This is a genomic window from Nocardiopsis sp. RV163 (assembly GCF_001029525.1).
Lineage (GTDB): Bacteria > Actinomycetota > Actinomycetes > Streptosporangiales > Streptosporangiaceae > Nocardiopsis > Nocardiopsis dassonvillei.
On record NZ_LEKI01000011.1, the window covers coordinates 1 to 57,671 of the forward strand.

Annotated in this window: 39 protein-coding genes, 1 tRNA gene and 1 CRISPR repeat array (1 of these 41 running past the window's edge); of the genes, 17 read left to right on the plus strand and 23 right to left on the minus strand. The window is 73.1% G+C overall.

Translation table 11 applies throughout. The features are described from left to right. A partial coding sequence (locus tag ABD54_RS03705; protein WP_047868002.1) for an amino acid adenylation domain-containing protein occupies positions 1-2,806 on the minus strand: 2,806 nt, incomplete at its 3' end. Between the two features lie 37 nt (positions 2,807-2,843). Then, positions 2,844-4,223, minus strand: a complete 1,380-nt coding sequence (locus tag ABD54_RS03710; protein WP_047868003.1) for a serine hydrolase — start codon at positions 4,221-4,223, stop codon at positions 2,844-2,846. A 1,149-nt stretch (positions 4,224-5,372) separates the two neighbouring features. Between ABD54_RS03710 and ABD54_RS03715 the strand changes: the two genes are divergently transcribed. Further along, positions 5,373-14,813: a non-ribosomal peptide synthetase gene (locus ABD54_RS03715; protein WP_047868004.1), complete on the plus strand. Its 9,441-nt coding sequence runs from the start codon at positions 5,373-5,375 to the stop codon at positions 14,811-14,813. 107 nt (positions 14,814-14,920) lie between these two features. Here the strand turns inward: ABD54_RS03715 and ABD54_RS03720 are convergent, their stop codons facing one another. After that, complete coding sequence (locus ABD54_RS03720) at positions 14,921-16,297, minus strand: YcaO-like family protein (protein ID WP_047868005.1); 1,377 nt, start codon at positions 16,295-16,297, stop codon at positions 14,921-14,923. Positions 16,298-16,581: 284 nt separating this feature from the next. Here ABD54_RS03720 and ABD54_RS03725 point away from each other — a divergent pair, with 284 nt between their 5' ends. Beyond that, entirely contained in the window at positions 16,582-17,511 is a 930-nt protein-coding gene (locus ABD54_RS03725) for a cyclopropane-fatty-acyl-phospholipid synthase family protein (RefSeq protein WP_047868006.1), read from the plus strand. A gap of 81 nt (positions 17,512-17,592) precedes the next feature. Here the strand turns inward: ABD54_RS03725 and fdhA are convergent, their stop codons facing one another. Further along, positions 17,593-18,813: a formaldehyde dehydrogenase, glutathione-independent gene (gene fdhA, locus ABD54_RS03730; protein ID WP_047868007.1), complete on the minus strand. Its 1,221-nt coding sequence runs from the start codon at positions 18,811-18,813 to the stop codon at positions 17,593-17,595. A gap of 265 nt (positions 18,814-19,078) precedes the next feature. Between fdhA and ABD54_RS03735 the strand changes: the two genes are divergently transcribed. Together ABD54_RS03735 and ABD54_RS03740 are read left to right on the plus strand one after the other, a co-directional pair. Beyond that, positions 19,079-19,151 (plus strand) — tRNA-Thr (locus ABD54_RS03735). Between the two features lie 476 nt (positions 19,152-19,627). Further along, positions 19,628-20,380: a hypothetical protein gene (locus ABD54_RS03740; RefSeq protein ID WP_152691995.1), complete on the plus strand. Its 753-nt coding sequence runs from the start codon at positions 19,628-19,630 to the stop codon at positions 20,378-20,380. Positions 20,381-20,879: 499 nt separating this feature from the next. Here ABD54_RS03740 and cas2e read toward each other — a convergent pair whose 3' ends face one another. From cas2e to ABD54_RS03790, 10 genes are all read right to left on the minus strand, one after another. Beyond that, positions 20,880-21,266, minus strand: a complete 387-nt coding sequence (cas2e, locus tag ABD54_RS03745; RefSeq protein ID WP_082166682.1) for a type I-E CRISPR-associated endoribonuclease Cas2e — start codon at positions 21,264-21,266, stop codon at positions 20,880-20,882. Then, positions 21,266-22,261 carry a type I-E CRISPR-associated endonuclease Cas1e gene (cas1e, locus tag ABD54_RS03750; RefSeq protein ID WP_235431966.1) on the minus strand — a complete coding sequence of 332 codons (996 nt, stop codon included), beginning with the start codon at positions 22,259-22,261 and terminating at the stop codon, positions 21,266-21,268. The genes cas2e and cas1e overlap by 1 nt, the downstream gene beginning before the upstream one ends. Before the next feature lie 5 nt (positions 22,262-22,266). Beyond that, positions 22,267-22,950, minus strand: a complete 684-nt coding sequence (locus tag ABD54_RS03755) for a type I-E CRISPR-associated protein Cas6/Cse3/CasE (protein WP_047868009.1) — start codon at positions 22,948-22,950, stop codon at positions 22,267-22,269. Further along, positions 22,947-23,705, minus strand: coding sequence for a type I-E CRISPR-associated protein Cas5/CasD (gene cas5e, locus ABD54_RS03760; protein WP_047868010.1), 759 nt, complete (start codon positions 23,703-23,705; stop codon positions 22,947-22,949). The genes ABD54_RS03755 and cas5e overlap by 4 nt, the downstream gene beginning before the upstream one ends. After that, positions 23,702-24,835, minus strand: coding sequence for a type I-E CRISPR-associated protein Cas7/Cse4/CasC (gene cas7e, locus ABD54_RS03765; RefSeq protein ID WP_047868011.1), 1,134 nt, complete (start codon positions 24,833-24,835; stop codon positions 23,702-23,704). The genes cas5e and cas7e overlap by 4 nt, the downstream gene beginning before the upstream one ends. Beyond that, on the minus strand, positions 24,832-25,584 hold the full coding sequence (gene casB / locus ABD54_RS03770; protein WP_047868012.1) for a type I-E CRISPR-associated protein Cse2/CasB: 753 nt from the start codon (positions 25,582-25,584) through the stop codon (positions 24,832-24,834). The genes cas7e and casB overlap by 4 nt, the downstream gene beginning before the upstream one ends. Continuing rightward, positions 25,581-27,161: a type I-E CRISPR-associated protein Cse1/CasA gene (gene casA / locus ABD54_RS03775; RefSeq protein WP_047868013.1), complete on the minus strand. Its 1,581-nt coding sequence runs from the start codon at positions 27,159-27,161 to the stop codon at positions 25,581-25,583. Before casA ends, casB begins: the two co-directional genes overlap by 4 nt. Positions 27,162-27,209: 48 nt before the next feature. After that, positions 27,210-29,966 (minus strand): CRISPR-associated helicase/endonuclease Cas3, encoded by a 2,757-nt coding sequence (locus ABD54_RS03780; protein ID WP_047868014.1) that lies wholly within the window; start codon positions 29,964-29,966, stop codon positions 27,210-27,212. A gap of 165 nt (positions 29,967-30,131) precedes the next feature. Beyond that, positions 30,132-33,205: a CRISPR direct-repeat array (repeat unit 27 nt; unit sequence GAGCCCCGCGCACGCGGGGATGGACCG). A 27-nt stretch (positions 33,206-33,232) separates the two neighbouring features. Further along, on the minus strand, positions 33,233-33,622 hold the full coding sequence (locus tag ABD54_RS03785; RefSeq protein WP_235431967.1) for a DUF397 domain-containing protein: 390 nt from the start codon (positions 33,620-33,622) through the stop codon (positions 33,233-33,235). Then, complete coding sequence (locus tag ABD54_RS03790) at positions 33,619-34,473, minus strand: helix-turn-helix transcriptional regulator (protein WP_047868016.1); 855 nt, start codon at positions 34,471-34,473, stop codon at positions 33,619-33,621. Before ABD54_RS03790 ends, ABD54_RS03785 begins: the two co-directional genes overlap by 4 nt. Positions 34,474-34,946: 473 nt before the next feature. On the opposite strand from ABD54_RS03790, the gene ABD54_RS03795 reads away from it, so the two are divergent. From ABD54_RS03795 to ABD54_RS03810, 4 genes are all read left to right on the plus strand, one after another. Beyond that, positions 34,947-35,339 carry an ATP-binding protein gene (locus ABD54_RS03795; protein WP_327136465.1) on the plus strand — a complete coding sequence of 131 codons (393 nt, stop codon included), beginning with the start codon at positions 34,947-34,949 and terminating at the stop codon, positions 35,337-35,339. A 10-nt stretch (positions 35,340-35,349) separates the two neighbouring features. After that, positions 35,350-35,571, plus strand: coding sequence for a hypothetical protein (locus ABD54_RS03800; protein WP_047868018.1), 222 nt, complete (start codon positions 35,350-35,352; stop codon positions 35,569-35,571). A gap of 128 nt (positions 35,572-35,699) precedes the next feature. Further along, positions 35,700-36,200, plus strand: a complete 501-nt coding sequence (locus ABD54_RS03805) for a hypothetical protein (protein WP_152691996.1) — start codon at positions 35,700-35,702, stop codon at positions 36,198-36,200. 5 nt (positions 36,201-36,205) lie between these two features. Next, the gene (locus ABD54_RS03810; RefSeq protein ID WP_235431968.1) at positions 36,206-36,730 is read left to right on the plus strand and encodes an ATP-binding protein; all 525 of its coding nucleotides are present in this window, start codon (positions 36,206-36,208) and stop codon (positions 36,728-36,730) included. A gap of 382 nt (positions 36,731-37,112) precedes the next feature. On the opposite strand, the gene ABD54_RS03815 is transcribed toward ABD54_RS03810, so the two are convergent. The 3 genes from ABD54_RS03815 to ABD54_RS03820 form a co-directional block, all read right to left on the minus strand. Further along, on the minus strand, positions 37,113-37,532 hold the full coding sequence (locus tag ABD54_RS03815; protein WP_047868020.1) for a hypothetical protein: 420 nt from the start codon (positions 37,530-37,532) through the stop codon (positions 37,113-37,115). Further along, positions 37,529-37,684, minus strand: a complete 156-nt coding sequence (locus ABD54_RS28270; protein ID WP_155979732.1) for a hypothetical protein — start codon at positions 37,682-37,684, stop codon at positions 37,529-37,531. The genes ABD54_RS03815 and ABD54_RS28270 overlap by 4 nt, the downstream gene beginning before the upstream one ends. Before the next feature lie 358 nt (positions 37,685-38,042). After that, positions 38,043-38,852: a VanZ family protein gene (locus ABD54_RS03820; RefSeq protein WP_053063530.1), complete on the minus strand. Its 810-nt coding sequence runs from the start codon at positions 38,850-38,852 to the stop codon at positions 38,043-38,045. A 521-nt stretch (positions 38,853-39,373) separates the two neighbouring features. On the opposite strand from ABD54_RS03820, the gene ABD54_RS03825 reads away from it, so the two are divergent. Continuing rightward, positions 39,374-41,656: a DPP IV N-terminal domain-containing protein gene (locus tag ABD54_RS03825; protein ID WP_152691997.1), complete on the plus strand. Its 2,283-nt coding sequence runs from the start codon at positions 39,374-39,376 to the stop codon at positions 41,654-41,656. 105 nt (positions 41,657-41,761) lie between these two features. On the opposite strand, the gene ABD54_RS03830 is transcribed toward ABD54_RS03825, so the two are convergent. Both ABD54_RS03830 and ABD54_RS03835 read right to left on the minus strand, forming a co-directional pair. Then, the gene (locus tag ABD54_RS03830) at positions 41,762-42,466 is read right to left on the minus strand and encodes an AAA family ATPase (protein WP_047868021.1); all 705 of its coding nucleotides are present in this window, start codon (positions 42,464-42,466) and stop codon (positions 41,762-41,764) included. Positions 42,467-42,796: 330 nt separating this feature from the next. Further along, positions 42,797-43,825: a GntR family transcriptional regulator gene (locus ABD54_RS03835; RefSeq protein WP_047868022.1), complete on the minus strand. Its 1,029-nt coding sequence runs from the start codon at positions 43,823-43,825 to the stop codon at positions 42,797-42,799. Between the two features lie 291 nt (positions 43,826-44,116). Between ABD54_RS03835 and ABD54_RS03840 the strand changes: the two genes are divergently transcribed. After that, complete coding sequence (locus ABD54_RS03840; RefSeq protein ID WP_047868023.1) at positions 44,117-45,289, plus strand: DUF418 domain-containing protein; 1,173 nt, start codon at positions 44,117-44,119, stop codon at positions 45,287-45,289. A gap of 139 nt (positions 45,290-45,428) precedes the next feature. Here ABD54_RS03840 and ABD54_RS03845 read toward each other — a convergent pair whose 3' ends face one another. Beyond that, entirely contained in the window at positions 45,429-45,893 is a 465-nt protein-coding gene (locus tag ABD54_RS03845; RefSeq protein WP_047868024.1) for a PACE efflux transporter, read from the minus strand. Positions 45,894-45,991: 98 nt separating this feature from the next. Here ABD54_RS03845 and ABD54_RS03850 point away from each other — a divergent pair, with 98 nt between their 5' ends. Then, positions 45,992-46,879, plus strand: coding sequence for a LysR family transcriptional regulator (locus tag ABD54_RS03850; RefSeq protein ID WP_047868025.1), 888 nt, complete (start codon positions 45,992-45,994; stop codon positions 46,877-46,879). Positions 46,880-47,052: 173 nt separating this feature from the next. Here ABD54_RS03850 and ABD54_RS03855 read toward each other — a convergent pair whose 3' ends face one another. Further along, the gene (locus ABD54_RS03855) at positions 47,053-47,445 is read right to left on the minus strand and encodes a MerR family transcriptional regulator (protein WP_047868026.1); all 393 of its coding nucleotides are present in this window, start codon (positions 47,443-47,445) and stop codon (positions 47,053-47,055) included. A gap of 61 nt (positions 47,446-47,506) precedes the next feature. Here ABD54_RS03855 and ABD54_RS03860 point away from each other — a divergent pair, with 61 nt between their 5' ends. Both ABD54_RS03860 and ABD54_RS03865 read left to right on the plus strand, forming a co-directional pair. Then, positions 47,507-48,610 carry an alkene reductase gene (locus ABD54_RS03860; protein ID WP_047868027.1) on the plus strand — a complete coding sequence of 368 codons (1,104 nt, stop codon included), beginning with the start codon at positions 47,507-47,509 and terminating at the stop codon, positions 48,608-48,610. Between the two features lie 375 nt (positions 48,611-48,985). Continuing rightward, positions 48,986-49,912 (plus strand): CPBP family intramembrane glutamic endopeptidase, encoded by a 927-nt coding sequence (locus ABD54_RS03865; RefSeq protein ID WP_235431969.1) that lies wholly within the window; start codon positions 48,986-48,988, stop codon positions 49,910-49,912. Positions 49,913-49,923: 11 nt separating this feature from the next. Here ABD54_RS03865 and ABD54_RS03870 read toward each other — a convergent pair whose 3' ends face one another. Then, positions 49,924-50,538, minus strand: a complete 615-nt coding sequence (locus ABD54_RS03870) for a TetR/AcrR family transcriptional regulator (protein WP_047868029.1) — start codon at positions 50,536-50,538, stop codon at positions 49,924-49,926. A gap of 141 nt (positions 50,539-50,679) precedes the next feature. Between ABD54_RS03870 and ABD54_RS03875 the strand changes: the two genes are divergently transcribed. Next, positions 50,680-51,312: an FMN-dependent NADH-azoreductase gene (locus ABD54_RS03875; protein WP_047868030.1), complete on the plus strand. Its 633-nt coding sequence runs from the start codon at positions 50,680-50,682 to the stop codon at positions 51,310-51,312. A gap of 137 nt (positions 51,313-51,449) precedes the next feature. After that, complete coding sequence (locus tag ABD54_RS03880; RefSeq protein WP_047868031.1) at positions 51,450-52,367, plus strand: MerR family transcriptional regulator; 918 nt, start codon at positions 51,450-51,452, stop codon at positions 52,365-52,367. A gap of 380 nt (positions 52,368-52,747) precedes the next feature. Here ABD54_RS03880 and ABD54_RS03885 read toward each other — a convergent pair whose 3' ends face one another. Continuing rightward, positions 52,748-53,299 (minus strand): lytic polysaccharide monooxygenase auxiliary activity family 9 protein, encoded by a 552-nt coding sequence (locus ABD54_RS03885; RefSeq protein WP_047868032.1) that lies wholly within the window; start codon positions 53,297-53,299, stop codon positions 52,748-52,750. 769 nt (positions 53,300-54,068) lie between these two features. Between ABD54_RS03885 and betT the strand changes: the two genes are divergently transcribed. Both betT and ABD54_RS03895 read left to right on the plus strand, forming a co-directional pair. After that, the gene (gene betT / locus ABD54_RS03890) at positions 54,069-56,267 is read left to right on the plus strand and encodes a choline BCCT transporter BetT (protein WP_047868033.1); all 2,199 of its coding nucleotides are present in this window, start codon (positions 54,069-54,071) and stop codon (positions 56,265-56,267) included. 287 nt (positions 56,268-56,554) lie between these two features. Then, on the plus strand, positions 56,555-57,671 hold the 5' portion of the coding sequence (locus ABD54_RS03895; RefSeq protein WP_047868034.1) for a discoidin domain-containing protein. 1,094 nt of this gene lie beyond the right edge of the window; 1,117 of the gene's 2,211 nt are visible here — the first part of the coding sequence; its start codon is at positions 56,555-56,557; its stop codon lies beyond the right edge, outside the window.

Here is a 57,671-nt window from a genome sequence, read left to right on the forward strand (position 1 = left end):
GGGTCGGGGCGTGGCCGGGGGAGGGGACGGCGTAGGCGACCAGGCGGCGCGAGGCGCCGGTGCCGTCGACCGCGACCACGGCCTGCCCGACCCCGGGCAGGCGGGTGAGTGCGTGCTCGACCTCGCCCGGCTCCACACGGTGTCCGCGGATCTTGACCTGGTCGTCGGTGCGGCCGAGGAACTCCAGCCGCCCGCCGACGCGGCGGACCAGGTCGCCGGAGCGGTACATGCGCCCGCCCCCGCCGTCCGGGTCGGCGACGAAGCGCGCGGCGGTGGTGCCGGGCAGGTTGAGGTAGCCGTGCGCCAGCCCGTCGCCGCTGATGTAGAGCTCGCCGGGGACGCCGTCGGGCACGGGGCGCAGCCAGCGGTCCAGGACCCGTACGCGGGTGCCCGCCGCCGGGTCGCCCAGGGGAGGGGTGCCGCCCTCCGACAGCGGCGCGCTGAGGGTGGCGCACACGGTGGACTCGGTTGGGCCGTAGCCGTTGTACACGGCCCGGCCGTCGCCGAAGCGGGCGATCTGCTCGCCGGGGCAGGCCTCGCCCGCCAGGAGCAGGTGCTCCACCGGACCGAGCTCGTCGGGGGACAGGCCGGGCAGCAGCGCGGGCGGCAGGGTCACGTGGGTGACGCGGTGCTCGCGCAGGGCGCGGGGCAGCCCCTCGCCCGCCAGGGAGGGCCTCGGCAGCAGCACGGAGGCCGCGCCGTTGAGCAGCGCCACCACCAGCTCGGCGATGGCCGCGTCGAAGCTGGGGGAGGCGAACTGGAGCATCCGCGAGCCGGGGCCCACGCTCATGCGCTCGCCCTGGAAGGCGGCCAGGGCGGCCAGGCCGCGGTGCGCCACCAGGACGCCCTTGGGCCTTCCGGTGGAGCCGGAGGTGTAGATGAGGTAGGCGGGGTCCTCGGGCAGGACGCGTTCGCGCAGCGGCTCCGCGCGGTCCAGGTCGGGGTCGGCCGCGTCCACCAGCGGGCCGCTCCCGGGCAGGCGTCGGGCGCCCGCGGTGTCGGCGACGACCGCGCGCGGCTCGGCGTCGTCGAGGATCGCGGCCAGGCGCTCCTTCGGGTACTCCGGGTCCAGGGGGACGTAGACCGCCCCCGCGTAGACCACTCCCAGCAGGGCCTCGGCCTGGGCCGGGCCGCGCTCCACGCACACGCCGACGCGGTCGCCCCGCGTCACGCCGAGTTCGCGCAGCCGCCGGGCCAGGCGCGCGGCCCGCACGTCGGCCTCGGCGAAGGAGACGGTGCGGTCCGCGCCGACCAGGGCGGGGTCGTCGGGGCGCAGGCGCGCCCGCTCGGCGAACAGCTCGGGCAGGCCGCGCGGCCGGGGCCCGGGCCGCCCGGTCCAGGAGCGCTCCAGCTCCCCGGCCCGCTCGGGGCCGACCAGCGCCACGGCGCGCAGCGGCCGGGGGTCCTCGGCGTTCTCCAGCACCCGTATCAGGTCCTGGACCAGGCGCTCAACGGTGGCGCGGTCGAACAGCGCGGTGTCGAACTCGGCCGAACCGGCGACGCCGCCGGGCCCGGGCCGGAACTCCAGGGTCAGGTCGAAGACCGACTGCCCGCGCCGCACCGGTACGGGCTCGGCCTCCAGGCCGCCCAGCCCCGCCTCGGGCCCCTGGGCGTTCTGGAAGACCACGGCGGCCTGCACGAGCGGCGGCACCGCGGGGTCGCGTTCGGTCAGGACGGCGTCCACGACCGTGTCGAAGGGGACCTCTCCGTGGTCGAGGTCTGCGAGGAACCCGGCGCGCGTCCGGTCGAGCAGCGCGCCGAAGGACAGCTCCTCGTCCACGTGCTGGCGCACGGCCAGGGTGTTGACGAAGAAGCCCGCCGTCGCGTGCAGCCGCCGGTCCTCGCGGCCTGAGGCGACGGTTCCCAGCACCACGTCGGGGTTGCGGCTCCAGCGGGCCGCGGTCACCTGGGCCGCGGCCAGCAGCACGGTGGACAGGTGGGTGCCGTGGCCGGCGGCCAGGCGTTCGAGGCGCTCCGTCAACTGTGCGGACAGCGCGAAGGGCAGGGTGTCGCCCGCTCCCTCGCGCACTGCCGGGCGCGGGCGGTCGGTGGGCAGTTCGAGCACGGGCGGGTCGGCGAGCCTGCGGCGCCAGTGCTCCAGGGAGCGGTCCAGGGCGGGGCCGTCCAGGCGGTTGCGCTGCCACGCGGCGTAGTCGGCGTACTGGAGGGGCGTCGCGCCCAGCTCCCCGGCCAGGGAGTCCGGCGCGCGGCCGGGGTCGGCGGTGGCGGCCCGGTAGAGGGTGTCCAGTTCGGTGCGCAGCAGGTCCAGGGACCAGCCGTCGGTGACGATGTGGTGCAGGCACAGCACCAGCACGTGGACGCCGGGCCCCTCGGCCAGCAGCCGGGCCCGCATCAGTGGGCCGCGCTCCAGGTCGAAGGGCAGGGCGTACTCGCGGGCCGCCAGTTCGGCGGCCTCCTCGCGGCTCCCGGCGGCGGTCACCGGCAGTTCCACCTCATGGGGGGCGCCGATGACCTGGCGCCCCTCGCCGTCCACCTCGGTGAAGGTCGTGCGCAGGGACTCGTGCCGGTGCACGAGCGCGGTCAGGGAGCGCCGCAGCGCCCCGGCGTCGAGGTCCCCGGTGAGCCGCAGCACCAGGGCGGAGTTGTAGTCGGTGCGGCCGGGAGCCATCTGCTCCAGGACCCACAGCCGCTGCTGGGCGAAGGACAGCGCTGCCGGGCGGTCGCGGGGCACGCGCGGGATGTCCTGGCCGCTCCCGCCGCGCGTGCGCAGGCGGCGCAGGACCTCCTCGCGCGCCCTGGCCCGGGCGGCGTCGGTGGTGGGGTCGGCTGTGGCTTCGCTGCTCATGGTGGCTGTGCCGGTCCTCGTCTGCGCAGGGAGTGGATCAGGCGTTGGGGCCCACGGCGAGCCCGCTCAGGCGCAGGGTGCGCCCGTTGTACTGGAGCGCCGTGGCGCGCCGGGGCTCGGCGGGGTCGGCCAGGAAGCGACCGCTGAGCGCGATCCCGCCGTGGCGCTCGGAGACGACGCGGAAGGCGCCGCCCGGCCCGCTGGACAGCGGGCCCTCGAAGCCGTTGGACATGACCAGCCGGTACCCGTCCCCGCCGGGGACGACCTCGGCGGCCAGGCCGCCGTTGCCGTAGCGCCCCGTGACCAGGTCAGGGCCGGGCCCGGCGGCGCCGCCCTCGGCCGCGGCGTCGGGCTGGCGGTAGTGGCCCACGTCCACCCCCAGCTCGCGCAGGCCGCGGACCACGTGCTCCCAGGCGGTCACTCCGGTGGTGGCGTTGGTGGTCAGCGCCACCACGGAGCCGCCCTCGGGGTCCACGCGCAGGTTGCAGGTGGCACCGTCCAGGGTGCCGTCGTGGCCGTACCACAGGCGGTCCCCGGCCAGGTGCAGCGACCACCCGGCGCCCCAGCCGTCGGCCAGGCCGAAGGGGTCGGCCACGCTCACCGAGCGGCCCATCTCGCGCAGCACGTCCGGGGCGGCGACCTCGCCGTCCAGGGCGGCGTGCTCGGGGTCGAGGAAGGCGCGGCCGAAGGCGGCCAGGGCGGTGGCGCTGGCGGCCAGGCCTCCGGCCGGGGCCAGCGCCGGTTCGATGTGGAAGCCCACCGGGTGGGCCCGGCCCGCGCCGTCGACGGCGTGTCCGGTGACAAGTTCGGCGGTGGGGAAGGGCGGCGGCGCCAGGACCGGCGCCAGTTCCATGCCGGTGGAGCCGCACAGGTGCGACTCCACGGTCTCCCACCAGCTCTGCCCGGTGACGGCCTCCACGAGTCGGCCCGCCACGGCGTAGCCGGTGTTGGAGTAGGAGAACAGCGTGCCCGGCTCGGCGACGCGGTCCTCGGGAGTGAGGGAGGAGACGTAGCGGCGCAGGGAGGGCGCCGGCGCTGTCTCGGAGCGCTCCGAGACCAGACCGGAGGTGTGGCTGAGCAGGTGGCGGGGGGTGGCGCCCCGCAGCGGGTGGTCGGGGGCGGCCCCGCCCAGGTGGTCCAGGACCGGGGAGTCGAGGTCGACGTCGCCGTCCTCCACCAGTTGCATGACCAGGGCGGCGGTGACGGTCTTGGTCACCGAGCCCATCGGGAAGAGCGAGTCCGGCGCCACGGGGCGCTCCGTCTGGGCGTTCTCCACCCCGGTGGCGCAGGTGTGCAGCTCACCGCGGTGGTAGACCGCCAGTTGGGCTCCGGGGACGCCGGCCTGGTGACAGGTCCGGCTGAGCAGGTCGGACAGGGCGTCGCGCACGACGTTCTCCTCGTGGGAGTCGGAGGGCACCCGAAAGGCCGGCGCTCGGGACGGGAGCGGCCGGTCGCTTCGGCGGGGACGGGGCGGTGGACCGCACGTGCCACGGATACTCACATATCGCTTCGAATCTTGGCAAGGGTTTCGGATATGTCGGGAACCAGGTGACGGGGAATACGGTCCCGGCCTTCCGGGAGATTTCCGGGGTGTGAAGACATTCGCCGCGTACTGAGGCCTTCGTGTTTTTCCCGGTGTATCCCAGCCGTTAGCAGGGGGTTCGCCTTCCGTGCGGGACGGCGAAGGCTTCGATGGAAGGTTCGTGGCGCGTTGGGGACGTCGGTCGACAACGGCCCGGGTTTACCCGCTTGATTGTGTTCCTTGTCACCCGTTCGTGCTGGTGAAGGGGGGATTGCGGCCAATAGTGCTCCTGTTCGCGTATGCACTGATTTGATCGATGAAACGGCTATTTTTCTGCGAGAACGGACCCGAAGGGATCGTTGGATGAACGCGGTTCGGTTTTTTGTGGAGTAGCCCGTGTACTGGGTTCCGGAGTGTGGTATGAGTCTTGCCGGAGTCCTAAGCAGCGGTGACGTGCTCGCCCGGGCGGGCCCGCCTCGGCGGGGAGGCGCCGGGGTGCGGCCGCCGGGGTCCGCGGCGGGGGTGCGGTTTCGGCGGTGGTGTACGTCGGCGTCCTGCGTGCGGCCTGACCTGCGGAGGGGGAAATGGCTCCCTGATGGCCGCATGTGGACAGGTGTTGTCCGGTCATTCACTTTGAGTAATTTAACCGCTCCGCACGGTATCTAAGCCTTGGAGTCGTGCACGGCTTTTGTTCGCTTTGTGTGCCTTCGTGCTGGCGTGATCTGCTGAATAATACTTTTGCTCTATTTTGTCTGTTTTGAGGCCTGAGTATTCCGTGTGGCGCAAGGTGTTCGGTCTGGGTCTGTCTGTCGCCCGAGGGAATATCTGAATGGCGGGATTTTTGGTAAAGTGCCCGGTTGGATAAGGCGATGTGGCAAGCTCTGTCCTCGTGCGACGGTCCGCCGGGAATGGCGGACCGATTCGCCTCCGCGCCCCTCGCCGCCGGGCGGCCGCGCCGCCGAGGCGAAGGAGTACCCGACCCCGCGCCGCCCCCCGCACACGCCCTTCCGCCCTTGCCTTCGAACACGCGCCAGGAGCCGTCACGTGCTGTCCTCCCAGGAGTCCACCCGCTTCGCCCCCGACCCCGCGGACACGGCCTCGCCCTCCTCGGTCCCGGAGGCCTTCGCCCGGCAGGCGGCCCGCGCCCCCGGCGCCCCGGCCCTGCTCGGCGGCTTCCCGGCGGTGACCTACGCCGAGCTCGACGCCCGCTCCGCCGACCTGGCCCGCCTGCTGCTGGCCCGCGGGCTCGCACCCGAGGGCGCCGTCCTGCTCGCCCTGGAACGGGGGCCGCACGTGGTCACCGCGATGCTCGCGGTGCTGCGCGCCGGGGGCGCCTACGTCCCCGTGCACCCCGACGAACCCGCCGACCGGGTGCTCGCCGCCGCCGAACGCACCGGCGCGCGCCTGGTGCTCACCGACCGGGTGCTCGGCCCCCGCCTGTCCGCGCGCCTGGGAGGCCTGGCCCGGATCCTGGACCTGGACGCGGAGGGCGGCCCGGAGGCCGGAGGCGCCCCCTCCGCCCCGGAACCGCCCGCGGCAGACCCGCGCGCGCTGGCCTACGTCATGCACACGTCCGGTTCCACCGGAGAGCCCAAGGGCGTGGCGGTCACGCACGCCGACGTGGTGGCACTGGCGCGGGACTCGCGTTGGGGCGGGGGGCGCGACGAGCGCGTGCTGTTCCACTCCTCGCACGCCTTCGACGCCGCCACCTACGAGATCTGGGTACCGCTGCTGCGCGGCGGGGCCGTGGTGGTCGCGCCGCCGCAGCGGCTCTCGGCGCAGGAGTTCGGCGCGCTGGCCCGCCGCCACCGGATCACCTCGACCTTCGTCACCGCCGCGCTGTTCGACCTCTACGCCGCCCAGGACCCCGCCTGCTTCGCGCCGCTGCGCGAGGTCATCGCCGGGGGAGACGCCGTCCCGCCCGGCGCGGTCCGGGCCGTGCTGGAGGCCTGCCCCGCCACCGCTGTCGCCAACGGGTACGGGCCCACCGAGACCACCACCTTCGCCACGCACTTCGCCGTGGACCGCGACCGGCCCCCGCTGCTGTCGGTGCCCGTCGGCACTCCCCTGGACGGCATGCGCGCGCGGGTGCTCGACGACCGGCTGGCCCCGGTCGAGCCGGGCCGGGTGGGCGAGCTCTACGTGGGCGGGGCCGGGGTGGCCCGCGGCTACCTGGGCCGCCCGGGGCTGACCGCCGAGCGCTTCGTGGCAGACCCCCTCGGCGGAGGGGAGCGCCTCTACCGCACCGGCGACCTGGTGCGCCGCGACGCCGACGGCCTGCTGGAGTACGTCGGCCGCGCCGACTCCCAGGTCAAGATCCGGGGCTTTCGGATCGAACCAGGGGAGATCGAGGCCGCCCTGCTCGACCAGGACGGCGTCTCCCAGGCCCTGGTCACCGTCCGCGAGGACGCCCCGGGCGCGCGCGTTCTGGTCGGCTACGTCGTCGGCGCCGCCGACACCGGCGTCCTGCGCGAACGCCTGGCAGACCGCCTGCCCGGCTACATGGTCCCCACCGCCGTCGTGGCCCTGGACGCGCTGCCCCTGACCGCCAACGGCAAGGTCGACCACCGCGCCCTGCCCGCGCCCGCCGTCGGCTCCGCCGCCGACCACGTCGAACCGCGCGGGGAAGCCGAGCGCGCCGCCGCCGAGGAGTTCGCCGCGGCCCTGGGCCTGGAGCGGGTCGGAGCCCGCGACGACTTCTTCGCCCTGGGAGGCGACTCCATCCTCGCCGCCCGCGTGGCCTGGCGCCTGGGCGAGCGTCTGGGCACCGGCCTCGACCCGCGCGCGCTGTTCCGCCACCCCACCCCCGAGGGCGTCGCCACGGCCGGGGGCGCCGGGCGCCGCGAGGAACCCGTCACCCCGGCCGGGCGCGGCCGACCGCTGCCGCTGTCGGCGGCCCAGCGCCGCCTGTGGTTCCTGCACCAGCTCGACGGCGACAGCGCCGAGTACCACACCGGAAGCGCCTTCCGCCTGCGCGGACCGCTCGACGTGCCCGCGCTCGGCCGCGCCCTGGAACTGCTCCAGCGGCGCCACGAGGCACTGCGCACCACCTACGACACCGTCGACGGCGAACCCGTCCAGCACGTGCGCGAACCCCGCGCCGACCTGCTCACCGTGCGCGAGATCCCCCCCGCCGACCCGGCCGACCGCGAGCGGGAGCTGCAGCGGCACCTGCTGCGCGAGGTGGACGCCCCCTTCGACCTCGTGGCGGGACCGCCCACCCGCGCACTGCTGCTGCGCCTGGACGAGCGGGAACACGTCCTGGTCCTGAGCACCCACCACATCGCCTGCGACGGCTGGTCGGTCGACCTGCTCCACCGCGACCTCGCCGCCTACTACCGGGCCGCCGTACGCGGCGAGGAGCCCGACACCCGCGCCCAGACCGACTACGCCGACTTCGCCGTCTGGGAGCAGGGCCGCTGGGAGGGGACCGAGGCCCGGCGCCGCCTGGAGTACTGGGCGAGCGTCCTGGAGGACGTACCCCCGCTGGCCGTGCCCACCGACCGGCCCCGACCCGCCCGGCGCACCACCGCCGGGGCCGTGCACCGCACCCGCCTGACCCCCGACCAGCTCCGGGGCCTGCGCGCGCTGGGCGGCGCGTGCGGCGCCACGCTCTTCGCGACCCTGGCCGCCCTGACCCAGGCCGTGCTCTCGGCCGCGTCGGGTTCGGCAGACGTCGCCCTGGGCGCGGCCTCCGCCGGACGCGACCACCCCCAACTCGAGGACGTGGTCGGCTTCTTCGTGAACCCGGTCGTGCTCCGCTCGCGCCTGCGCCCGGGCACCACCGCTGCCGAGTTCGTCGACCAGGTGCGCGCCGAGGCCGACGCCGCCCTCGCCCACGAGATGCCCTTCGACCGCGTCGTCGACGCCCTGGTCACCGAGCGCGACCCCTCCCGGGGCCCCCTGTTCCAAGCGCTGATGGTGCTCCAGAACGCCCACACCGGCGGACTGGAGCTGGAGGGCCTGCGCGCCGAGGAGGTCGACCTGCCGCGCACCGCCGCCCTGGCCGACCTGGTCTTCGAGTACGCCGAACGCGACGGCGCCCTGCGCCTGTCGGTGGAGTACAACACCGACCTGTACGACGCCGGACGCGTGGCGGCCCTGGCCGACACCCTGTCCCGGCTGGCCGACGCCGCCGTCGCCGACCCCGGCCTGGACCTGGCCGCCCTGGACCTGCGGCCCGAGGCCGAACGCGCCCTCCTGGACTCCTGGGAGCACGCGCCCGCCCGGGGCGGGCCCGCGTCCGTGACCGCGGCGTTCGCCGAGCAGGCCGCCCGCACCCCCCGCGCCCCGGCCCTGGTCGGCGACTTCCCGGCGCTGACCTACGCCGAACTGGACGCCCGCTCCACCGACCTGGCCCGCCTGCTGCGGGCCTGGGGGGTGGGCACGGAGGACGCCGTGCCGCTGCTGCTGGAGCGGGGGCCGCACGTGGTCACCGCGATGCTCGCGGTGCTGCGCGCCGGGGGCGCCTACGTCCCCGTGCACCCCGAGGACCCGGCCGAACGCGTGGCCTGGACGCTCGCACGCACCGGCGCGCGCGTCATCGTCACCGACACCGCCTCGCGCTCCCGCCTGCCCGAGGGCGCCGACGCGCGCGTGCTGGTCCTGGACGGACACGGCCCCTACCCGACCGTGCGGACCGAGGACCCCCTGCCCGGGGCAGACCCGCGCGCGCTGGCCTACGTCATGCACACGTCCGGTTCCACCGGAGAGCCCAAGGGCGTGGCGGTCACGCACGCCGACGTGGTGGCCCTGGCCCGCGACTCCCGGTGGGGCGGGGGGCGCAACGAGCGCGTGCTGTTCCACTCCTCGCACGCCTTCGACGCCGCCACCTACGAGATCTGGGTACCGCTGCTGCGCGGCGGAGCCGTGGTCGTCGCGCCGCCCGGGCGCATGAGCGCCGAGGAGTTCGGCGCGCTGGCCCGCCGACACCGGATCACCTCGACCTTCGTCACCGCCGCGCTGTTCAACCTCTACGCCGCCCAGGACCCCTCCTGCTTCGCACCGCTGCGCGAGGTCATCACGGGGGGCGAGGCCGCCAGCCCGGCGAGCGTGCACCGGGTGCTGCGGGCCTGTCCCGCCACCGCTGTCGCCAACGGGTACGGGCCCACCGAGACCACCACCTTCGCCGCCCACCACCGCGCCGCGCGCACCGCCGAACCGGTGCGAACCGTGCCCGTCGGCACGCCCCTGGACGGCATGCGCGCGCGGGTGCTCGACACCCTCCTGCGCCCGGTACCACCGGGCGCGGTCGGGGAACTCTACGTGGGCGGGGCCGGAACGGCCCGCGGCTACCTGGGCCGCCCGGGGCTGACCGCCGAGCGCTTCGTGGCCGACCCGGCAGGAGACGGTGGACGGCTCTACCGCACCGGCGACCTGGTGCTGTGGAACGCGGCCGGGGAGCTGGAGTACGTCGGCCGCGCCGACTCCCAGGTCAAGATCCGGGGCTTTCGGATCGAACCCGGCGAGGTCGAGGCCGCTCTGCTCGACCAGGACGGCGTCGCCGAGGCCGTCGCCCTCGTGCGCGCCGCACCCGGCGGCGGGCGCAGGCTCCTCGCCTACGCCGTGCCCTCGAACGGGGAGGCGGACGAGGGGGCCGCCGAGGAGTGGCGCCGCGCCCTGGCCCGCGTCCTGCCCGGCTACATGGTGCCCGCCGCCGTCGTGGCCCTGGACGCCCTGCCCCTGACCGCCAACGGCAAGGTGGACCGCGGCGCCCTGCCCGACCCCGGGCACGGCGGGGAGCACACCGCCCCCCGCAACGGCACCGAACGCGTCCTGGCCGAGGTGTTCGCCTCCGTCCTGGCCGTGGAGCGCGTGGGCGTCCACGACGACTTCTTCGCCCTGGGCGGCGACTCCATCCTCAGCATCCAGATGGTCTCCCGGGCCCGCCGGGCCGGTGTGGAGCTGAGCAGCCGCGACGTCTTCTCCCACCCCAGCGTCGCCGCCCTGGCCGGGGTGGCGCGGGTGCGGCGGCCCGGCGCGTCCGGCGCCGGACCGGTGAGCGGCCCGCTCACCGCCACGCCCGTCATGGGCTGGTTCGACCGCACCCACCCCGTGGCCCCAGACCACTTCGCCATGTCCGTGCTGCTCGACCTCGCCCAGCCCCTGGAGCCGCGCGCCCTGCGCACCGCCCTGGCCGCCCTCGCCGACCACCACGACATGCTGCGGCTGCGCCGCGACGGCGACGGCCCGCGCGTGGCCGAACCCGGCACGGCCGCCCCGCCGCTGAGCGTGGTCGACCTGTCCGGGCACGGACCCGGACGGGCCCGCGACCTGGCAGAGGAGAGCGTCCGGGCCGCACACAGCGGCCTCGACCTGGCCCGGGGCCCCGTCTTCGCCGCCGTCCTGCTCGACTCCGGCCCCGAGGGCTCCCGGCTGCTGCTGACCGCCCACCACCTCGTCGTGGACGGGGTGTCCTGGCGGGTGCTGCTGGAGGACCTGGCCACCGCCTACCGCCAGGCCGCCGAGGGCGCGCCCGTGGACCCGGGGCCGCGCACCACGCCCTTCTCCGTCTGGGCCGACCGCCTGGCCCGGCACACCGCCGAGGGGGCCTTCGACGCCGAACTCGACACCTGGGCCGAGGTAGCCGCCACCCGCGCCGAACCGCCCCGCGACCTCCCGGGCCGGGGCAACGGCCTGGTGCGCGACCAGGAGGTGGTCACCGCCGGGTTGTCCGAGGAGGACACCCGCCGCCTGCTGGCCGAGGCGCCCGCGGCCTTCCGCACCCGCGTCAACGACCTGCTGCTGGCCGCCCTGGGCCGGGTGCTGTGCGAGTGGACCGGCTCCGCGCGCGTGCCCGTGGACCTGGAGGGCCACGGCCGCGAGGACCTGTTCGAGGACCTGGACACCTCGCGCACCGTGGGCTGGTTCACCACGGTGTTCCCCGTCGTGCTCACCGGCCGGCCCGACCGGACCGAGCGGATCCGCGCCACCAAGGAGATGCTGCGCGCGGTCCCCGGCAACGGCCTGGGCTACGGCGCCCTGCGCCACCTGGGCACGCCGGAGCAGCGGGCCCGCCTGGATGGCGATCCCGCGCCCGGCGTGAGCTTCAACTACCTGGGCCGCTTCGACACCGACTCCGGCCGGGGCGCCCTGCACACCGCGCTGCGGCTCAACCCCGGCGGCGAGCACTCCCCGGACGAGGAGCGCGCCCACTCGGTCGAGGTGGTGGGCCGCTTCGAGGGCGAACGCCTGGTCTTCGACTGGTACCACGCCACCACCGTCCACGGCACCGCCACCGTGCGCCGCCTCGCCGAGGCAATGGCCGCCGAACTCGCCGCGCTGGTCGAGCACTGCCTGGACCCCGCCCACGGCGGGGCCACCCCCTCCGACTTCCCGCTCGTGCGCCTGGAGCAGGCCGAGGTCGACCGCCTCGTCGGCGACGGCCGCGACGTCCAGGACGTGTGGCCGCTCACCCCCATGCAGCAGGGCATGTTCTTCCACTCCGCCCTGGAACCCGACTCCGCCTCCTACCTGGAGCAGGTCGTCGTGGACCTGGACGGCGTGGACGACCCCGGGGCCCTGGGCCGCGCCTGGCGGCGGGTGGTCGCGGCCACCCCCGTCCTACGCGCCCGCGTGGCCTGGGAGGGGCTGTCCGAACCGGTCCTGCTCGTGCACCGCGCCGTCCCCGTCGAGGTGGCGCACCTGGACCTGCGCGGCGCGGCGGAGGACGAGCGCGAGCGGGCCCTGGCCGACCACCTGGCCGAGGACGCCGCCCGGGGCGTGGACCCCGTCCGCGATCCGCTCCTGCGCGTGGCCCTGCTGCGCACCGGCGACGCCTCCGTGCGCCTGGTGTGGACCTTCCACCACCTCGTCCTGGACGGGTGGAGCCTGCCCCTGGTCATGGAGGACGTCCTGGCCGCCTACCGGGGCGGCGTCCCGGCCGCGCGCCCCGACTACCGGGAGTACCTGCGCCGCCTGGCCGGACGCGACGCCGAGGAGGGGCACGCCTTCTGGCGGGGCGTACTGGAGGGCGTCACCGAGCCCACGCCGCTGCCCTACGACCGGCCGCCCGCCGCACTGCGCTCCGCCCGCTCCAGCGCCCGCAGCGAGGCCGTCCTCGCACCGGAGCGGGCCGGTGCCGTGCACGCCTTCGCCCGCGCCCACGGCCTGACCGTCAACGCCGTGGTCCAGGGCGCGTGGGCCCTGCTCCTGTCGGCCTACTCGGGGCGGGCCGACGTCGTCTTCGGCGCCACCACCTCGGGCCGCCCCGACGACATGCCCGGGGTGGAGGCCGCGGTGGGCCTGTTCATCAACACCCTGCCGGTGCGCGCGGCGGTGGACCCCGCCGAGCCCGTGGCCCGTTGGCTGCGCCGCCTCCAGGAGGACCAGGCGCGCTCGCGGGCCCAGGACCACCTGTCGCTGGCGCGCGTGCAGGCCGAGGCGGGACTGCCCGGGGACACCCCGCTCTTCGACAGCGTCGTGGTGTTCGAGAACTACCCCGTGGACGAGGCCGCGGCCGCCGAACACGGGCTGCGGGTCCGGTTCGTCAACGCGGTGGAGGCCACCAACTACCCGCTCGCGCTGAGCGCCTACGCCTCCGGCGGGCTGCGCCTGGTACTCGGCCACGACCCGGCGTGCTTCGACGCCGCGACCGCGGACCGTCTGCTGGGCGACCTGGAGCGCATCCTGGTCTCGCTCACCGAGGACCCCGAACGCCCGCTGGGGCGGGTGGCCGGGGCCGACCCGGCCCGGTCGCTGGCCCTGGCCGACGGTGGCGGCGAGGAGCCGCCCGCCGCCACCGTCACCGCCCTGTTCGCGGAGCGGGCCGCCCGCCACCCCGAGGCGACCGCCCTGGTCGGCGCGGACGGCGAGTGGACCTACGCCGAGCTGGACGCCGAGGCCGACCGGGTCGCCGACCGCCTGGCCGCGCTGGGTGTGGGAGCGGAGTCCCGGGTGCTGCTGCTCATGCCGCGTTCGCCGCGGGTGGTGGCCGCGATGCTCGGCGTCCTGCGCACGGGGGCGGCCTACGCGCCGCTGCACGAGACCGTTCCGGCGGAGCGGGTCGCCTCCCTGGCCCGCGCGCTGGGCGCGCGCGTGGCCGTGGCCGACCCCGGCACGGCCGACCGCTGCGCGGACGTGGAGGCGGTGGTGGGCTACGCCGCCGACGGCACGCTGTCCGGTGCGGGCGAGGGCGCGGAGGCCACGGTCCGACGGGACCCGGTGCACGGGCACACCGCCGCCTACGTCATGTTCACCTCGGGCTCCACGGGCACGCCCAAGGGCGTGGTGGTCGACCACCGGGCCGTGGTCGCCCTCAGCGCCGACTCCCGCTGGCGCGAGGGCCACGACAGGGTGCTGTTCCACTCCCCGCACGCCTTCGACGCCGCCACCTACGAGGTCTGGGTTCCGCTGCTCAACGGCGGGACCGCGGTGGTCGCGGACGGGCCGGTCTCCGCCGACGCCCTGCGCGAGCACACCGCCCGGCACGGGGTGAGCGCGGTCTTCCTCACCACCGCCCTGTTCAACCTCTTCGCCCAGCAGGACCCGGAGTGCTTCGCGGGGCTGCGCGAGCTGTGGACCGGCGGTGAGGCCGCCGACCCGGCCTCCCTCGCCCGCGTGCGCCGGACGTGCCCCGACACAGAGCTGGTGCACGTGTACGGACCCACCGAGGCCACCACCTTCGCCACGTGCACCCCGCTGAGCGCGGAGGAGGCCGACGCCGGGCACTGCCCGATCGGCCGCCCCATGGACGCCACCGGCGCCCACGTCCTGGACGGCGCCCTGCGCCCGGTCCCGCCCGGCGCCGTGGGCGAGCTGTACCTGTCCGGGCCGGGGACGGCGCGCGGTTACGACGGCCAGCCCGGGCTGACCGCCGAGCGCTTCGTGGCCGACCCCTTCGGCGACGGCGGGCGGCTCTACCGCACCGGCGACCTGGTGCGCTGGTCCGGCGAGGGGCGCCTGGTCTTCGTGGGCCGCGCGGACGGCCAGGTGAAGCTGCGCGGGTTCCGCATCGAGACGGGCGAGGTGGAGGCCGCCCTGCTGCGCGGGCCCGGGGTCGCCCAGGCCGTGGTCCTGGTGGCCGAGGCCCCCACCGGCGGACGCCAGCTCGTCGCCTACGTCACCGGAGGGGAGGCGGACGCCGAGCTGGTGCGCGAAAGCCTGTCCCGCGAACTGCCCGCCTACATGGTGCCCGCGGCCGTCACCGTGCTGGAGGCGCTGCCGCTCAACGCCAACGGCAAGGTGGACCGCGCCCGCCTGCCCGAACCCGCCTGGGCGCGCGCCGCCGCGCCCGTGCACGTCGAGCCGAACACCCCCACCGAGGAGGCCGTGGCCGAAGTGTGGGGGCGCACCCTGGGGCTGGAGCGCATCGGCCGCGACGACAACTTCTTCGACATCGGCGGCGACTCGGTGCGCAGCCTCCAGGTGGTGCGCGAGGTCGAACGCCTGCTGGACGTCACGGTGCCCACCCGGCTGCTGTTCGACCACCAGACGGTTCGCGCCTACGCCGAGGCGGTGGAGGACGTGCTGCTGGAACAGATGTGACGCGGGACCCGGGCACCGCCGACCGGCGTCGGCCGTGGCGGCTCAGCACCCGGGGCCGCCCGGTGCACGGGAGGTGTTCCGGCGCGGAAGTAGGCGCCCCGGCGGCCTCAGCGGGCGCGGCGCGCCCGACCCCGCACTCCGGGCAGGGCCACGTGCCCCTTGGTGACGAGGTGGAACCGCTCCAGGCCGGGGCACTGTACCTGCACCACGACGGTGCCGTGCTCAAGCTCCCTCAGCGGGTGCGCCGCGACGCGGTGCCCGGCCGCCGTCAGCCGTTCCACGACGGCGGCCCGCTGGAGGGGCACGCCGGTGCCGGGCGGCACGGTCTCGGGCGGCACCGCACCCGGCGGCGCCTCGCCGATCCGGTCGGCGAAGTCCAGCATGGCGCAGGCCAGGAGACGTGGGTGTCCGGCGAGCCTGACGCCGACCCCGGCCGCGACGTCGTGGTCGGCGACCAGCCGCGCGAACGGCCCCGACGCGTCCGTGGCCGCCGACTGCTCGGCCACGACCCGGGCGAGCAGTTCGCCCTGGACGAACTCGGTGACGGCGCGTTCCGCGGCGAGTTCGCCCGAAAGGGAGGCGCCGAGCCCGTAGCGGTGGTCCGGTGCGCCGCCCCGGCGTTCGGGGGCGTAGGCCATGACCACGGGCACGCCGATGTCGGTGGTCAGGTCGAGCAGGACCACCGGGCCGCCGACGAGGTCGCGGGCGCGGTCCAGGTGGGCGCGCAGGCGGCCGGGCAGCGCATCGCGGGGCACGCGCGCGGGCATGGGGCCGCCGTCGTAGACCGAGCGCAGCAGGAACAGCGAGAACGCGTCGCGCTCCACCCACTCGTTCAGGGCGTGCAGGAGCGCCTCGTCGCGGGTGGCACCGATCGCGCAGCCGGAGTTGACGCTGTAGGACATCGCCGAGCGGTACTCGGCGGTGTCGCCGAGGGCGCGGCGCACCCGCGCCGCCTCCCCGCCGGGCACCGGGTACCACGGCGCCCAAAGGAACACGGGGACGTCGACCGGCGGGCCGCCGTCGAGCCCCTCGTGGCGCACGCAGGCCACCCGTGCTTCCCGCTGCGCGGCCACGTCGCGGACCGCCCGGTCGGCGGCGAAGGGCCCCTCGGCCAGTTCCGCGGCCCGCACCAGGCGCACCGGCAGCGCTTCCAGGACGGTGGGGCCGGTGAACGCGTGCTCCAGGGCCTCGAACTGGGCGCCGACGCGCGCGGGAAGGCCGGGGCCCTTGCCCGCGCCGAGCCCGTAGGGGACCTCGGAGCCTTCGGCGTCCCACAGCCCGCACTGGACGGCGGTCGGGTCGCGGTCGTCCAGCACCCGGTGGCGGGCGCTCCAGCCGAGGGCGTCCACCTCGGCGCGGACCCGCCGCTCCGCCTCCTCCAGGGTGAGTTCGCGCTCCCGGGTTCCGGACCAGCTTCCGGAACCCGGCCCGGGGAGCGGGGAGGTCCGCTCCCCGGACGCGGGGATCCACGCGGATCGCGTCACCGCGCTACTCCGCGGTCTCCTCGTCCAGTTCCTCGACGGCCGGGGCGATCTCGTCCGCGCTGTCCAGCGGGGCGGTCCACTCGTATCCTGCGCAGGCCATGGTGCGGCTCCTAGGCGATAGACACACGGGGCGCGCACGGGGTTGTCCGCGCCCCCGTTCTGCCTACCCCGTGAGGTGACGCCTGTCACTCGAAAAACGGAAGAAACAACCGATCCGCCGGTTTCGGTACGGGGTCCCGCGACCCGGGGGTGCGTCCGCCCGCCGTGGGTGGCACACTCACGCCATGGCCGACGCCCCGCCCCGACCCCCCGACCCAGCCGCCCGTGTCGACGCCTGGCTCAACGGAGCCTGGGCGCTCGCGGCGCTCGCCGCAGCAGCGGAGGGCGCGCCGCTGTCGCGGGAACAGGGCAGGCTGCTGGCCGCCGCCGGGTGCGCGGAGCCCGACGGCGACGGGTGGCGGCTGCTCCCTGCCTACCGCGACGTCCTCGCGGGCTCGGCCGGGCCCTCCGCCTTCCCGCGCAGGGTCGCGCGGCAGTTATCCCAGGCCGCCGACGCCGCCTTGGGCGAGCAGGACCGCGCGGAGGAGGACGACGCGGCCCTCCTGGCCGAGGGCACGGCCTCGGGACGGCGGATGGCGGACTTCCTGGACCTGCTGGAGGAGCGCGTCGCGGGGTTCGGCGACCTCCTCGGCCGGGACGGCCTGCGCTTCCTCGACGCGGGAACCGGGATCGGCGCCATCGCGGCCGCCGTCCTGGAGCGCGTCCCCGGCTCCCGAGCGGTCGGGCTCGACGTCCAGCCCCGGGCGCTGCGCCTGGCCGAGCGCCACCTGTCCGGACGCGGGCTGCGCGACCGCGTCGAGCTGCGCCTGCTCGACGTGGCCGAACTGTCCGAACCCGGGGCCTACGACCTGGCCTGGCTCCCCCTGGCGGCACTCCCGCCCGACGCCGTCGCGCGGGCGCTGCCGCGCGTGCGCGAGGCCCTGCGCCCCCGGGCGTGGCTGCTCACCGCGACCGTGCTGCGCGACGACCCCGGCGACGCCCCGGACGGCGGGATGCGCGACGCGGTGGTGCGCTGGCGGATGTCCCGCAGCCGGATCACCCCCTGGGGGCCGCGGGAGGCGGCGCGCGAACTGGCCGCCGCGGGCTACCGGGACGTGCGGCGGGTGGCCGCGTCCGAACCCGCCCTCACCCTGCTCGTCGCCCGCACGCCCTGAACCGCGAGCCCCCAGCCGGGGCCGCCCCGCACACGCACCGCTCGCCGTCCGCGCGCCGCTCGCCGTGTACCTCCCCGTGCCTCAGCCCGTGCCGAGGTAGCCGTTCGGGTCGAGCACGTACTTGCTGGCCGCGCCCTCGTCGAAGGCCCGGTACCCCTCGGGGGCCTCCTCCAGCGGGATCGCCACGGCGTTGACCGCCTCGGCGATGCGCACCCGGTCGTGGAGGATCGCCTCCATCAGCTCCCGGTGGTACTTCATGACCGGGCACTGGCCGGTGAAGAAGGCGTGCGACTTCGACCAGCCCAACCCGATCCGGACCGACAGGGACCCCTCCTTTGCGGCCTCGTCGGACGCGCCGGGGTCGCCGGTCACGTACAGGCCCGGGATCCCGACGGACCCTCCGGCCCTGGTCACGGCCATCGCGGTGTTGAGCACGCTGGCGGGAGCCTCCTTCGAGGCGCCCTCGCCCGTCCCGTGCGCCTCGAAGCCGACCGCGTCCACCGCGCAGTCCACCTCGGGGACGCCCAGGATCCGCTCGATCCGCCCGGCGAGGTCCCCCTCGGCCACGTTCACCGTCTCGCACCCGAAGCTGCGGGCCTGCGCCAGCCGCTCCTCCTTCATGTCCGCGACGATCACCACCGCCGCGCCGAGCAGCCGGGCCGACGCGGCGGCGGCCAGCCCCACGGGCCCGGCCCCCGCGACGTAGACGCTCGACCCCACGCCCACGCCAGCGGTGACGCAGCCGTGGTAGCCGGTCGGGAAGATGTCCGAGAGCATCGTCAGGTCCAGGATCTTCTCCATCGCCTGCTCGCGGTCGGGGAACGCGAGCAGGTTCCAGTCCGCGTAGGGCACGAGCGCGTACTCGGCCTGTCCGCCGACCCAGCCGCCCATGTCGACGTAGCCGTAGGCCGAGCCCGGCCGGTCCGGGTTCACGTTCAGGCAGATCTCCGTGCGCCGCGCCTTGCAGTTGCGGCAGCGCCCGCAGGAGATGTTGAACGGGACCGAGACGAGGTCGCCGACCTTGACGAACTCCACGTCGGGGCCGGTCTCGACCACCTCGCCGGTGATCTCGTGGCCCAGGACCAACCCTTCCGGCGCGGTGGTGCGCCCCCGCACCATGTGCTGGTCGCTGCCGCAGATGTTGGTGGCGACGACCTTCAGGATCGCCCCGTGCGGCACCTCGCGCCCGACGTTGGCCGGGTTGACCCCGGGGCCGTCCTTGACGACGAACTCGGGGTAGTCGATGTCCTCGACCTCGACCCGGCCCGCGCCCCTGTACACCACACCCCTGTTGCCGGTCATGTCCTTCCCACCTCTCCGCCCCCGGGAGGGGGCACTTTCCCCTCTGGTTTCCGGTCGGGGCGAGGAGCAACCGGACACGGCGTGTCTATCCGGATTCTTTGCCGGATCGGGGTGCGCGGAGGAGGTGACCGGTAGGGGCCGTTGCCCGACGGGGCGGAGACCGGGGCGGCGATTCGTACGCACCGGCGTATCCGAGTAGGCCGGGCGGTGTCTGAACCGGTACCATTTCCCAGGGACGCGGCCGGGACCACGGTCGCGGCAGCCCGCCAGCGTAGCTCAATTGGCAGAGCAATCGCCTTGTAAGCGATAGGTTAGGGGTTCAAGTCCCCTCGCTGGCTCTCACATGGTCTGACCTGGGGAGACGCCCGGTCAGCCGCCCCGGCGGCAATCGCCCGCGGCGGCTCCTGCCCGCCCCGGGACGGGCGCGACGGCACCCCCCCGCGTCGCACACCGACGCTGACGGGAGTGCTGACGCGCCGCGCTCCGAGCCCGTACGCGGTTGGGAGTTGCTCGCGCAGGGGACCTCCGGCCGTGGCTGGCGCTGCCCTCATCGGTGCGGTCGGACCGCCTCCCGGCTCCGCCGCAGAACCCCCGTCTTCCGGCGAACTCGGTCCGCCCCCGCACCTGGCTCGCCGGGGCCCGGGAGGCCGGCGCCGCGGACGGCGCCCCCCGGCCGATCCGGCCGCCCGGTTCCGGACGGTCCGTTCCGAAATCAAGGGCGTTGACACCGTCCTACCTACTGGTAGGAGTGCGTGGCCCGGCTCCCGTCCAGGGGAGAGGGCGCGGACTGTCGGAGGGACCGGCCAAGGTGGCGGTGGCCGCCTCCGCCGCACCCGGGCGGACGCCCACCGCCGACCCCGACACGATGGAGACCCCCATGCCCGGCCGCCTCACCCCGGCCCGCTTCGTCGACCTCTACGACCTGGGCGCCAGACCGCACATCCTCGCCTACCGAACCTCCGTCGGCGACCGGCGGCGCCGGGAGTGGCTGATCGAAGCCGGGCTCCTCGCTCCGTGCGATCCCCCCGTCCGCGGCTACGCCTTCCGCGTCACGGAGGCGGGTCTGGCAGCGCTGCGCGAGCACCTGGACTACCTGGAGGAGCGCGAGTCCCAGGGGCTGCCGCACCGCTCCGGGGACGAGTACGGCATCCAGCGAGGGGTCCTGGCCTCCCGTGCCGGGCTGGACGCGGCTCTGGCGCGGCGCGCACGGGGCGAGGCCGCGCCCGTTGAGGCGGCGGGCAGGGAGTGGTGGGGCGGGCAGGGGACACCGGCGTGGGAGGGCTCGCCCCCCGAGGTGCTCCGGGCGGTTGCCGTGCTGCGGGCGGCCGGGCACGCGCCCGTGGACTGGACGGCGGTGGGGGAACCCAGGGGCTTCTACGTGGAGCCGCGCGGGCGGCTCCTGTACGTGTACCACGGCGAGGCCCGACGCACGCAGCGGGAGGACGGGGGGTGGTTCACCGAGGAGATCGGCGCCTACGCGGACGCGCTGCGCGCCGCCGGGTGGCGGGTGGAAGCGGACACGGGCCGGTGCGCGCACGTGGGGGTGCCCGGCTCAGACCGAGGGTGAGCCCGCTCCGAGCCGGGGCGCCCGGAGGAAGAAGACGACACCGGTGGGAGGGGCGGCCAGGATTCCGGTGCCCAGACGGGCATCCGGTTCGGGTCCGCTCGCGCTCCCGTCGCCGCTCCCAGCGTCGATGTGCGGGGGCGTCGCGCCGTGTGCTCCATGGGCCGCGACGGCCAGGCCCGTTGGGGCTACGACTCGGACCGTGCCTGGAAGCAACGCACCCTCGCCGAGGAGGACCGCGTGAGCCCCGCGCACGCGGGGATGGACCTGCGATCAATGAGACGGCGATCAGCCTCGGCGAGTGAGCCCTGCGCACGCGGGGACGGGCCGAACCGGCTGTCATGGTGGCGGTGCGCCTGGGAGTGAGACCCACGCATATGCCGAACCCAGAGGTCGTTGACGGCTTCACTTCCGGTGAGGCACCCCCTGTCAGGGGTGCCGTCACCGACCAGCCATCCGGACAGACTCGGACGGCCCCGCCCGGCAGGCAAGGCCGTCTCCTTCACAGTCCCTGGAAGGGATCCTCCTCAGGTGCGGGCGTCTCGTCCCCGACCTGGTGCTCCGGAGCCTCGGGCAGCCATTCCGGGTCCTCCTCCTCATCGACCTGCGCCGTCAGCCGGATCAACTGGAGGCCGTCGAAGTCCAGCACCTGCCGTCGCCGCTCGCCCGCCGTGAGCACGACGTAACCCTGCTCGTTGTCGGCGGTGTGCAGGCATACCGCGGCGCCGTCTCCCACCGACGCGCTCACGGCGGACCACAGCTCCTGGCGCACCCGAGCGTTCATCGTGCCGACGTACAGGCCCGCGTCAGGTTCGGTCATCCACCGGGACAGGGCACCGCGCACCCGGTCCGGGACCGCGGTCGTGGCGATCACCACCATCGACCCCATCAGCGACCCTCCACCGCGTAGTTGACTCCGCCCGAGACCGCGCCGGCGGTGGGGTCCCACAGGTCGACCACTCGCCACCGCAGCGGCGTCGCCTCCGCGCCCTCGTCTTCGTCCTCGTCCTCGATGTTCGGGTCGAGCAGGGCCTGGATGTCCCGCACCATACGCGGGATCATCCTGTAGAGCTGCAGTTCGGTCCGCAACAGCGTCCGGGCCCGCCCCTCGGGATTCTCGGCCGCATGCAGGGAGAACGCCAGCGGGATCGTGGTCTGCGCCTTGTAGAGGTCGGCGATGTCGTAGACGAACGACTGCTGCTTCCCGGAGTGCACGAAGCCCAGGGCGGGGGAGCAGCCCAGGTGGGCGATCACCGAGTGCACCACCCCGTACAGGGCCGCGTTCCCCGCCGACAGGGCCTTGTTCACCGGGTTCTGTCCGTCCCAGTCGGCCGGGTCGTAGTTGCGCTTGAACGGCTTCACCCGGTGCTTGGTCGCCAGACTCCTGTACAGCGCCTTCATGCGCTGCCCCTCCAGGGCCCTCAGACGCTCGATGCCGGTGCCCTCCTCCACCTCCTCCCCGAACCGCATTTCGTACATGCGCCGGGCCACGGCCAACCGTGCCGTGTCGTCGGCGTAGGCCCGCACCTGCCGGTCCAGCCACGCGGTGGTGCGGCTCTCGGGCATCAGACTTCCGTAGTGCAGAATGCCGCCCGACCCGCAGCAGACCACCGTCGTGCCGTGCCGCATGAACGTCGCCAGCGCGGGTGAGGTGATGGAGGTGCCCGGCCCGAGCAGCAGGCAGGCAAGGGAGGCCGTCGGGATCTGTACCCGGTGCACGGTGCCCGCTCCTGCGGCGACCTCGGCGCACACCCCGGTGTCGGTCTGCACGATCCGGCAGATGTCCGCATACAGGAACGACAGGTTGTCCGACACCTTCGGCAGCATCGCCAGGGTCGGTCGGGCCAGCGCCTTGCGCGCCTGTGACCCGTTCGTCTCCGTCACCGGCCTCACCACTCCGCCGAGGCGAGGCTGAGCATTCCGCAGCCGAACGACTTGCCCCGGCCCACGCCCTCGACCACGGCCTTGCGCACCGCCTCCGGGTCGTTGACCACCGCGTGGCCGTCGAACCGGGTCATGTGCAGGCGCACCCTGCGTTTTCCGTTCCTGCCCGGGTCCAGGGCCGGGCCTAGACCGGTGCTCAGCACCTCGTGCAACTCCAGCCCGTGGCGTTCGGCGCGGTCGCGCCACCACTGGTCGGCGTCGGCGCCGTACAGAGGCCGCGTGTAGGCGTTCACCCCCGGCCGGGCGCGGTCGCCGAGACGCTCGGCGTTCTTCTCCGACTTGCCGAGCCTCTTGCTCGGGGTGGCCGCCAGACGGTAGCGCACCTCTTTCCCCTTCACCAGTCCGTCGAGGAAGGGTGTCAGGTCGCGCTCGGCGGCCTCGCCGATTCCGCCAGCGAGCTGGGCCAGGTCGAGCCGGTCGTGGCTCTGGACGAGCAGGACCGGCCCGGTGCGGCCCTCGTCCAACCGAAAGAGCAGGCCGGTGTGCTGGCGGGGCGAGGGTATGCGCCCTTCGCCCAGGCGGGGCGAGACCAGGCTGATGAGCAGCCGGTGTACTTCTCCGGCGTTGGCGAAGGCTGCGCGGGCTCGTCGCGAGGACAGGTCGGGGGTGATCTTCGTGAGCCAGGTCAACGGTGCTCCTTGACGTAGGCCAACAGGCGTTCCTGGTACTGCCGGATGCTGTCCGAGACCAGCTCCGCGGACAGCGCGGTCCTCTCCACCCGGACCTCCCGGCTCGTGTACCGGCGGTGTGCCGAAGCGAAGGAGCGGGGGACGTCGTTGAGGACGGTTCTGCCGTCGGCGGTGGTGTCACCGGACGAGACCTGCTCGGAGACCAGTTCGACCTCGACGGTCTCCTGCCCTTCCGGGACACGGCGGCGCGGCAACGGCACCGCGGTGCGCAGCTCGTGTTCGGGGTCGGGGGCCTGGACCCGCAGCACCAGCAGGGGATCGGGGACGAACGAGCGCCGCCCCAGGTAGGTCTGCCAGTGGGGGGACAGCAGTGAGCGCCCGATGTCCTCGCTCCCGGGGCCGGTGACGGCCACGGTGAACACCGCGTCGGCCAGGTAGGCCCGCCGGGTGACGATGGTGGTGGCGCCCTCCGGGCGTCGCTTCCCCTCGGCGGTGGGCACCGTCCGCTCGCGGGGAAGGCCACCGCCGACCGTGTGGAAGTCGGTCATACGGACGCCGTGCGCGTCGACGCGCACGAGCAGCCTCAGCTCGTCGTAGCGTTCCAGGCCCTCGTCCCGGCCCACGCCCTGGGCGGCGGCGAACATGCCCACCAGACCGGACCGGCTGGGGAAGGCCAGGGTGTCGCGTTCCCCGAACGCGCTGTGCTCCCCCCAGCTCTGCATCGGTCCGGCCAGGCGCAGCAGCAGACCGCTCACGACCCGTCCCCGGGGTAGGCGGCGGCCACGGCGGTCTCGACCAGCTTCGGGTAGCCCGTCAGGCGCTCACCGAGGTGCTCGACCGTTTTGTCGTCGATTCCAGCGTGGGCGGAGGACAGGACGGTGTCGGGCCACCAGAGCTGACCGAGTTTTCCGGCGTAGTCGCTGAGCCGGGACACCGAAGCGGGAGCGAACCCCTCCGTTCCGCGTACCGCCGCCTCGAAGGCCGGCGCGTACGACACCGGCCGGTCCGACCGCACCACCACGTGGGCCAAATCGGGCAGGGTCATCGCCGCGGTCGCGTTCTGCTTGCCCGAAGGGACGGTGCCCAGGAACGCGCGCAGGAACTCCGACACCAGCTCACGGGCGGCCGCGGTGTCCCCGTCCAGGTTGCGCAGCAGCCCGGCCAGGTCGATGTTGGCGTAGCGGTAGAACGTGCCGGTGCTGAACTGGCCGACGTTCATGTGGCCGCTGCCTCGGTCGTTCTCCTTGGGGACGTCGTCGACCGCGGTGAAGAAGTCCACCTCCACGCTGGTGCCGTGGGTGGTGAAGGCGTGCGCGAACTGCACGGCTCCGTCCACCTCGGTGGAGGGCAGTTCGGCGAGCATCCGGCCGAACAGGTTGACGGTGGCGTTACGCGAACGCAGCACCGCCACGATGTCGTCGGCGGGGAGAACCCCCTTGGGGGTCTTCTTGGCGGACTCCTTGGCCACGGCCTCACGGTGCTCGTGGGCGATGGCGGCCAGGGCATCCACTGCGGAGACGGGAAGGTAGAAGAGCACGGAGGTCGCCCGTGACTCCCCCTCCTTCTCCTTCTCCAGCTTGATTCCGCCCTTGGCCGCCGACAGGACGATCTGGCGACCGCCCTGCTCGGCCAGGTACGGATCCCAGCCCAGGGCGGTGAGGTGCCCGGCGATCTCCCCGACGATGCGCCGCGTGCGCACCGCCGGGTCGCCCAGGCGCTCCTCGACCCGGTGGCGCACGGTGCGTTTCCAGCTCTGGCTGGAGACGCGGGTGCGCTCGGTGCCGCCGTAGACGACGCTCTTGGGAGAGCCCAGGTCGTCACGGTTGACGTTGGAGTAGGGGAGGGTGTGCAGGACGTGGATGTCCAGGAACGTGGGGGTGCTCATGCTGCGTGGTCCTCGGAGTCGTCGGTGCTGGTGTGCTGGGTCCGGGCTTCTTCGCGCCTGGCCCTCTCGGTCTCGATGGTGCGGTGGTAGCTCTGCACCCACTCCTTGGCCACGGAGTCGCGGTCGGCTCCCCAACGGGCCAGGTCCAGGGCCAGGCGTCCCCAGTCGATGCGGACGTCCTTGTCTCGGGCGTGCAGGATCAGGCGGGGGAGTTGCGCGTGCACCCCGTCGTTGGACTGGCGGCACAGCAGGTGCAGGCGCTCCTCGGTGGTGTCCGCGTTGAGCCAACCCTTGGTGACGGCCATGCCGAGGGCTGCGCCGAGATTGGCGTGCCTCCTCAGCGGGTCGGTAACCCGCTGCTCCGCGCCATCCTCCCCGGGGGTTTCCCGGTCGGCTGGGGAGGCGTCCTGTGGATCCTGCTCAGGGGAGCTCTCGTCGTCCCCCGTGCTGACTCGGTCGCGGGCCTGGCGGGGCTGGGCGGCGATCATCGCGGCCACCCCGTAGAAGGCGCGCTCCACGTCCCTCTCCGGGAACCACCACCGGGCTTTGCCGTCGGACTCGATGGAGGTGAGCAACCGGTCCAGGTAGCGCGCGACGAACCCGTGGACCGGCAGGACCGCCGGGTCCTCGACCCTTTTTCCGCTCGCCCGGCGCAGGACGGCCCGCACGGCGGGCTCGTCGCGCACCCGGTCTTCGAGGTCCTCCGCCATACGGTCAGCGGCGCGAAGGACCTCTCTCGCCTTGCTCATGTCGTCTCTTCTCGGTCGGTGCGGCGGGTGGGCCGCCGCAGGAACAGCAGTCGCCGATGACGTTCCACCACGGCGGCGACGCGGGGGCGGGAACAGTAGGGGCCGGTCACCTCGTCATAGGCGGCCAGTGCCAGGCGGGAGAAGGCGATGCCGGGGCCTTTGGCCTCGGTGTCCATGGCGATCCTCCAGAACTCCGCCTCGGCCTCGGACCAGTACCGGGACAGGCCGCGCCGCAGCCAGGGGCCGGTTCCGGTGTCGGTGCGCCCGGCACCGCCCGAAGGACTGTTGCCCTCCTTCCAGGCGTCGGTCAGGGCGTTCTTGAGGCGCAGCCCCAGGGACTCGGCCGAACGGCGGGCGAGCCGGATCCGGGTGCGTGCCGCGACGGCCTCCTCGGAGGGGGCGTCGGAGTCCTCCAGCCAGCGCAGGACCGCCGGGGTGTTCGCGGTGAACCACTGGCGGTCACGGGTCTGGCCGTCCTGGTCGAAGCCGAAGGCGCGCAGTCGCAGTGCCCGCCGCAGTCCATCGGGGAGGTGGGTGGTGATGGTCAGGTCACCGAGCAGCGCGGGACGGAACCGGTCCTGGGAGTCCTCCGACAGCAGCGAGTCCAGGTCGCGCCAGACCGCACGCGTGGCGTCGGCGGGACGGGCGTACCGGCGGCCCTCCTTGCTCGTCAGGTGGATGAGGTAGGGGTCGGTGGGGGGAACCGGTCGGTCCCGTCGTGCCCAGGTGACGTAGGCGTCGACGACCTTGTCGCCCCCCGGGTCGGGGACCAGCAGGACCGCGTGTGAGGCCTGGTTCAGCAGGGTTCCGGCCAGACCGGTGGACTCCTGCGGTGCCCCCAGCGGGTCGGGCAGTGTCTCCCGCTCCCAGGACGCGGGTTCGACGTCGCCGGGCTCGTCGTCGCTGTCGCCGTCGAAGGGGATGTTGAGGACCAGACTCTCGAACAGGGTCCGCCCCAACGGGTGGAAGGACACCGTCCCGCGCAGGGGGCCAGCGGTGCTGTTGGCCTCGGAGCGGCCGTCGACCGTGCGCGAGGTGCAGCGCCCGGAGGGGCCGTAGCCGAGAGTCGCGAGCAGGTGCCAGGCGGCCTCGTCAGGAGGCAGGGGCACCGGAGCCAGGTCGTGGTGGTGGCCGCCCAGCCACACCTGGTTCTGTCCGGCGGTGCGCCCCCAGGCGAGTTTGTTGACCCCGGAGGTCTTGGCGCACTGTTCGCGCAGGCGTGGATCCTGCGACCAGGGACGCTCGGGGTGGAACAGGTCGAAGCGGCCCGGGAGGGAGGCGAAGTAGGCCTCCACCCGGCTGCGGTCGAACGCGCCCGCGTCCAGGACCTTGCGGCGCGCCCGGTACCAGTCGCCGGCCTCGGCGGTGAAGTCCAGACCGGTGACACGGGCGGCCAGCAGGGTCAGCACCCGCCACAACTGGGCGGAGGCCGGGGGGATCGGCAGTTCGATGTCGGAGAACTCGTGGGCGCGGCACAGCAGTTCGCTGAGTCCGACCGAGGGCGCGGGTGTGCCGTCGGCCGCGCGCACCGGCAGCCAGGGCCGTTCGGCCAGATCGTACGAGGCAGGGGTCACCATCGCTCCGTGCAGGGTTGGTCGGACAGGGGAGTCCGGGGAGGGTCGGGATCAGGTGCGTTCTTCGAGACCGTTGTCGGGGTGCAGGTACAGGCGCCTGTCACCGAGGGCCGCCTCACCGGTCGTGCCGTCGCCGACCGGATGGACCAGAAGCACCAAGTCGTGCAGGTGGAAGTTCTTCTCCCACTCCTTCGGGACCCGGTTGGCCTCCGCCAGGGGCGGTTGCGTGTTCCGGTCGGCTCGCAGGGGGATGGTGCGGGAGATGACCGCGCGCAGGTCCTCCCCGGACATCCGGCCCTCGGGGTCGGCGGTGGGAATGCGTCGGGTCAGGGCCTCGTCCAGCCACAGATCTCCGTGTGCGTCGCGGTAGCAGCACAGAACCCGCACCGAGTCCGCACCGAAACGTGTGGCCAGGAAGTGCTCGCCGATCTCGAAGTCGGCCTTGGTGAGCGGGGACAGGTCTCCGTATACCTCCCGGCTGATGGGGATGACCGCGTTGCGCCCGTGGGTGCGCAGGGCCAACTCCTCACCCATCCGCTTGATGTCCGCGGTGACGTCCTCGATGAGGGTCTGGTCGTCGTAGAGGTCGTCCACCAACTCCTGAATGTCCTCCGGGATCCTCACATGCGCCCCGGCCCTGCGGGCCAGCAGCGTGTGGGTGCGCATCAGCAGGGAGGGGGTGTAGACGTACTGCCAGGAACGGGGCACATGTCCCCTGCTCTGTTCCTCCTGCGGGACCAGCACCGCCATCCGCGGCTCCGACGCCCAGGCGGGGCGTGTGACGACTCCCAGGTGCTCGTGCCGCCAGCAGCGGCCCGCGCGTTGCAGCAGCAGGCCGACGGGGGCCAGGTCGGTGACGAGCAGGTCCAGGTCGAGGTCCAGGGACTGTTCGATCACCTGGGTGGCCACGATGACGGCCCGTGCGGGGCGGTCGCCGTTCCCGGCGCCCTCCTTGCCCAACCTCCGGGTGAGTTCCGCGGTGATGCGGGTCCTCTGGTCCTGGGGGAAGCGCGCGTGCAGCAGGAACAGCTCCGGAGGGTCCTCCAGAGTGGCGAACCACGAGGCCAGCAGGTTCCGGGTCTGCTGGGCCTCGGCGACGGTGGTGCAGATGACGGCCGCGCACCCGCTTTCGGCGACCAGGGGTGACAACAGGTCGCGCAGAGCCTGTTCCCGGTCGGGGCGTTTGTCCTTGAGGGGTATGGGGACCAGGTCGACCTTCAACGGGTCCCGCTCCGTGGTACCGAACGGTTCGGGGTTGGTGGTGACCTCGCCGCTGCCGGGGTGAACGTGCAACCAGCCGGGGTAGGAGATCTTCTCCACGAACGGTGGCGCGGACCGCTTCACCTTGCCCTTGGAACCGGTGACGTAGGCCTTCACCAGCGAGTTCGCCACCGAATGGTGCAGGGTCGCGGACAAAAGCACGACCGGGACCCGGTAGACGCCGAGCCAGTGCAGGAGGCGCTCCAGGAGGATCTGCATATAAGGGTCGACCGAGTGCACTTCATCCACGACCACGACTTTTCCGGCCAGGCCGAACATGCGCACTGCGTTGTGCCGGGAGGGCAGGACGGCCATGAGTGCCTGGTCGATGGTGCCGGTCGACCAGGAGGCGAGCAGGCCCCGTTTGGCCTTCATGAGCCAGCTCGTGGGCGCGAGGTCGTCGCTGCGGGTCAGCTCCTGGTTCGTGGGTGCGTACTCGGGGTTCAGCCAGGCCATGGAGTGAAGCAGGGTCAGGGGGGATCCGACCTCGGAACGGTGCTGCGCGTACTTCTTCAACCGGCCGTACATCTGGTCCGCCGTCGCCATGGTCGGCAGGGCGAGGAAACGCCCGTCGTGGCCGGTGGCGTTACCCAGGAGGTCCGCGGCGTGCAGGGCGGCCTCGGTCTTGCCTTCGCCCGGCGGCGCGGTGACCAGCACCAGACCGCCCTCCCCGCACAGGCCGGGAAGGTGGCGGGCGAGCGAGTCCTGGAGTCCGTTGGGGGTGAACTCGGGGAAGGAGTCGGCGAACGATGCGGGGTTGGTGGTGAGGCGGCGCAGACCGGCCTCCTGTACCAGGGCGATGATCCTGGGCGTCGAGGCCTGGAAGTGCGCCAGGAGGGCCGCGCGGCCGCCGTCGGCTGGAGGGGTCCTGAGCTGGTTGAGCAGGAAGTGCTCCTGGCTAACCAGCCAGTCGGCGAGGATGACCAGTCCGCAGACCAGGTGGGCGACCGCGGCCTTGAACCGGGCGGGAGGCTCGGGGGAGCCAGCCGCCTCGTGGACGAGGCGGGTCGAACGTTCGCGCTGTTCCTGCCAGAGGCCGTCCTGGAACCGCGGTGTCGTGTACTCGTCGAGGGGCTCTGGATAGACCCCGTGGTGGCCTCCGAGGAGCTGGGCCACCAGGTGCGCGGTGTACCCCTCCTCGTCGTTGTAGCCGAGGGAGCCGAGCGCGGTGACGAGCCACTGGTGGGTGACGAAGGAGTGGCCGGCTTTGTCCCCGGGATACGGGTCATCGGGGTAGGCCGACAGGTCGAGGGGGACCTGTTCCTGGAACTCGCGGACGAGCTTGCCGATGTCGTGGCAGCCAGTCCAGAAAGCGACCAGTGCGCGGGCGTGGTGTTCGTCCGTGCCCAAGCCCGCAGCAATTCGGCGCTTCAACCCGCTGGAGAGGGTGAGGTCCCACAGGACGAGGGCTGCCGCGGTGGCGTCGAGGGCGTGGAGGACGTAGGGGTACCGGTGACCGCGGAGGTGGCGTTCTTTGGCCCAGAGGCAGAGGTCGATGTGGGTCGGGTCCTCGGCGGGATCGGGGAGGTCGGGGGGATCAGCGGACATCCTGGTGTGCTCCAGCGGTCATGAGAGCATGGTGTGAGGTGAAGTTAGCGCCGGGGCGGGACTTTTCGCGGGGTTTTTGAGGGGATGGCCGAGACCGGCCATTTCTGAACTGGCCAGTAGGTCTCGCGGAGATAACACCCCGCGTTGTTGCAGGTCATTAAGTGAGAGCCCCGCGCACGCGGGGATGGACCGATCGCCTCACGCAGCCGACGGGCGCCGTTGTTGAGAGCCCCGCGCACGCGGGGATGGACCGGACTGGTCGCTGAATGTGAAGCAGCAGACCGAGAGAGCCCCGCGCACGCGGGGATGGACCGTCCACCGGGTTGTTCCTGGGGGCCGGGGCCCTGAGAGCCCCGCGCACGCGGGGATGGACCGCCAGTGACGGTGTCCTCGACGGTGAGCGCGGAGAGAGCCCCGCGCACGCGGGGATGGACCTGGCTGTCAGAAATCGTCGTCGGTATCGTTTACGAGAGCCCCGCGCACGCGCGGATGGACCGGGCCCATTCCACGACACCGCCGAGAATCGCGGGAGAGCCCCGCGCACGCGGGGATGGACCGGAGAACAGGTCTGGGCCCGATTCGCCGACCAGGAGAGCCCCGCGCACGCGGGGATGGACCGTGGGAGACCAAGAAGCCGGAACCCTCGCTGAGAGAGCCCCGCGCACGCGGGGATGGACCGCCGCCGACTTCGACCGCGCGAACCAGACCCTCGAGAGCCCCGCGCACGCGGGGATGGACCGTGGCGGGGCGAGCGCGCGCAGCTGCTCGGCCAGAGAGCCCCGCGCACGCGGGGATGGACCGGTGTGGGCGCAGACGTTCGCGGCGTTCGTGCGAGAGCCCCGCGCACGCGGGGATGGACCGCCCCGACGGGCCCCTGATCGGGGCGCGGTCACGAGAGCCCCGCGCACGCGGGGATGGACCGACCTGGCGATGCTCGCCGCGAATCAGCTGGTCGAGAGCCCCGCGCACGCGGGGATGGACCGCTGAATCGCTGCCCCCGCAGCCCAGCGGCCCCGAGAGCCCCGCGCACGCGGGGATGGACCGGCCAAGCCGTGGACGACCGACGGCGGCGAGGAGAGAGCCCCGCGCACGCGGGGATGGACCGGCACTCCTGGCCGCTGTGTTTACCGCGATCGGGAGAGCCCCGCGCACGCGGGGATGGACCGTTCCCAGTGGGAACCCGGGCACTGGGAACCTCGAGAGCCCCGCGCACGCGGGGATGGACCGGGGTAGGGGGGTCCGCATCACGGGGACGCCGCGAGAGCCCCGCGCACGCGGGGATGGACCGCGCGATTACCGGCCCCGCGGGTCCGCGTCGCTGAGAGCCCCGCGCACGCGGGGATGGACCGGCGGGCATGGGCGCACCCTTCGAAGGCGACTTGAGAGCCCCGCGCACGCGGGGATGGACCGTCCTCGCGCTGGCGGGGGATCTGGGGGAGGGGGAGAGCCCCGCGCACGCGGGGATGGACCGCTGTGACGACTCAGAAAGGTCCTGTCGACACTGAGAGCCCCGCGCACGCGGGGATGGACCGGGTCGCCACTGTTCTTCTTGCCGCCCCGGATAGAGAGCCCCGCGCACGCGGGGATGGACCAGGGGCCGCTGACTTTTCGTGCGTCGCAGCCGAGAGAGCCCCGCGCACGCGGGGATGGACCGGCCCCCAAGGACCGGCCGGACCGCAGGGCCCCGAGAGCCCCGCGCACGCGGGGATGGACCGGAGGTTGGCCATCGCCTCATACGTCCACTCGGGAGAGCCCCGCGCACGCGGGGATGGACCGGCGCCCGGCTGCACGACGTCCCCGTAGCTGTCGAGAGCCCCGCGCACGCGGGGATGGACCGTCGTAGGCCGTGGACGGGGGTTCGGCGTCGGCGAGAGCCCCGCGCACGCGGGGATGGACCGGCGGCTGGTCTTCGGAGAACCCGGGCCTGCCGGAGAGCCCCGCGCACGCGGGGATGGACCGTAGTAGTGCCCCTCGCCGGGGATCACCACTGCGAGAGCCCCGCGCACGCGGGGATGGACCGCCCGTCTCCCGTGGCGCTCTGGACAACCGGACGAGAGCCCCGCGCACGCGGGGATGGACCGGAGGCGTGATGGGAGAGCGGACCATCGCCGAAGAGAGCCCCGCGCACGCGGGGATGGACCGCTTCTTCGCCGCGCAGGAACTCCAGGCGGCGCGTGAGCCCCGCGCACGCGGGGATGGACCGTCCGCTTCGGCGTGCACCCGCATCTCGTCCAAGTGAGCCCCGCGCACGCGGGGATGGACCGCAGGGCGTCCTCATCGCGCTCGAAGAGGACGTGTGAGCCCCGCGCACGCGGGGATGGACCGCCCCGGGGGGCGGCCGTCTTCATCAGCTCTCGGTGAGCCCCGCGCACGCGGGGATGGACCGGACTCATGAACGGCGGCACGGTGGGCGCCTCGGTGAGCCCCGCGCACGCGGGGATGGACCGCCGGGAAGCGTCACCCGAGTCCTCGACGGCCTGTGAGCCCCGCGCACGCGGGGATGGACCGCTGGACGTGCCGTTGAGCGCGGACCGCAAAATGTGAGCCCCGCGCACGCGGGGATGGACCGGGGTAGGGGGGTCCGCATCACGGGGACGCCGCGTGAGCCCCGCGCACGCGGGGATGGACCTGCCCATGGACCAATCCGGCCTTTTCACGAACGGTGAGCCCCGCGCACGCGGGGATGGACCGATGGGCATGTCAGAGAACGGGCGCTCCGAGAAGTGAGCCCCGCGCACGCGGGGATGGACCGGGTCCGCGAACCGCTCAACGAGGAGCAGTTGCGTGAGCCCCGCGCACGCGGGGATGGACCGCGGCTGGCCGCGAGGATGAGCGTCGATGTCGGTGAGCCCCGCGCACGCGGGGATGGACCGGCGGCCCGGGTGGTGGATCAGGTGTCGGTGGCGTGAGCCCCGCGCACGCGGGGATGGACCGACCCGCCAACTGGAGGAACCGGACTGGGAACCGTGAGCCCCGCGCACGCGGGGATGGACCGGTGACGGCCTGGCCCTGGTGCTTGGCGGCGGGGTGAGCCCCGCGCACGCGGGGATGGACCGGCCGGGAGCGATTCGGCCCCCACGCGGTCCACGTGAGCCCCGCGCACGCGGGGATGGACCGACGGAGGACGCCAGCATGGGCAGCACGGAGAGGTGAGCCCCGCGCAGGCGGGGATGGACCGCAGCTCCGCCAGACCGTGTCGCAGCGGGATGGGTGAGCCCCGCGCACGCGGAGGTGAACTTTCGTCCCGTTGGCCAAGGCAGGGTTGTCTACGCGGAGACGAGGAAGCCGCGCGGGTGCTCGCCCCTCAGCTCACCGGCCAGAGCGCCCGCGTGGAAGGCGTCCCATTCGGCTTTGGTGTAGGTCAGGGTGGGGGAGTTGGGGATGGCGGTGTCGGTGAGGACGAAGCCGCCGTTGGGGAGGAACGTGGCGTGCAGGCGTCTGAAGACGGTTCTGCCACTCACGACCTGGTCGAGGAAGTACTCCCAGTCGGTGTGGGGGACGGTGAGCGTGGGCCCGGCGGGGTTCTTGGTGTCACCGATCTCGATTACGCCCGCGTACGGGACCCGAACCTGGACACATCCTTGAGGGTTAGTGCTGAGACTCGACTTCACCCATGCCGTAGGCAGAACCTGGTCTTCCTGGGAGGGGCTACTCACTTCAGCTCCTTGAGGGTTTTGGCGAGGTAGTCCGTGGTGTCCTCGGGACTCAGCGCGATCTCTTCCAGTCGCTTCAGCAGGAGCTTACAGCGGCGTACTTCGCGTGGTTTGAGTAGGAAGCTGTTGCCTGTGCTGCCCTCCGCGTGGGCGACCGGGGGCTGGTCCTGGAACTCCAGGAGGGCGACGTTCCCGTTCAAGCCGACGTGTGCTCCCAGTGAGAAGGGGAGCACCTGGATGCTGATGTGAGGCTTCGCCTGTTCCTCGATCAGGTGCTGGATCTGCTCGCGCATCACCTCGGTGCCACCGATCGGCCTCATGATGGCCGCTTCCTCCATCACTACCGACAGGCGTAGAGGCGGTTCGCGGTCGAAGAGCTCCTTGCGGCGCATCCGGACGTCGACCAGGAGGTCGATGTCCTCCGGAGGTTTGCCGAAGGTGGCCCCATGAAGGACCGCGCTGGCGTATGCACGGGTTTCCAACAGGCCGTGGACGAGCGTGGTCTCGTAGGCGTGCACGGACACAGCGTCGAGCTCAAGACCGATATAGGTGTCGAACCGGGGAGGTAGGACCTCGTCGTAGGCCTCCCACCAACCGGCTTCGGAAGCATCGTCCAAGAGTCGGTGTAGTGACTCCCTCTCACCGCTCTCTTCCACCCTGAACAGGTCCAGGAGCTTGTCGAGCTGCTCGGCGTCAGGGACGAGGCTTCCGCCCTCGAACTTGCTGATCGTAGAAGGCGCGCATCCGATGTCCGAGGCGACGCGAGCGCCGGTCAGCTTCCCGTCCGAACGCAGTTTGCGCAGATGGGCGCCGAGCTTGCGGCGCGCTGCAGCCGGGCTGCGCTGAGCTTCCACGTCGTTCCTCTCATCCCGTTCTCGCGGCTCCGACGACCGGTGGGCACGCCCACTCACCATAAGTCTTGGGCCCCTTCAGATATGCCTAGATTCTTCCGGGCACTTGCCAGGAAAGTTCCTGGAATGCATTATGAGATCAGTGAGCGTTCGGTTCGTCGCCCTCGGTGACGGGTGTTGGGGCGGAAGCTCGCTGCCGGTGAGGAACGTCGCCTGGGGGAACCAGGCGTGTAAGACGCCACCCGGCCTGCAGGTTCACGCCGGGGCGAGATCAGTACCTTCCGCGCCGGGTGTCAGTCCATCCCTTCTCTTGGAAGGTCCCGATGAGCAGCTTTGACATACCGCGGCAGCGGAGGACGCAAGACGAGGACAGCGGCCCAGCTATGGGAGGAAGTGGTCTACCCCGACGGGTGTCCGGTGGCAAACGAGGCGTGAGGGTGGCGATCTTCGGGCCGTTGCCCTCGCAGGTGCGGCAGATGCGCGCTTGGTGTCGTAACGGCGTATCCGTGGACCCGCTTCGCGCTCTGCGCGTCGAGTTGGTGGCCAGCGAGCTGGCGACCAATGCGCTGACCCATTCGGCGTCAGGTCAGGCGTGCGGGCACATTCGGGTGGAGATGGAGTCGTTGCCCGGCCGACTCGTCCGTATCGCGGTCACCGACGACGGACCGCGCCCGGGGCAGAACGTGTGCCTTCCGCGCCTGTCACCGGAGGTCGACGCTCTGGTGGCGTGCGGACGAGGGCTTCGCCTCGTGGACCGTCTGTCCGTGGAGTGGGGCTGGAACGGCGAGCCCGGTACGCCCCTGACGGTGTGGGCGCACATCGACCCCTACGCGCCCGTCCCCGACCCCGACGACGCCGTCGCGGCCTGAGCAGCCCGGAATGGCGTGGGACCGCAGTCAGGACGCCGCCCAGTACGAGGCCGCCCGCCTGCTGGAACAACTCCACGAACGCTGGTGGGTGCTGTGGGGACCGGCTTCGCGCCGCTTCTTCGCCTTCCACCTCGGTCCGCACCGTGTTCCACCGCTGAGCGCGACCACACCGCAACTGCTGGACGCGGCCATCCGCGCCACCGAGCGCGAACTTCGATCCCTTCGACCATGAGCGGGAAGCGCAGCCCTGCCCGGGGCCAATGACACCCGCCCACACAACAGAAAACAAGGTGCCCCGACCGGTGCTCCAACACCGGACCGGGGCGCGATCAACCACCTGAACACACCAGGAGGAAGACCGTGGAACACCCTATCGGCAGGCACCGCAGGCCTCGCCAGAGTCTGGCCGGGCGTGTGTGGTCGCTGACCGCCGCCGTGCTGGCCATCGCCCTGGCCTACGTGTTCGTTCCCCAACGCCACCGACGCCCCGGACCGGAGCCGACCGCGATCACGCCGTCGCCCCGCCGCCGAGAACTGCCGTCCGCCCTCGTACCCGCTGAGCGACGCCCTGTCCGGGAGCTGCCGGGCTTCCCCGGTGACCAGGTGCGGCGCACGAGGACGGCCCAGACCTTCCCGCATGGGCAGAGCGACCGCCGCGCACAGGCGCCCCGACCTCGTCCCGGAAACGAGGCCGCTCCCTCCACACTCGATTCCGGCACCGGCACGCTGGTCCGCCCCTACATGCCGCCGCTGCCACGGGTCCCGGTCGGTGACCTGCTGGCCGAACCCGTGAAGGAGCAGTCCGACGACTTCGCGGACCTGGCCGCCGTCATCCGCGTCTACCTCGACAGGGTCGGGTGAGCACCATGACGACGACACTCACCCCTGCCCCGGCTCCGGAACCGATGCCGTCCCCGCCCCGGCGGGCGTCGACCTGGTGGGAACACCGCGCCTACCGCTCGGATCCGGCCCAGGCCCGACAGGTCCGCGCCGACCTGCGCGCCGATCTGGCGGGGTTCGATACCGACCTGGTGGACACCGTGCTGTTGTGCGCGGCCGAACTGGCCGCCAACGCCGTCAAGTACGCATCCGAGGGCCGGGAGTTCCTGCGGGCCCTCGCCCTCCTGGACGAACGCACGCTGTGGCTGGCCGTGGTGGACGAGGGAGGCGGCACCGGCCTCCCTCGCATCCCGGACGACCGGTCGGACGACGAGTGGTCGTTGGCCGAGGGGCAGCGCGGCCTGATGCTCGTCGACTCCCTCGCCCAGGCATGGGGCCATTACCTGGTGGGACCTGGCAGCGCCCGTCTGGGCCTCGGAGTCTGGGCGACCTTTCTGCTGTCACCCGACGACCGTCTCTTCAGGCTTCCGGGGTTCGTGATGAACAACTGACCGGGCTCTGAACCTGGAGCGCAGTGGGCGGCACCCGTAAGGTGCTGCCCACTGCGATCAGGCCGTGCGGAGCCCGCGCTTCTTCCCGGCTGAGGGCGTTCGGCCAAGCGTGCGGACCGGTGGACGGCGTCGACCGGCCGGGGGCACGGGGTACGGGACATCACGCGTTCGATCTGGGCGGGTGGTGGTTCTTCCGCAGTGCGTAGGGGACCGCGGGCGTCCGGGCCGGAAGCGAAGGGGCCGTTCGTCGTGTCCGGGGGATCGTCCACAGGGTGCGTGGAACCGGTGGCGGAGTCGTACGCCGACGCCGTGCGCCGGTTCCCCCGCCGGACACCTGCTGATCGCTAGCCGTCCCGCTCCGGACTCCGCGCAGGCGACGTCCCTAACACCGGGCGGACGCGGCCTCGACCCCCGCCGCACGCAGCCTCCGGGCCAGGAGCTCCACCTCCGGAAGGGTTCCCGAGTAGTCACCAGCCAGTACCCGGTCGAGCACGGCTCTGGCATCGGTGAGGCCGATGCCGAGCTCGGCCCGCAGCACACGCATGATCGCGACGTTTCCAGCTGACGGGTCCACGAGAAGCTTCACCGGGCCGTGCTCGTCGAGAATCCGATCCCGCAGTTCGTCGGGGAGAGCACCGCCGCAGGCCGTGAACGAGGAACCACAGGCCCGGCACGCGCATTCGACGTCCCACCGCAGGGATCCGCCCACCAGGACCTGGACGCCCTGGCACTCCAGTCGTCCGCCGCAACCCTGGCACACGGCCGGATATTCGATGGACGCGTACACGGGCTGCTGGGTCATCCCCGCTCCTCGACGGAAGAGAAAACGGCATAGTCGGAAGCAACGATGACACCGAAGGCGCTACCTGCCGTGAGTTCGGTCAGGCCGACGGCACTGATGAGGAGCAGCGCTCTCTTTGATGCGAGGGGCGCAGAACTCTGGTCGTCGGACACGCGGAGCCTTTCCGCTGAGGGCATGATGGTTTGCCACGCTCTGAAACCCTAAGGTGCCCTGCCTCAAGGTCCGAAGACGGGGGATGGACAAGACAAGCCGGAAAAGGGGAAACAGCCCAGCGTTTCCGCGTTGAAGCGTGCGGCCTGGACGTTGACAGCATGGTCCCGTTGGCGAAAACCCGGGGCTCGGGGGCTCCGAGCGGACCACGGGCAGGGTCTACCGGGGGCTGACGGCGGAGCCGACCGAATACGGTGCACCTACCGTCCCGGCCTTCGGCTGCCCGGACGCCGCGATCGACACCATCTCATCGGCTGGTCCCGGACGGCTCGCGCCGGACGCAAGGGTACCGACACCGTCCTAGCTGCTGGTGAGCTTGCGTGGCCCGGCTCCTGCCCACTTCCGTGCCGCAGCCATTGTGAGAGTGGCAAGCAGCACGCCGACAAAAGCACCCGTGGTGTTGACCAGGACGTCCGCGACGTCGGCGCTTCTTCCCGCGGCCAAGGCCCACTGGATGCACTCGATGGTCACGGAAAGCCCGGGGCCGAAGAACGCCCGAGCTGCCCAGGACGTGAAAGCGTGGAAGGCCAGAACCCCGATGGGAATGAAGAGGAGGAGGTTCATGACCTTTTCCTCGACGATCAGCCCTGCATACTCCAGGGGCTGGCCAGTGGTGGCGATGCCGTCCGCCATCTCCCGGAGGGCAAGGGCCTCATCCTTTCCCGAGACCTCTCCGCCTGCTTGGTCTGTCACGGTGATAGTTCCGTCACTTTCCTCGTGAAGGAAAAAATCGTGAGGCTGGAACCGAAGTTCTGCTTGCCTTTCCTCTTCTGTGAGCTCATGCGGACTGTAGAAGGCGCTTTGCCCGTTGCTCAGGATCGAAGCATACGTCTCCTCCGGAATGGACTGCTGCTGAATCTCATGAAAAGAAGAAAGAGGATCCCATTCGACGCTGCGGTCGGCGGTGTTTATCTGGGTCCAGTGCAGGAGCGGCGCCGCGAGGACGAACAGATACAAGCAGGTCGCCACTGCGGTCAGGGCGCGCACCTTCGAGCGCGCCTCCCCTTGCCCCCGGGCGAGGGAGAGGGAGATGAGGAGCGAGAAGATCGCGATGAGAAAGACTGAAACCGCGACGGTGGTCGGATTGACATGGAGGAGAACGGTCCACATTTCTTTCCTGCCGAGTCTTTCGTCGGTTGTGTGGGGGCAGCGAGTGAAGCTCAAACCCGGTGCGGGCCAGGAAGGACCATGAGCGCCGGTCCTCCTCGCAGACCCGGTCGATGCCTCGCCCCGCCGTGTCGGCGACCTCCGCCGGGTGGTCACCGGCCGTGTCGGACGACTCCCGGGGCCTGCCGGACGACCTCGGACAGCGCCGGAGGACCTCCGTCGCCCTTTGCCGGTGTACTCGGTCCGCCCCCTAGGAACCCCCGCCCGGGACGACGACCGGTGTCCAGGAGGGGTGGTCCGGTTCGTACTCGTCCTCGGTGGGCTGGTGCGCGTCAACGCGGGGTCGGTGACGGCGTCAGTGACCCCGGACCGCCTACGAAGCTACTCCCGGATCACCTAGCCCCTCGCAGCGGCTCCGGGAGAAGCGGGCCTCGACGAGGTGTCGGTCACCCATCCCTTGAGTCCGACGCGACGTCACCCTGTTGAGTGGGCGGCGCCAAGCACCACGAGCGGAAGGCCTCCCCGTGAACGATCCGGCTGAACGAACACGCCTCGACGCCGCCGACTACGCCCGCGCCGAGCAGATGCTCGCGCCGCACAGAGCCCGCCTCATACCGCAGGCCGCCGTCGCACCGCAGTGGTCGAGCGACGGCGCCCGGTTCTGGTACCGCTCGGGGACACGGCACATCGTGGTCGATCCGACGGCGGGCACCAGACGCGACGCGTTCGACCACGAACGTCTGGCGGCGGCGCTGTCACAGGGCTCCGGACACGCGGTCGAGGCCGACGACCTGCCGCTGGCGTCCCTCGACTTCGAGCCCCCGGGCGGCGGAGCCGACGCGATCCGCTTCTCGGCGTTCGACACCCGGTGGGAGTGGTCGGACCGCGCCTCGTCCTGCACCCGGATCGACGACGACCACCCCGCGGGGCCGGGCGAGGTCGCCTCACCGGACGGGGCGTGGGTGGCGTTCCGCCGCGGGGGCGACGTGTGGGTGCGCAGCCGCGACGGCAGGCAGGAGTTCGCGCTCACCGAGGACGCGGAGCCGGACTGGGACTACGGCGGCCTGCCCGACGCCGCCACGAAGGTATCGCTGCCCCTGCAGGGCCTGGACGCGCCGCTCGTGGCCGAGTGGTCGCCGGACTCCACCCGGCTGCTCACCCACCGGATCGACCAGCGGGGGCTGCCCGAACAGGTGCTGGTGGAGTCGTCCCCGCCCGGGGGCGGGCGGCCGGTGGCACACCGCATCCGCTACCCCATGCCCGACGACGAGGCCCAGGCGACGGTGTCATGGCGCGTGCTCGACGTCGGTACCCGGCGGGTCGTCGGCGAACAGGGCGACCCGGAGGTCCTCTCGGTCCACAACCTGACGCGACGGTGGTGGACGGGACAGCGGGGCAGCGCGATCCACGTCCTGCACCAGTCGAGGGACGGGCGTACCGTGGAACTGCGCCGTCTCGACCCGCTCACCGGGGCGCGGACGACGCTGGTCACCGAGACCGACCGCACCCGGGTCGACCCCTCGCCCTACCTCCACCTCCCTCCGGTGACGCGTGTGCTGGACTCCGGGGAGATCCTGTGGTGGTCCCAGCACGACGGTTGGGGCCACCTCTACCTCTACTCCGCCGACGGCGGCCGGGCCGAGCGGGTCACCGAGGGGCCGTGGCTGGTCCACCGGGTGCTGTGGGTCGACGAGGACCGCCGCCAGGTGTGGTTCGTCGCCTGCGGACTCCACGCCGACGACCCCTACGTGCGACAGATCTGCCGCGTGGGCCTCGACGGCAGCGGGTTCGAGCGGCTCACCGACGACGACCTCGACCACGACGCGGTCAGCCCTCCACAGGGCGGCTATCTCCTCGACCGGGCCTCGGACGTGGCCACGCCGCCGCGGGCACGGGTGCTCGACGGCGACGGGCTGACCCTGGTCGAACTCGAAGCCCCGGACACCGCTCCGCTCCGAGCGGCGGGCTGGAGCCCGCCCGAGCGGTTCCGCACCCTCGCCGCCGACGGGCGCACTCCGATCCACGGCGTGCTGTGGCGCCCGCACGGCTTCGACCCGGCCAGGCGCTACCCCGTCGTCGACCACTGCTACCCCGGACCCAACACGCACCGGGCGTCGCCGGCGTTCGGGAACCTGTTCACCGGGGAGCCCGAGGCGCTGGCCGCGCTCGGGTTCGCCGTGGTCGCGATCGACGGCCGGGGCACCCCGCTGCGCGGCAAGGCGTTCCTGGACCACTCCTACACGGGGGACCTGGGCATGTCGGCGGCGCTGGCCGACCACGTCGCCGCCATCCGCGAGCTGGGGCGCCGCCACTCCTGGTTGGACACCGGCCGAGTGGCCATGACCGGCGATTCGGGGGGCGGTTTCGCCACGGCCCGTGCCCTGCTCACCCATCCGGAGTTCTACACCGTGGGCGTCGCGCGGACCGGCGCCCACGACTTCTCGGTCTACCTGCCGTTCTGGACCGAACAGTTCTGCGGCGAGCCCAGCGCGGAGAACCGCCGGGCCATGGTCAACACGCACCTGGCCGACAACCTGCGCGGCAAGCTCCTGCTGATCGACGGCGAGCTCGACGACAACGTGCTGCACTACCAGAGCCTGCGCCTGGTCGACGCGCTCATCGACGCCGACGCCGACGTCGACATGCTCCTCGTGCCCGGCGTCGACCACAGCCTCATCGGCCGCTACCACTACGTCACGCGGCGGACCTGGGACTACCTGGTGCGCCACCTGCACGGCACCGAGCCCCCGCGCTACCGCATCGCTCCGCTCCCGCCGATGCCGGAGTGGGCCGTCGTCCCGTCCTGAGGACACGGCGGTAGGGTCCCCCGAGTCGCAGCGGGTTCGGGACCGCTCCCGGGCAGCGGACCGCTGCCCGGGGGCGGGCCGGTCGGCGGCGCCGACCGGCCGGGGTCACGGGGTACCGGACATCACGCGTTCGATCCGGGCGGGTGGTGGTTCCTCTGCGGTGCGCAGGGCGCCGAGGGCGTCCGGGCCGGAACCGAAGCGGATCCAGGCCAGCTCCCGCGCCCGGCGCCGGTCGAGTGCGAGCAGGCTGCGCGCGCCCGGCGCGAACGCCTCCGGCCCGCGCCGGGTGGCCGCGCGCAGCCGCCGCCAGCGCCGCGAGTGCGTCCGGTGGCTGTGCGCGGTCACCCGCCGTCCCCGGGCGGCCTGCCCGCTCCGGGCCTCCTGCGGGGTGGCGTCGATCATCAGAACGTGGACCTCGTACCGGCGCAGTCGGCAGAGCAGGGCGAGCAGCACGCGGACCGAGCGCCGGGTCCCGCACTCGTGCACCACCACCGGGCCGCCGCGCAGCGCTGTGGTCACCCGGGCCAGGTGCAGTACGTGCACCACCCAGCGCCACAGCGGGTAGGGGACGCGGCCGAGCAGCGCCCCGAGCCGGTAGCGCGACTGGAGCGAGTCGATCACCCGCACACCGTCGGCGGCGACCACGGTCCGCTCCTCGTCCCCGCGCAGACCGAACAGCCGCCGCAGCAGGGTGCTCTTCCCGGCCCCGGGCACCCCGGTGACCAGCACCAGGGAGCGGCGGGGGTAGACCGCCCCGAGCACCCTCGCGTCGTTCACCGATGGTGCGTACCGCACCAGACCCTGGGACATCTTCGGTAGCTCCTCAAAAGCCGACCTGGGCGCCGGTGGGGTGCGGCTCCGCAGCGGCCGCGTCACCGACGTCATGGCGCTGCTGTGCGTCTGCTGATCTGAGAGGTTGGTGCCGCGGAGGGCGGGAGGGCCGCCGATCGCGTTGTGGAACCGGTGGTGATTGTAGTGATGCCGCCGCCTCGGAACGCCTCCGGTTCCCCTCGTCGGCCGGGTCCCCGCCGTGGGCCGGGCGGAAGCGGTCGTCCACGGTGTCGCACGGCCAGGAACCCCCCCGTGTTCAGGTGTACCCCGTGGCGCTCGCGGGACGCCCGTCGGGACCCCTTCGCGGGCTCACCGGGTCGTGCCCGTCGGACCGGCGGCGCCCCCGTCCACGGACCGTTCTCCCGATTCGATCAGCGGCGTGAGTCCGTCCAGCAGGTGTTTCATTCCGAGGCCGAAGATCGCGTGCACGTCGGTCGGCCCCGAGACGCTGAACGTCAGGGGGAACCCGCCCTGCTCGGCGATCCGCAGGAACTCCTCGCCCCTGGACCTCCACCAGTGCTCGGCGTCCATCCCTGCCTCGTACCCCTCCACCACCGCGCGTGTGCCCTGGAGGGCCATGCCGGAGGTGTAGGCGGACACGAAGGTGAGGATCGCCATGGCCTCGTCCGGTGAGCGGCCCTGGCCGGTGATCACCCGCATCATCCACTCGGCGTTCTGCACCAGCCCGGGCGACTGGACCGCCCCGGCGAGCGGGGTCAGTTGGACGGCCCAGGGGTGCGCCCGGTAGACGCCCCACTCCGTCAGCAGCGCCAGTTCGAGCGCCTCGCGCCAGTCGGCGGGCGGCGGGTCGGGCAGGGCGTGCTCGGTGTAGACCTGGTCGATCATCGCCGTCACCAGCGCCTCCTTGTTCGCGACGTGGCGGTACAGGGCCATGGTGCTCACCCCGAGCTGGGTGGCGACCCTGCGCATGGACAGGCCGTCGATCCCCTCGGCGTCGGCGATGGTGATCGCGGCCCGGACGATGGCCCCCCGGTCGAGGCCGCCGGTCTCGGCGGCCGGACGATGGCTTCCCGGGTCTTCCGTCCGCACCGGACGCGGGCGTTCCCGCTGGCGCTGTGGTTCCCGCGGCTCCGGTGCGGGGGCGGGTGCGCCGCGCACGAGGGTGCCCACTCCGCGCACCGCCTCGACCAGACCCTCCTGGCGCAGGGCGGCCAGCGCCTTGGTGGCGGTGGCCATGGCCACCCCCCACTCGCGCATGATCTCCCTGGTCGAGGGCACCCGTTCGCCCGGCCGCAGCTCCCCGGAGCCGATGCGCGCGCGGATGTCGGTGACGACCCGCGCGTAGGGCGGCAGTTCCTCTTTTCCGGTCGTGGACACCGCTGACCCCTTCCGCTCCTGTCTCGTTGTTCCCGAGTGTACTAGTGCACGGCGGGGTTCGGGCTGCCTCGGCGAAGGCGCTGGGGTGGCCCTGGGGAGCCCCTTCCGATCCTTGGTGCACTAGGCATGTGCACTAGTGCTGTTGGGCTTTAGTGTCGAAATTAAGGGGCTTGAGGCGGGGGAGTGTTGTGTGTACGATGTACGCGCAGTGCGTCGCTCCGACGTGCGCCCCGGTGCGCGCCTCGGCGCGTACGCCGTCCATCGGAGTCCAAGGCCCTTTCGGAGGCCACCATGTCCCACACGTCCACTCCCGAGCCCCGAACGGCTCCGGTCCCCGGCCACCCGCTCCCGCTCGACCGCCGCTCCCTGGCCCCGGACCTGGCCCGCGGCGTCATGCTGCTGTTCATCGCGCTCGCCCACACGCACCTGTTCACCGTGTTCATCGGCGGCCCGGAGGGCGCTCCCAGCCCCGCCGACCAGCTCACCACCGCGGCCACGGTCATGTTCGTCGACCTGCGCAGCTACCCCATGTTCGCGGCCCTGTTCGGCTACGGCCTGGCCCAGATCCACCGCCGCCGAGGCGAACAGGGGCAGGACTGGCCCCGGACCCGCGGCCTGTTGCGCCGACGCGGCCTGTGGATGATCGCCTTCGGACTGGCGCACACGGTGCTGCTCTTCCCCGCCGACATCCTGGCCGTCTACGGACTGGTGACGCTGGCCCTGGTGGGCGTCCTGCGTTTGCGCGACCGGACCCTGGTGATCCTGGCGGCGGCCTGGCTGCCCGTGGCCGCGGCCCTGCACGCCCTCATCGCCGCCGAGGACGTAGTGACCGGACAGGGTATGCCGCTGATGCCCGACGGGTTCGCGGACGAACTCCTCTTCCGGGTGACCCTGTTCTCGGTCCTGGCCGTGGTGATGTTCGCCAGCACGCTCGTCCCGTTCCTGATCGGCGTCCTGGCGGCCCGGCACCGGATCCTGGAGCGGCCCCACGAGCACCTGCGGCTGCTGCGCGCGACCGCGTTCACGGGCATCCCCCTGGCGGCGCTGGGCGGCCTCCCCCTGGCCCTGGACAAGGCGGAGGTGTGGACCGGCGCCACCGCCGGGGACCTCGTCGCCGCCACCGCACTGCACCAGGTGAGCGGCTACGCGGGCGCGCTCGGCTACGCCGCGCTCATCGCCCTGGTCGCGGTCCGCCTCACGGGCCGACAGGGGCCGGTGACCGACGCCCTGGCCGCGCTCGGACAGCGCTCCATGACCTTCTACCTGGCCCAGTCCGTGGCCTGGGCCGTGCTCTTCTCCTCCTACACGCTCGACCTGCACATGACGTCGCCCGCCGTCGGCGCGGGCGTCGCGGTGGCCGTGTGGCTGACCACGGTGCTGCTCGCCGACCTCATGCGCCGCCGGGGCGTGCGCGGGCCCGCCGAGGCGGCGCTGCGCCGCCTCACCTACGGGCCGTCGCGCTGAACCGTCCGGTCCTTGCGCGCGGGCCGGTCGGCGGATTCCTCCCCCGACCGGTCCGCGCCGGTGACGACGGCTCCGGGGGCGGCCCGCCGCGCAGAGGCCACCGGTACGGGTCCCGTGTGCGCGTGCGACGGCGCGTGCCTCAGTCAGAACGCCCGGAACCGGCCGGCTCCTCCTGCCCGACCTCGTTCACCGCCGAGCTGGGAACGCCGAAGATCCTGTCGAAGGCCCAGTTGTAAGCGAAGGTGTAGAACGGGATGTAGACGATGAACACCAGGTCCAGCACGAACGCCCGCAACAGCGTGATCTCCAGCCACCACGCGATGAGCGGGATCAGGAAGCACACCAGGGTCAGCTGGAAGCCCACCGCGTGCAGGACGCGCCGGCGCACGGTGCGCGTGCGGTCCCGCTGGCGCCGCTCCCACGCCTCGAACAGGTAGTTGAAGGCCAGGTTCCACGTCGTCGCCACGCAGGTGATCATGAGCGCCAGGGGTCCGGTGGCGGCCGGTGACTCGCCCGTCAGCAGCGTCATCACCGCGGTGCCCACCGCGAGCCCCAGGACCTCGTATCCGCCCACGTAGACCAGCTTGCGCTTCACGCCTCGCACAGCACACACTCCCCGTTCCGTCGCTCAACGGGGGAAGACGTTATATTCAGGACCACTGAACAGAAAAGTCAGGTCCCTTCAGAAAAGCTGACAGTCGTATGGCTCTCTCCAGTGACGGCATCGAGCTGTTCCTGGCCGTGGTCGACCACGGCTCCTTCTCCGGCGCGGCCCGCGCGCTGCGCCGGGTGCCCTCCGCGGTGAGCATGGGCATCGCCAACATCGAGGCCGAACTCGGCTACCCCCTGTTCGACCGGTCGCGCCGCGAGGCGGTGCCCACCCCGCGTGCTTTGGCCCTGGTGCCCCACGCACGGTCCGTCGCCAGCAGGCTGCGGCTGCTGCAGGTCCACGCCGTGGAGCTGTCGCGGGACCTGGAGAGCACGCTCACCGTCGCCGCGGCCGCCGGTGTTCCCGACCGGGACCTGCTGGACGCCCTGGCCCGGGTCGGCGGTCGCTACCCCCTGCTGCGCGTGAACCTGCTCCGGGCGCCCCAGGACGCGGTCCGGGAGATGCTGCACCGGGAGCGGGCCGACCTGGCGCTGCTGGCCGCGGCCCCGGACATGGACCGGGAGGAGGTCTTCACCAACGTGACCGACGAGGTCTTCGTGGCGGTGGTCTCGGCCACCGCGCACACCCCCGGCCTGCCCGCCGACCTGCGGCGCCTGGAGGACCTCGGTGCCAGCCGCCAGATCGTGGTCGCCGGTCCCGACGACGCGGTCGCCGATCGCCGGCTCCTGGTCTCCGACGCCCGGTGGCACGCGGACTCGGTGGAGGCCGCGCTGGCGCTCGTGGAACGCGGTGCGGGGTGGGCCAACCTGCCCTCGGGGGCGGTGCGGGACGCGGTCGCGGCCGGGAGGGTGAGGGTGCTGGAGTTCGTCAACCTCAAGAACGGGCTGGCGATGCCGGTGCACCTGATGTGGCTGCGCAGGAGGCCGCTGCGCCGGGCCGCGGGGGAGGTCGTCGCGCTGATGAGCCGCGACCACCGCTGACCGGCCGGAGCGGGGACCGGTACCGGGAACGGGAACCGCCTCCGACGCGTGGTGGAGGAGCGCTTCGCCGAGTGCCCGGGCGGCGCGGGGCGGGTTCGGTGCCAGCGGGCCGTGACCGCGACAGGCTGGGCTCCCCCCCCCGAGCTCCCGGCGTCCGCGGGCGGAAGGCCCCGTCAGCGGCGGCCGGTGGGGGAGCCCTCCCCGGTCCCGTCGCCCCCGGCGGAGGCGATGACGTCGTCGAGCAGCTCCCGGGAGCGCCGCAGGTCGGCGATCATCCGGTCGATGCGCTCGCGCTCGATCCTCAGTTCGCGGACCAGGTCGGCGTCGGCGATGGCGGCGGGCACGCCGTCGGCGCCGCGCATGCACGGCAGCAGCGTCACCATCTTGGCGCTGCACAGGCCCGCCGCGTACAGCTCCTGGATGCGAACCACCCTGTCCACCGCGGCCTCGGCGTACTCGCGGTGCCCGCCCGCGGTGCGCTCGGAGGCCAGCAGGCCCTGCTGCTCGTAGTAGCGCAGCGAACGCGGGCTCACCCCGCTGCGCCGGGCCAGCTCACCGATGCGCATGACGCACCTCACGTTCCTCGCGCTTGAATCTGACACCTGTGTCAACTCCTACGGTATCCGCATGAACGCCAAGGAAACAGCGTCCCCGCTTCTCAGCCCCGCGCGCCTCGCCGACACCGACCTGCCCAACCGGCTGGTGATCGCCCCCATGACCCGCAACCGCGCCGAGCCCTCGGGCACCCCGAGCGAGCTCATGGCCGAGTACTACGCCCAGCGGGCCTCGGCCGGTCTGATCATCGCCGAGGCCTCCACGCCCAGCGGGGTCGGGCGCACCTACCCCGACACCGCCGCCCTGTACCGCCCCGAGCACACCGAGGGCTGGCGGCGGGTCAACCGCCGCGTGGCCGAGGCGGGCGGGCGCATGTTCGCCCAGATCCAGCACGGCGGCCGCGTCGGCCACCCCGACACCAGCGGCCTGACCCCGCTGGCGCCCTCACCGATCGCCCTGCCCGGGACCATCCACACCCCCGGCGGGCGCCGACCCGCCGTGACACCCCGGCAGATGGACCGGGACGACATCGCCGCCACCGTCGCCGACTTCGCCGCCGCCGCCCGGCGGGCCGTGGAGGCCGGGTTCCTGGGAGTGGAGGTGCACGCCGCCAACGGCTACCTGCTCCACCAGTTCCTGACCCCCGGCACCAACCGGCGCCGGGACGCCTACGGCGGCAGCCCCGGGAACCGGATGCGCTTCGTCCTGGAGGTGGTCCGGGCCGTCGTCGCCGAGATCGGCCCCGACCGCGTCGGCGTGCGCGTCTCGCCGGGCAACACCGCCAACGGCGTCGCCGAGACCGAGGAGGACATCGCCGCCCTCTACCCGGAACTGGCCACCCGCCTGGACGCCTTGGGGCCCGTGTACCTGCACGTGGCCTTCGCCGACCCCGACAGTTCCGTGTGGAAGCGGATCCGCTCACGCTGGTCGCGCACCCTGATCGGCAACCCGGTGCTGCCCGGCGGGGGGATTCCCGCCGACGGCGGCCGGGCCGCCGCCGAGCGCATGCTCCGGGCCGGGGCCGACCTGGTCGCCCTGGGCAGGCCCTTCCTGGCCAACCCCGACCTGGTCGAGCGCATCCGCACCGGGGCGCCGGTCAACCCGGTGCGCGACAGGTACCTGATGTACGTGGGCGGGGCCACCGGCTACACCGACTACCCGGCGCTGGGCGGCTGACCCCCGCGTCCGGCTGTCCCGGCGCCCAGCCGGTCCCCGCACCCGACCGCCCGACCGCCCGGCTCCGCGACGGTGGCGGACCTGCGCGGGGCGCCCGTCGTCGGCCACCCGCCCGTGCCGCCGGGATCCGTCGGCACATGACATCCGTCATGCCGTTCCCGTGCGGAGTGCGCGGAAAACCCGTGACCGGTGACACTCCGTCACGGCTCCGCTCCGGCCTAGGTTCGGAGCATGAACTCCAACGACGACCGTCACCACGCCTGGTCGGCACCTCCGCCGGCCGACGCCTTTCCCCCCGCTCCGGACGCGTACCCGTCAGCCGGTCCGTCCGGGCACCGTTCGCGCCGCCGGGGCCCGCGTCCCGTCCCGCCGGGGGTGGAGTACCACCGCATGCTCGCCGGGGACAAGCGCCGCGTCCTGCGCGGCGTCCTCGCGATCGTGCTCCTGCTCGTGGGGCTGTTCGCCATCAGCTACGCCTTCGCCGAGGCCTCCGCGTTCGTGGACGGGCAGATGGGCAGGACCAACCCGGCGGCGGGCGGCACCGACTACACGCCGGTGTACCACGCCTCGGGCATGCTCGGACTCGCCATGCTCATCCCGTTGAGCATGCTCATCCAGCGGCTGCTCTACGGAGTCAGGGGGGCCTCCCTGCACTCGGTGCTCTCGCGCTTGCGATTCGGAGTGCTCGGCCGGGCCCTGCTGTTCATCGGCCCCTTCTGGCTGATCGCCGTCACCGTCATGAACGTCTGGACGCCCCCCGTCCAGAAGGACTGGCCCTTCGCCGACCTGGTCGCCATGTTCGTCCTCACCCTGCTGCTGGTCCCCCTCCAGGCGGCCGGTGAGGAGTACGGCCTGCGCGGGCTGGCCTTCCAGGTCGCCGGGAGCTGGAGCCGTGGGCCGAGGGTGGGGCTGGTCCTCGCCGTCGTCGTCTCCAGCCTGCTGTTCACGACCATCCACGGCGCGGGTGACCCGTGGATCAACATCTGGTACTTCCTGCTCTCCCTCAGCCTGGCCGTCATCACCTGGCGCACCGGCGGGATCGAGATCCCGATCGTCATCCACGGGCTGCTCAACACGCTCACCTTCCTCATCTGCATCGTCCTGCAGATCGACCTCGGCGCCTCCGTCATGGACCGGTCGGCGGGCACCGGGTCGCCCATCATGCTCGTGCCCGCCGTCACCGCCGTCGTGATCGCGCTCGTGGTGTGGGCGCGCACGCGCAGGACGGGGCCCGCCCTGACCCCCGGGCCCGTCCGGACCCACCAGGGCGCGCGGTCCGCCCGGGTCCCGGCCGGGGGGTGAGGAGTGGTCGCTCAGCCCCCGAGGAGGCGTTCGACCAGGAACCGCCAGCCGTCGATCAGGGGGTTGGGGGCGTCCGGCTCCGGAGGGGCGGCGACCTCGTCCGTCGACATGTACAGCACCAGGGGGCCCTCCAACGCGGCGGTCAGCTGCACGGAGAGGCCGTACCGCCGGTCCGCGGGCAGACCGGCCAGGCCCAGGAGCATGCGGATGTGGGGCTGGGTCATACCGGCCGCGCCCGCCGGCACCGGCAGGGAGCGGTCCACGGCGGCCCGGGCGATCGCGTGGTGCTCCAGCAGGAAGGGGATGCGGGCGCACCCGTAGGCGACCAGGCGCTCGGCGGGGTCGGCGCCCGGTCCCAGCGGCGGCGGTCCGGACAGCACCTGTTCCTGGAAGCGGCGCTCGGCGTCTTCGAGCAGGGCCACGAAGATGCCCGCGCGACTGCCGAAGCGGCGGAAGACGGTGCCCTTGCCCAGCCCCGCGCGTTCGGCGAGGCCGTCCATGGTCACCTGCCGTGTTCCGTGTTCGGCGATCATCGCGCGGGCCGTTTCCAGCAGGCGTTCGCGGTTGCGCGCGGCGTCCGCGCGTTCGCCGCGCTCCTTCCCGAAGGGCACCAGGGGAGAAGTCACACGGACAACCTACCCCGGGAACATTAAACGGGGTAAAGTCCGTTTATAGTGGTGCGAGGGTCACCCGGACGGCTGGACCGTCCGGCCGTGTGGCCGTGCTCCGCGTACCGCGAACCCGAACACCCTTGGGGGAAGAGCCCGATGAACCTGTTCCGTCTGGACGCCAGCATCCTGCCGAACGCCTCCAGCAGCGCCGAGATCGCCGACCGGGTCGAGGCCGAATGGGCCGCCGCCCACCCTCGGGGCGCCGTCAACCGCCGCAACCTGGGCACCGACCCGCTGCCCGCCGACGCCTGGGCCCTGGCCACCATCGGCTCCGGTACGGACGAGGCCGACCGCGCCCCCGAACAGGTCCGGGCCCTGGCCCTGGCGGCCGAACTGGTCGCCGAACTCCAGGAGGCCGACGCTGTGGTCCTGGCCGTGCCGCTGTACAACTTCGGCGTCTCCCAGCACTTCAAGGCCTGGGCCGACCTGGTCATCGCCGGAGCGGGCCCCGCCAACCCGCTGCTGAAGGGCACCCCCACCGTGCTGGCCACCACCCTGGGCGGCGGCTACGGCCCCGGCACCCCCCGCGAGGGCTGGGACCACTCCACCCCCTACCTGGAGCGCGTCGTCGGCGACATCTGGCAGGCCGACCTGACCCTCATCAAGCGCGAACTCACCCTGGCCGCGACCACGCCGGGCATGGAGGCCCTCAAGGACCTCGCCCAGCAGGAGCACGACCGGGCCCTGGCCAGCGCCGAAGAGGCCGGTCGGGCGCTCGCCGCGCGCTGACGGCCCGGACGCCGTCGCCCTGTCGAGGCGCGGCCGCGGCGTCGGCGCGGGGCGGGGTGCGCGGGGTTGCGCCTTCCGTAGCGGCATGTGGTCTGTTGGACCCACGTCCAGGTCCCCTGAGGAAAGCCACCCCGCTCATGCACCTGTCCTTCACGCCGCCCCGCCGGGTCAAGATCGGTGACGCGGCGGCCTTCGCCGGCAGCACGCCGCGGGCCATCCGCCACTACCACGAGATCGGCCTGCTCCCCGAGCCCGAGCGGGGCGCCGACGGCCGCCGCCGCTACGGGTACGAGGACGTGATCCGCCTGCTGTGGATCCGCAGGATGGCCGACGCCGGGATCGCCCTGGACGACATCCGCGACTCCCTCACCACCGGCACGGCTTCCGCCGGTGCCGGTGCCGACGCCGACGGCGGGGACGGTATCGCGGGCGTCCTGGAGCGGTTGGAGGAGAGCCTCGCCGAGCAGGAGGCGGAACTGCGGCGGCAGCGCGCCGCCGTGCGGCGGATGCGCGCCGAAGGCAGCCGGGCGGGCCTGCTCTCCGACTTCGTCACCGAACGCCTCAAGAGCCTGCCCGAGGGCTCCCTGCGCCAGGCGGACCTGGACGACCTGCTGGTCACCGAGCGGGTCTTCGGCCCGCTCGGCGCGGCCGTCCGGGTCGGCCGCCTCATCGCCCTGGCCACGCGTCCCGCTCTGCGGGAGGAGTCCGACCGCCTCGACGGCGCCGAGGCGGCACTCGACGACGGCGTCGCAGTCGACGATCCGAGGGTGGCCCGGGTGGCCGCCGAACGGCACGCCTTCGAAAGCGCCCTGCACGCCGTCATCGAGGAGTCGGGCCCGGGGGAGGAGGACGACGCCCTCTTCGACGCCTGGGAAGCTCTGCACCCCGCTCCCGCCGATGACGGCGGGACGGAGCCCGGCTCCGGCAGGCGGGAGCCGGGCTCCATGAGCGCGTTCGAAGCCTTCGGCAGGATGCCCTACGACTTCTCCCCGGCCCGGCGACGCTGTATGGAACTGGCCGGGGAACTGTCCGCCCGGGACTCGCCCGCCGCCTGAGACACGGCCCGGACGCCGGTCCGGGGCGGAGAGCCCGTGACCGGGCCCGGGACGCGGCCCGCCCGGGCCCGGCGGCGTCGCGGACGCCGTGCGATCCGCCGGGCCGGGCGGGCCCACTGGCAGACGGGCCCCAGGGTCTGTTTTTTGGACGGGCCTCAGCTTGTGGGGGTTCGGTTCGGGCGCCCACGGGGTTCTGGAGGTGGCGGAGGCGGGTTCCCTTGGGAGAACTGCGCCGTAGGCGTCGGTTGTGGGTGGTGGCGGGCGACGGGTGGGCACGAGCGAACCCGCCGGAGACACCGCTGTGCCTGCTTCAACCCGATTCCCGTTCTCCGGGCGCCCGAACACGGACCGAAGCGGAGCGGAGGTCCAGAAAACACTGGCTAGGCGCGGATGTTGACGTCCACGCAGGCGTAGAAGGCGTTACCGGTGTCGGCGACGTTCCACCTGGCCAGCAGCGTGTGCCGTCCGCTGTACCCCGACAGGTCCACGGTGTGGCTGAACGACCACGGCGGACGGGCGCCGTGGTCGTCGAACACGGCCACCCGGTGGTTGCCGATGAAGTACTCCCAGGTGGAGGTCGAGTGCGCGGCCGTGATGGTCCACTCGAACGTCTGGACGCGGCCGACGTCGGTCACCCGCCAGCCCCGGCTGTCGTCGTTCAGCTCGGCGAAGCGGCCGACGCCGCCGTTGCACTGCATGAGCCCCTTGGGGCCCTCTACGCTCTGCGGCTCCCACTGGATGCCGCCGCACTGGACGATGCCAGCGGCGCACTGGGCCTGGCGGCTCATCGGGTTGGAGATGTAGCCGTGGGCGTTGGCCGTGCCCGCGGGCATGAGGCCGAGGAACAGGGTGGTGGCGGCGGCCAGCGCCGCCGCGGTGCGGAGCCGGTGCCGGTTGCGGGGGCGGGGGGTGTCGGACTTGGGGTTCGGCATGTGCGGGTCCTTCGGTCATGGATCGCGCCCCGGCGCGGGGCCGGGACGGTGGCGGGAATCCGTCGGGGGAGGCCCGGGCCGGTACCTGCCCGGGGCGAAGGCGAGCGCTCGCGACTGCGGAGGGAGGGCCGCGGGCGCCGAGCCCCTGGGGACGCGGCGCCCGGAGTCCCTCTGCAACAGGGGTTTCCCGCTCGGAGAGGCCGGTAAGCGGGCCGTGGCCAGGAGTCGTGTCCCCGGGCCGGGGCGGGGCGCGGGGGCCGACCGGACCGGCCGCAGGACCGGTCGGGTCCGCTCGCCGGGCGGTACGGGAGGGACCGCCGGACACGTGCGGACGGGAGCTGGAAGGACCCGGCCCCGCCGCGCGTGCGGTCCGCACCGGCCGGAGGTGGACCAATCCCGGCGCGGAGGGGAGGCGGCATTAGACCTCACCCGGAGGCCACTGTTTCCTTCCTTCTCCTTCCTTTTCCCTTCCCGGAGCCGATTCCTCCCACGGTTTTCGGAACCGCGTTCGGCCCGGGCCCCGGGCCCGCCCGCCGTTCCCGGCCTGCGCCCCGACCGCCGCCGACGTCCCCGGCCGGCCGCCCGCCCGCCGCCGATCCCGGGCGCACCGCCGCGCCACGCCGCCGTTCGTGGGGTGCCCGACCCCGGACGGGCGATCCGTGAGTATGGCGCCGTTGAACGTCCGAAACCGGTGACCCGGTGATCCGCCTCCCGTCGGCGCCGTCCCCTGGGAGCCGCTCCCGGTACCGCACGAGCGAGAGGTGACACGGTGGCCACCGACGGAGGGCAGTACCGTCCGGACCGCGAACCGGAACCGGGAGCCGTACCGGACCCCGAGACCGGACCGGACCCGGAGACCGACCCGGAGCCGGGAACCGCACCGGAGACCCCCGAAGGGGCGGAGCACGGCCCGAGCCGCCTCAAACCGGTCGTGTTCTACGGCTCGTCCGTGCTGATCGTCGCGCTCTCGGTCTGGGCGATCGTCGCGCCCGCGCACGCCGGGGACACCATCGGCGCCGTCGTGGGGTGGATCTCCGAGGTGTTCGGCTGGTACTACTTCCTCGCCACCACCCTCTACCTCGGGTTCGTGGTGGTCATCGCGCTCTCCCGCTACGGCAGGGTCAAGCTCGGCCCCCAGCACTCCAAACCCGACTACGGGGTGTTCGCGTGGGCGGCCATGCTGTTCGCGGCGGGCATCGGCATCGACCTGCTGTTCTTCTCCGTCTCCGGGCCGGTCAGCCACTACCTGGCGCCGCCCGAGGGGGACGCGCAGACCATCGAGGCGGCCCGGCAGGCCGTGGTGTGGACGCTCTTCCACTACGGCGTGACCGGGTGGGCGATGTACGCGCTGATGGGCATGGCCCTGGGCTACTTCTCCTTCCGCTACCACCTGCCCCTGGCCATCCGCTCGGCCCTCTACCCGCTGATCGGCAGGCGCGTCCACGGCCCGGTAGGCGACGCGGTCGACCTGGCGGCCGTCATCGGCACCATCTTCGGCATCTCGGTGTCGCTCGGCATCGGCGTCGTGCAGCTCAACTACGGGCTCGACTTCCTCTTCGGCGTCCCCGAGGGCGTCGCGGCCCAGCTCGGCCTGATCATCGTCGCCGTGCTCGTGGCCACGATGTCGGCGGTGGCGGGCGTGGACCGGGGCATCCGGCGGCTGTCCGAGATCAACGTCGTGCTCGCCGTCGTCCTGATGCTCTACGTGCTGGTCTTCGAGGACCCCCTCTACCTGCTCAACGCGCTCGTCCTCAACATCGGCGACTACCTCAGCCGCTTCCCCTCCATGACGCTGAACACCTTCGCCTACGACCCGCCGACCGACTGGCTCAACGCCTGGACGCTGTTCTTCTGGGCCTGGTGGATCGCCTGGGCCCCGTTCGTGGGGATGTTCCTCGCCCGGATCTCGCGAGGCCGCACCATCCGGCAGTTCGTGGCGGCGACGCTGGTGGTCCCGCTCCTGTTCACGCTGACCTTCCTGTCCTTCTTCGGCAACAGCGCGCTGAGCGTCGTGCGCGGGGGAGACGCCGCGTTCGGCGAGACCACCGTGAACCAGCCCGAACAGGGCTTCTACGCGCTGCTCGCGCAGTACCCGGGCGTCCTGTTCAGCGCCGGGCTCGCGACCGTCGTCGGGCTGCTCTTCTACGTCACCTCCGCCGACTCCGGCGCGCTGGTGATGGGCAACCTCAGCTCCCACCTGCCGACACCGGTCACAGACGCCGCCCCGTGGCTGCGCGTCTTCTGGTCGGCGGCGACCGGCCTGCTCACCCTCGCCATGCTCCTGGTCGGCGGGGTGGACACGCTGACCAGCGCGACCATCATCATGGGGCTGCCGTTCTCGTTCGTGATGTTCGTGATCATGTGGGGCCTGTTCAAGGCGCTGAGGGTCGAGAAGTTCCGGGCTGACGCCTTCCGGACCACCCTGTCCTCTTCGCTGTCGGACCGGACGGCGGTCGACCGCCGGGGGCCCGAACGCAACTGGCGTCAGCGGATCAGGCGTGCGGTGAGCTTCCCCGGCAGGCGGGCGGCCGAGCGGTTCGTCCGCGACGTGTGCCGCCCGGCGTTCCGGGACGTCGCCGAGGAGCTGCGTGAACAGGGCGCGGAGGCGTCGGTGACCGAGGGGGTCGACGAGGCCGTCGGCATCGCCTACCTGGAGCTGCGGGCGCCGATGGGCGAGGAGGAGGAGTTCAGCTACCGGGTGTGGCCGATGGAGGTGCCCACCCCCGCGTTCGCCATGCGCTCGCTCGCCGAGCACGACACCTACGTGCGCTTCGAGGTCTACCTCACCGAGGGCAGCCAGGGCTACGACGTGATGGGCTACACCAAGGAGCAGCTCATCGGCAACATCCTCGACGAGTACGAGCGGCACCTGGAGTTCCTGCGCCTGCACCGGGAGGCGACCTCGGGCTCCGCGCTCCCCGACCACGGGCCGGGCACCGCCGACGCCCAGGACACCGGGGAGCGCTGAGACCGTTCGCCAGCGGGCACCGGGTCCGGTCAGGCCGGAGGTGTCTCCGTCGTGGCGCAGCCGTTGTGACGCAAGGGTTTCGACCTGCGGTGAACCTGCGCTCGTAGCGGGTCCGGGCGGTCGTACCCCGCCACGGGCGCGGGACCGCGACGGACGGGCCGGGCCGCACGGCTGGGAGCGGTATCCGGGAGGCGTCCGAAATGTCGGGCCGCACGCGTAGCCTCTTCGCGGATCAGCGGGCGGCGCCCCGGCCGCCCTCCCCGAACCACCTCACCGCAGGAGCCTCCATGCACGAGCACCCGACCGTCCGCGCCTTCCGCACCGAGAGGCAGCGGGCCGGGACGGGGGAGTGGTCGCCCGACCACCGGCTGGTGGTCGGTTTCGAACCGGGCGGGGCCGTGCCGCTGGCCCAGCTCGGCTGGCGCGACCTCGACGGCGCGGAGGCGGTGGCCGGGTTCGACCCCGCCATGACCGCGTTCACCGGCACGCGGACCACCGCCGACGGCGCCTCCCACGCCTGGCGGGGGCGGCTGGTGGAGCTGCTCACCGACCGCCCCGTCCACAGGTTCGCCGTCGGGGGCGCGGACGGCGGGGAGGAGCTGCGGCTGCTCATCGAGGACGGCGGCTCCCCGGCCGCGCGGATCACCTGGGCCGACCGCGAGGGCGGCGGCGGCGCGGTCGCCCTGCGCACCATCGACCTGGCGGAGGCCGGGAGCGGGCAGGAGGCCACCGGCGGGGTGCGCGAGGTGCGGGCGGGCAACGAGCACACACGGGCGGGCGAGGTCGCCGCCAACCTCCTCGACGACACCTCCTCCAAGTGGCTGAGCTGGCGCGACGCCGACTGGCTGGAGTTCACCACGGCCGAGCCCGTCAGCGTCCGGCACTACGTCCTGGTCTCGGCCGACGACTTCGCCGACCGCGACCCCCGGGACTGGACGCTCAAGGGGTCGGCGGACGGCCGGACCTGGGTCGTGCTCGACACCCGCTCCGACGAGTTCTTCCCCGGCCGCCACCACGCCCGCGACTTCCACGTCACCGACCCGGCGGCGGACACCCCCTACCGGCACCTGCGGCTGGAGATCACCGGCAACTGCGGCGGCTCCGAGATCCAGCTCAACCGGGTGCGCTTCTTCTCCGAGGGGCGCACCTACGAGGCGTTCGACGGGCACCGCTACACGGCGGGCGGCGCGCCCTCCCCGTACGGGGGGATCGCGCGCGACCTGTCGGACCGCGTCCCGGCCACCGTCGAGCAGTGGCGGGCCTACCTGGCCGGGTACAGCGCGGACATGCTGCGGGTCCTTACCGCGGACGAACTCCCGGGGACCACCGCGGAGCAGCGCGCCGCCTCCTGGCTGGGCTGCGACGGCGCCTCCGAGGAGCGGATCGCGGAACTTGAGGGGCGGC

What these genes read in the sequence shown, in the direction of transcription:
- ABD54_RS03795 (WP_327136465.1), top strand. Translation starts at nt 34,947, where the DNA reads ATGCGCGCTTGGTGTCGTAACGGCGTATCCGTGGACCCGCTTCGCGCT.
- ABD54_RS03840 (WP_047868023.1), top strand. Translation starts at nt 44,117, where the DNA reads ATGTCCCACACGTCCACTCCCGAGCCCCGAACGGCTCCGGTCCCCGGC.
- ABD54_RS03810 (WP_235431968.1), top strand. Translation starts at nt 36,206, where the DNA reads ATGACGACGACACTCACCCCTGCCCCGGCTCCGGAACCGATGCCGTCC.
- ABD54_RS03820 (WP_053063530.1), bottom strand. Translation starts at nt 38,852, where the DNA reads ATGTGGACCGTTCTCCTCCATGTCAATCCGACCACCGTCGCGGTTTCA.
- ABD54_RS03860 (WP_047868027.1), top strand. Translation starts at nt 47,507, where the DNA reads ATGAACGCCAAGGAAACAGCGTCCCCGCTTCTCAGCCCCGCGCGCCTC.
- ABD54_RS03725 (WP_047868006.1), top strand. Translation starts at nt 16,582, where the DNA reads ATGGCCGACGCCCCGCCCCGACCCCCCGACCCAGCCGCCCGTGTCGAC.
- cas7e (WP_047868011.1), bottom strand. Translation starts at nt 24,835, where the DNA reads ATGAGCACCCCCACGTTCCTGGACATCCACGTCCTGCACACCCTCCCC.
- ABD54_RS03880 (WP_047868031.1), top strand. Translation starts at nt 51,450, where the DNA reads ATGCACCTGTCCTTCACGCCGCCCCGCCGGGTCAAGATCGGTGACGCG.
- casA (WP_047868013.1), bottom strand. Translation starts at nt 27,161, where the DNA reads ATGGTGACCCCTGCCTCGTACGATCTGGCCGAACGGCCCTGGCTGCCG.
- fdhA (WP_047868007.1), bottom strand. Translation starts at nt 18,813, where the DNA reads ATGACCGGCAACAGGGGTGTGGTGTACAGGGGCGCGGGCCGGGTCGAG.
- casB (WP_047868012.1), bottom strand. Translation starts at nt 25,584, where the DNA reads ATGAGCAAGGCGAGAGAGGTCCTTCGCGCCGCTGACCGTATGGCGGAG.
- ABD54_RS03780 (WP_047868014.1), bottom strand. Translation starts at nt 29,966, where the DNA reads ATGTCCGCTGATCCCCCCGACCTCCCCGATCCCGCCGAGGACCCGACC.
- cas2e (WP_082166682.1), bottom strand. Translation starts at nt 21,266, where the DNA reads ATGGGGTCGATGGTGGTGATCGCCACGACCGCGGTCCCGGACCGGGTG.
- ABD54_RS03830 (WP_047868021.1), bottom strand. Translation starts at nt 42,466, where the DNA reads ATGTCCCAGGGTCTGGTGCGGTACGCACCATCGGTGAACGACGCGAGG.
- ABD54_RS03875 (WP_047868030.1), top strand. Translation starts at nt 50,680, where the DNA reads ATGAACCTGTTCCGTCTGGACGCCAGCATCCTGCCGAACGCCTCCAGC.
- ABD54_RS03800 (WP_047868018.1), top strand. Translation starts at nt 35,350, where the DNA reads ATGGCGTGGGACCGCAGTCAGGACGCCGCCCAGTACGAGGCCGCCCGC.
- ABD54_RS03885 (WP_047868032.1), bottom strand. Translation starts at nt 53,299, where the DNA reads ATGCCGAACCCCAAGTCCGACACCCCCCGCCCCCGCAACCGGCACCGG.
- ABD54_RS03850 (WP_047868025.1), top strand. Translation starts at nt 45,992, where the DNA reads ATGGCTCTCTCCAGTGACGGCATCGAGCTGTTCCTGGCCGTGGTCGAC.
- ABD54_RS03815 (WP_047868020.1), bottom strand. Translation starts at nt 37,532, where the DNA reads ATGACCCAGCAGCCCGTGTACGCGTCCATCGAATATCCGGCCGTGTGC.
- ABD54_RS03855 (WP_047868026.1), bottom strand. Translation starts at nt 47,445, where the DNA reads ATGCGCATCGGTGAGCTGGCCCGGCGCAGCGGGGTGAGCCCGCGTTCG.